Here is a 57,671-nt window from a genome sequence, read left to right as displayed (position 1 = left end):
ACCGGTTGCTTCGCAGGCCCGGACACGAAAAAAAGCCGGCGCGTGCCGGCTTGCCTGTGCAGGGGGCACGGTGCCCATGCCCGGGGCGTGCGCCGCGTACGCCAGGGCGTCAGGACTTGCCCTTGCGCTGCAGGCCCTCCAGGCCATTGAGGTCCACCTGGCCCAGGATGCCCCGCAAGTCCTTGACGCCCATGTGGTCGCCCTCGACGCTGACCACCAGCCCGTTCTTCAGGATGGCCTTGAACTCGGCATGGCTGCCGTCCTTCTCGTAGCGCTGGTGCAGCGTGCGGCCGCCCTCCTGCCACGTCTTCTCGGCGCTGGTCTGGTCTTCCTTCTCGCCCTGGGCCATGCCCATGGCCATCACCGCCATCTGGCCCAGGCCGCCGATGTCGGTGATCTCCAGGCGCACCTGCTTGCTGTCGCTGCCGTATTGCGCGCTAGCCTGGCTGGTGGGCAGGCCCAGCGCCGCGCCGTCCTGCACGTCGAAGCCGGTGCGCGGCAGGCCCGCCAGGCTTTCGGGCAGCGCGGCCTTGAGCGATTGCGCGGCAATGGCCTGGCCGCCCCCCAGCGCGCCCGCCGCGGCCGCTGCGGCCTTGCCGGTGGCGGCCGCGATGGCGGCGGGGTCCTGGCCCTTCTGGGCCTGCTCCAGCTGGCGCGCGGCTTCTTCCATCTTCTTGCCGGCAGCTTCCAGGCCGGCGGTGTCGATGGACACCGACCCCTTGGGCGTGTTCAGCGTGACGGCAGGCGCCGCGGCGCCGCCGAAAAGGCTTCCGCCACCGGGCATGAAGACCGAGCTGACGGCACCGATGACCACGCCCATGACGATGGCCGCGATGATGACGACCACGGTGTATGCCACCGACTTCTCCGGTGCGCTCTTCATCAGCACGGGCAGGCCGGTGTAGAGCAGGTAGATGGAATACAGCGCCGCCAGCAAACCCAGCATGGCCAGCGCCGGCAGCAGGCTGAACACCCCGCCCAGCATGGCGGCCGTGCTGGCATAGACCGCCACCTTGAGGGCCTGGATCTGGTTCTTCTGCCCCCCGAACGCAGGGGCGAGCGCATCAATGATGAGCGCGAGCACGAACACGCCCACCAGGCTGAGCACGTACGACACCACCATGTTCACCAGGCCGGAAACCAGGGGCACGCGAACGGTCACGCCAAAGCCGCCGAAGCCGATCAGCGACAGGCCGATGAAGCCGCAGACCACCGGGATCGCGGCCAGGATCATGTAGTAGCGGGTGAACAGGGTCGCCGCATCGGTGGATTCGGATTCGATGGCGACCCAGGTCTCCTTAGGTTGCAGAAGAATGCTCTTGGCGCGCTCAATCAGGTTCATGGTGCCCTCCCGGCAGTGTGAGTGGTGCCTGCTGCCGCCGTGCCGCAGGCTGAAAGACGCGGACGATACGGGAAATTGCCCGCAATTGGGCGCTGTTGCCACACCGTCGCCGCCGCAAACGTGGAATATGCACGTTTTTGGGCCGCAGAACCACCCCGCTTGCGCGCCGCGCACGTGGGAGGAGCGGCGCGCCTGGCCCGCCCGCCGCTGCCGCCGCCTCAGGTTTTCCGCAACTGGTCGACGGTGTCGTGCAGGTGCTGCGCCCATGCGCGCCGGTCGCGGCCTTCGGCCGGCTGCGGGTCGCCGTAGTGCACCACGGCGTCGATGGACGGCGCGCACAGCGTGCGCCAGATCGAGCCCACCAGGGTTTCGTCGCCGATGTAGCTGGGCGCGAAACTGGTGGCGCCGGTGGCCCTGTCGGCAAAGCGCAGGCCCACGGGCTGCACCGGCGCGCTGGCGGTGACGGCGGCCTGCAGCAGGTTGGCATGAAACGGCAGCATCTCGCGGCCATCGCCCGTGGTGCCCTCGGGAAACACCGCGAGCACCTCGCCGCGCTCCAGCGCCTCGTGCATGGACCGCACCATGCGCAGCGCATCGCGGCGCGAACTGCGCTCGATGTAGAGGGTGCCGGCGGCGGTGGCCAGCGTGCCGATCAGCGGCCAGCCCTGCACATCGGACTTGGACACGAAGCGGCAATGCCGGGCCGCGTGCATCACGGGAATGTCAAGCCACGAGATGTGGTTCGCGACCAGCATCACCGGCCCCGCCACTGGCGGCTGTCCCACGATGCGCAGGCTGATGCCGGCATGGGCCAGCAGTTGCAGCGACCACACCTGCACCCGCGCGTGCTGCTGATCGGGCGACAGCGCCGGAAAACGCAGCGCCACGATGGCCAGCCCCTTGGCGATGTGGCCCAGCAGGCGCAGCAGGCGCCAGCAGGCGCGCAGGTGCCTCATCTCAGCCGTCCGTGGCGATTCGCCATGCCCATGGCCCACGCAACGGGCCTGGCCGATGCGGGTGCCACCGTGGAACCGGCCCTGCCGGACCACCGGTGGCGTCCCCCTCGGGGGATGGCGCAAAGCGGCACAGGGGGGTCACCCGTACGCCACCTGCCCGCCCACCAGCGTCATGCGCACCCGGCCTGGCAGCTCGTAGCCGGAAAACGGCGTGTGCTTGCCCTGGCTGCGCAGCGCATCGTCCTGCACGGTCCACGCGGCCTGGGGGTCGAAGATGCACAGGTCGCCCACGCCGCCTTCGACGATCTGGCCCACGCTGGCCTGCAGCGTGCCCAGGGCACTGCCCAGCACGCGCGCGGGTTCGGACGTGACCGTGGCCAGCGCGCGCACGAGCGGCACGCCGCTGTCCTGCGACCACTTGAGCGCCAAGCTCAGCAGCAGCTCCAGGCCCGTGGCACCGGGTTCGGCCTCGGCGAACGGCAGGGTCTTGGCGTCTTCATCAACAGGGGTGTGGTCGGACACCAGCGCATCGACGGTGCCATCCAGTAGCGCCGCGCTCAGGGCATCGCGGTCGCGCTGCTGGCGCAGCGGGGGCGTCAAGCGCGCACGGCTGTCGAAGAAGCCAATGTCGTTTTCGGTCAGGTGCAGCGTGTTGATGCTGATGTCGCAGGTCACGTTGAGTCCCTCGGCCTTGGCCCGGCGCACCAGCTCGACACCGGCCGCGCTGCTGAGGCGGCACAGGTGCACGCGCGCACCGGTGGTCTTGAGCAGCTCGAAGATGGTGTGCAGCGCAATGGTCTCGGCTGCCACGGGCACGCCCGACAGGCCCAGGCGCGTGGCCAGCGCACCGCTGGCGGCCACGCCTTTGCCGAGGTGCATTTCCTGCGGGCGCAGCCACACGGTGTAGCCAAAGGTGGCGGCGTACTGCAGCGCGCGCTGCAGCACCTGGGTGCTGGCCAGGGGCACTTCGGCCTGGCCGAAGCCCACGCAGCCCGATTCGGTCAACTCGGCCATCTCGGTCAGCACCTCGCCGGCGAGGCCACGCGTGAGCGCACCCAGCGGGAACAGGCGCGACTGGTGCAGCTTCTCGGCACGGAACTTGAGCATCTCCACCAGGCCCGGCTCGTCGAGCACGGGGTCGGTATCGGGCGGGCACACCAGGCTGGTCACGCCCCCGGCCACGGCGGCCGCCATCTCGGATTCGAGCATGCCCTCGTGCTCATGGCCGGGCTCGCGCAGGCGCGCGGCCAGGTCCACCAGGCCGGGCAGCACGATGCAGCCCGTGGCGTCCACCACGCGCTTGGGCGCAAAGTCGGGCGGCACGCGGTTGACGCCGACGATGCGGCCCGCCGCGATGGCGATGTCACAGGTCTGGTCGAGGCCCGAAGCGGGGTCGATCACACGGCCGTTCTGGATCAGTATCTTCATGATTTGAAGCCAAATTGGCTGCTAGCACTTATTGGATAAGCGCTAGCAGCTATGAAAACAGGAGTATTCATTCCGGGCATCACGCCTCGTTCCCCGCCACTATGGACATGACGGCCATGCGCACAGCGATGCCGAAAGTCACCTGCGGCAGGATCACGCTCTGCTTGCCATCCACCACGGCGGAGTCAATCTCGACCCCCCGGTTGATGGGGCCGGGGTGCATCACGATGGCATCGGGCTTGGCCAGCTGCAGCTTGTCCTGCGTGAGGCCGAAGCTCTTGAAATACTCCTGGCTCGACGGCAGCAGCGCGCCGCTCATGCGCTCGTTCTGCAGGCGCAGCGTGATGATCACGTCCGCGTCCTTGATGCCTTCTTCGAGCGTGTGGCACACACGCACGCCCATCTGCGCCATGTCGGACGGCACCAGGGTGCGCGGCCCCACCACGCGCACTTCGGCGCAGCCCAGCGTGGTCAGGCCGTGGATGTCCGAGCGCGCCACGCGCGAGTGCAGCACGTCGCCCACGATGGCCACGGTGAGGTTGGAAAAATCCTTCTTGTAGTGGCGGATGGTGTACATGTCCAGCAGCCCCTGCGTGGGATGGGCATGCCGGCCGTCGCCCGCGTTGATCACGTGCACATGCGGTGCCACGTGCTGGGCAATGAGGTAGGGCGCGCCCGATTCGCTGTGCCGTACCACGAAGATGTCAGCCGCCATCGCGCTGAGGTTGGCGATGGTGTCGAGCAGGGATTCGCCTTTGCTGGCCGAGCTGCGCGCGATGTCGAGGTTGATCACGTCGGCCGACAGGCGCTTGGCCGCGATCTCGAACGTAGTGCGCGTGCGCGTGCTGTTCTCGAAGAACAGGTTGAACACGCTCTTGCCGCGCAAGAGCGGCACCTTCTTGACCTCGCGGTCGTTGACGGAGACGAAGTTGGCGGCCGTGTCGAGGATGTGCGTGACGATGTCGCGCGGCAGGCCCTCGATGGACAGCAGGTGGATGAGTTCGCCGTTGCCGTTGAGTTGGGGGTTGCGCTTCTTCAGCACGGTCAGGCCTCTTTGACTTGGAAGTGGAAGGTACCGCTGTCGCCACGCGCCAGGGCCAGCGACTGGGCGGCGGGCAGGGCCACGCGGGCCGCGGCGAAGTCGGCCTGCACGGGCAGCTCGCGCCCGCCCCGGTCCACCAGCACGGCCAGGCGCACGCTGGCAGGGCGGCCGTAGTCGAACAGCTCATTGACCACCGCGCGGATGGTGCGGCCCGTGTAGAGCACGTCGTCGAGCACCAGCACGTCGGCGCCGTTCACGTCGAACGGCAGCGAGGTCTGCGCACTGGCCGAGAGGCCGCGCTGGGCGAAATCGTCGCGGTGCATCACGGAAGACAGCACGCCGGGCGCGCCCTCCAGGCCCAGGTCCTTCTGCAGCCGCTCGGCCAGCCAGGCACCGCCCGAGGCGATGCCCGCCAGGCGCGTCGTGGGGGTCCACAGGCTGCGCACGCCGCGCAAAAGCTCGCGGTACAGGGCCTCGGCATCCAGCACGAGACTGCCGGACGCGCCGGGGGATGGGTTGCTGCTCATGGGAGGTTCCTCAAAAACTGTTCCAGGATGATGCAGGCCGAAGCGGCGTCCGCATCCTTGGCACCGCCGGCGATGGCCTCGGTGGTGCTGTAGCGCTCGTCCACCTCGAACACCGGCAGGCCGAAGCGGCCGCGCAGCTGGCGCCCGAACTTGAGCGCACGTTCGGTGTTCTCGTGGCTCGCGCCATCGGGGTGGTAGGGCACGCCGATCACCAGCGCGTCGGGCTGCCATTCCTTGATGCGCTGCGCGACCTGAACGAAACGCGCGTCGCCTTCGGCCTTGATCGTGGCTTGCGGCGTGGCGCTGCGCAGCATGCGGTTGCCCGTGGCCACGCCCGTGCGCTTGAGGCCAAAGTCGAAAGCAAGAAAGGTCTGGAAGTGCGCGGGAACGGCGGGCTGAGCGGGCAAGCCGGTCATGCGTGCCCCGCCTCGGGCGACAGCATCCAGGCCTTGAGGCCCAGCAGCGACAAGGCGCGGTCGTAGCGCTCGGGCACCGGGGTGTCGAAGATCACCGACAGGTCGGCCGCCACGGTGAGCCAGGCGTTTTCGGCCAGCTCGGACTCGAGCTGGCCCTCGCCCCACGACGAGTAGCCCAGCGTGATGAGCACCCTGCGGGGCCCCGCGCCCGTGGACAGGGCCTCGAGCACGTCCTTGGAGGTCGTCATCTCCAGCCCGCCCGGAATGGTCATGGTGGAAGCGTAGGCGGATTCGTCCGTTTCGGCCGTGTCCATGAGCATGGGCTCGTGCAGCACGAAGCCGCGCTCGGTCTGCACGGGGCCGCCCTGGAACACGGGTTCCCGGCTCAGGTCCTCGCGCCGCAGGGACAGGTCGACCTTGTCGAAAAGCCCCTTGAGCGTGATGTCGGTCGGCTTGTTGATGATGAGCCCGAGCGCGCCGCGCTCGCTGTGCTCGCACAGGTAGACGACGCTGCGCGCAAAAGACTCATCCTCCAGACCGGGCATCGCGATCAGGAAGTGATGCGTCAGGTTGATGGGCGCAGAATCGGAAGACATCTGCCAATTTTAACGGTGAACATGGCGCACTCTCCAGAGCCTTCCTACCCCAGCGGCCTTGTCTGGTTCCGGCGCGACCTGCGGGCCCATGACCAGGCGGCCCTGCACCACGCGCTGACGCAGTGCCGGCAGGTGCATTGCCTCTTCGTTTTCGACCGCGAGATTCTCGATGCCCTGCCCCGGGCCGACCGGCGCGTGGAGTTCATCCGGGAGGCGCTGGTGGAGCTGGACGAGGCCCTGCGCGCGCTGTCGGGCCACGCGCAGGGAGGGCTCATCGTGGCCCACGCGGCGGCCAGCGAGTCCGTTCCCGCATTCGCGCGCGCGCTGAACGTTCAGGCGGTGTTCGCCAACCACGACGACGAGCCGCAGGCGCTCGCGCGCGACAGCCTCGTGCGCACCCGGCTGGCGGCCATGGGCAAGGCCTTCCACACGTCCAAGGACCACACGATCCTTGAGCGCAGCGAGGTGCTGACACAGAGCGGCACGCCCTACAGCGTGTTCACGCCCTACAAGAACGCGTGGCTGAAGAAGATCGACGCGTTCCACCTGACGGGCTACCCGGTGGAGCGCCACGCGCACCGGCTGGCGCCCCGGCCCGCGGAACACTGCAAGCCCATTCCCGGCCTGGCGGCACTGGGCTTCGTGCCCGCCGCAGGCACAACAGCGCAGCCAGGGCTGCCCACCGGCGCCAGCGGGGCCCGGCAGCTGTTCGACGACTTTCTGGGCCGCATCGCGCAGTATGGGGTCACCCGCGATTTCCCGGCGGTCAAGGGCCCGAGCTACCTGAGCGTGCACCTGCGGTTTGGCACCATCTCGCCGCGCCTGCTGGCGCACGCGGCCCACCAGCTCGCGGCCCAGGGCAATCCGGGCGCCGCCACCTGGCTCAACGAGCTGATCTGGCGGGACTTCTACTTCCAGATCCTGCACCACCACCCGCACGTGGTGGGGCATGCCTTCAAGCCGGCCTACGACGCCATCGACTGGGAAACCGGCCCCCACGCGGACGCCCTGTTCGCGGCCTGGTGCGCGGGCCGCACCGGCTACCCGCTGGTCGACGCCGCCATGGCGCAGATCAACCAGACGGGCTACATGCACAACCGCCTGCGCATGGTGGTGGCCAGTTTTCTGGTGAAGGACCTGGGGATCGACTGGCGCCGGGGCGAGGCCTATTTTGCAACCCACCTCAACGACTTCGACCTGGCCGCCAACAATGGGGGATGGCAATGGGCCAGCTCCAGCGGCTGCGATGCGCAGCCGTACTTCCGGATCTTCAACCCTGTCAGCCAGAGCGAAAAGTTCGACCCGCAGGGCAAGTTCATCCGCCGCTACCTGCCGCAGCTCGCCGGATTGCCCGACAAGGCCCTGCATGCGCCCTGGACGGCGCGGCCCCTGGAGCTGCAGGAGGCGGCCGTGCAACTTGGCCAGAACTACCCCCTGCCGATCGTGGACCACGCGGCGGCACGCCAAAGAACGCTGGAGCGCTACGCAGTGGTCACCTCGGCGGCGGCCTGAGAGGCCGCCCCACGCCAGCGCGGCCCAGCCCCCGCGCGGCGTGGCGTGGCATAGCGCACACGGTCGGCTCTGCCATGTTCAGGGGGTGCAACGCTCTGCCGGGCGCCGCGGCTGCACCAGGAAGGGCAGGAAGTGCGCCACGGGCCCGCCCCGGGAAGGGCAGGCCTGCCCGCGGCCACAGGCCGCGAGGCGCGCGATGGGTCAGGCCTCCACCGCGGCTGCGATGCGTGCGTAGTGCTGAATGAGGCTCAGCAGTTCTTCGTCGGAGTAGGGCTTGCCCAGGTAGTGGTTGACCCCCAGCTCCATGGCATGCTCGCGGTGCTTCTCGGCGATCCGCGACGTGATCATGATGATGGGGAGGTCGCGCAACGCACCGTCCGCGCGGATGTTGCGCGCCAGATCGAAGCCGTCCATGCGGGGCATTTCGATGTCCGACAGCACCACCGTGGGACGCTCTTCCTGCAGCCGCTCGAGCGCCTGCAGGCCGTCGGCGGCCAGCGCCACACGGTAGCCTTCGCGCTGCAGCAGGCGCTGCGTGACGCGGCGCACCGTGATCGAATCGTCCACCACCAGCACCAGGGGCACCTGGCTGGGGCCCGCCAGCTGGAGCGACACCACGGATTTGCCGCCAGCGCCCGAACCATCGGCCTCCAGCACGGGAGGCAGATCCACATGGGCTGCCCGCACCTGATCCCCGTACACCGTGGCCAGCGCCACGGGGTTGTAGATCAGCACCACGGCACCCGAGGCCAGCACCGACATGCCTGCCAGGCCTGGCAGGCGGGACAACTGGGGTCCGAGGTTCTTCACCACGACTTCCTGGTTGCCCAGCACTTCGTCCACGTGCATGGCGATGCGCTGCGATGCGCTGCGGAAAATCACCACAGGTCGCGTCTTGCCAGCCGGCTCGTTGCTGCGCGCAGAAGCCTGCAGCAGCGCCCCGGCCCAGAAGAACGGCAGCTGCTCCGTGCCATCGTCGAAATGGCCGGTACGGTATGCAACTTCAAGGTCTGCCGCCGAGGTGCGCCGCACGATCTCGACCACGTTGGCGGGCACGCCGATCGCCAGATCGCCGGCACGCAGCATCACCACCTGCGTCACCGCCGTGGTCAGTGGCAGCACCATGCGGAAGGCAGCGCCCTTGCCGGCCTCGGTCGAGGTCTCGATGCGCCCGCCCAGTGCATTGATCTCCGAGCGCACCACGTCCATGCCGATGCCCCGGCCCGCCAGGCCGGTCACTTCGCTGGCGGTACTGAAACCGGGCGTGAAGATCAGGTTGGCCGCTTCGGCATCGCTCAACTGCGCATCGGGTTCGATCAGGCCCTGGGACAGTGCCTTTTCCCGGATGCGCGGCAGGTTCAGGCCAGCGCCATCGTCACGGAACTCCACCGACACGTCGTTGCCTTCGTGGTGCAGATCCACCGTGATGGTGCCGGACGCCGGTTTGCCCGCGGCGACCCGGTCCTCGGGGTTCTCGATCCCGTGGGCCACGCAGTTGCGCAGCAGATGTTCGAACGCCGGGGTCATGCGGTCCAGCACGCCACGGTCCATCTCGATGGAGCCGCCGGTGATATCGAGCTTGATCTGCTTGCCGGTTTCCTTGGAGGCCTGGCGCACCACGGCGTAAAGGCGCTCGGCAATGCCTTCGAACTCCACCATGCGGGTGCGCAGCAGGTCGCGCTGCAGTTCGCGCGCCTGGCGGCCCTGGGCGATCAGGTCGTCTTCGGCGCCTTCCATGGTGCGCTGCAGGTTGCGCTGCACGGTGGCCACGTCGTTCACCGACTCGGCCATCATGCGCGTGAGTTCCTGCACGCGGGTGAAGCGGTCGAACTCCAGCGGATCGAAACCAGCGGCCGAATCCTTGGACAGGGCCAGGCGCGACTGCATCTGCGATTCGGCCTGCACCTCGATGTCCCGCAGCTGCTGGCGCAGGCGGTCCAGATTGCCCGACAGGTCGGCCAGCGAACTGCGGAACTGGCCCAGCCGCACGTCCAGGCGCGATCGGCTGATCATCACTTCGCCCGCCTGGTTCACCAGGCGGTCCAGCAGCTGCGCACGCACACGCACCGACTGGTTGGACGCCACGCGCAGCGGCGCAAGCTGGGAGGGTGCCGGCAGGCGCACGGCAGGCGCCGATGGCGGCGTTGCCAGCGCCTGTGCAGGCGCATCCACCGGCACTGCCGACAGGTCCACCGGGGAACTGGCGCGCACGGCCTCGACCGGCAGCGACACCACCGTGTCGGCGGGGCTCTGCCCAATGGTCCGCAGGGCCTCGAAGTTGGCCTGCAGGCCGTCAAAGCTGGCCTGCAGGGGCTCGATCTGGTCGGAGGTGACCGTCTCGGCGTCCAGCTGCTCGATGGCGGATTCGAGGCGGTGGGCCATTTCGCCCAAACGCATGGCACCCGCCAGGCGCGAGCTGCCCTTGAGGGTGTGCAATGCCCGCAGCACCTCGCTGCGTGCACCCAGGTTGTCCGGGCGCGAAGCCCACTGGCGCAGGGCTCCACCGAGCTGCGGCAGCAGTTCCGCGGCCTCTTCCTCGAAGATCGGGAACAGGTCCGGATCGATGACGTCGATCGCATCGATGTCGTCATCCACGTCCGAACCCAGCGCCACGGCATGGGCAATCGCGTCGTCGACCATCTGGTCGTGGTCGTGCACCACGGCGGACAGCGCGGGCGCCACATGCCCCTTGGGAACCGGCACGGGCGTCAGCTCGGCGGGGACATCGGGTACGGGTTCGGCTGGGGGCAGCGGCTGCGCGGCTTCCGCGCCGATCGGTGCCACCGACTCCACCGCCAGCCCGTCTGCGGCTTCCGCATCTTCTTCGGGCGGCGACAGGGTGTTGTCCACCTCGGTCTGCAAGATCTGGCGCAGTTGCTCCAGCACTTCCTGGCTGGGCTCCTTGAGGAAACCGGCCGCGAACTGGTGCAGCAACCGGCGGATATCTTCCGCCGCCGCCATGAAGGCCTGGGCCTGTTCCTGGGTGCCGCCGGACTGCAATGTCACGTGCTGGAGCGCATGCTCCAGTACGCGCGCCATTTCGGACAGGGCATTGAAGCCCACGGTGGCGGAGCTGCCCGCGAGCGAGTGCGACAACGCCACCGCGATGTCCGGCAGGGGCTCGTGCAGTTCCAGCGACCATTCCTGCAGGCAGGTCACCAGGCGGCGGGACCATTCATCGGCTTCGTTCAGATAGACGTTGTAAAGCGGAATGCCAATGCGCAGCGTGTCAATCACCTTGACCGCTTCGTCGCTGCTGCTGTCCTCCAGCGGCAGGGCCTCGGCCAGTTCCGGCGTTGCAGCAACGGGCTCGGCGTCCACGGTTTCCACCGCTTCGGCAGGCACGAGGGCTTCGGGCTCGGGCGCACCGGCCTCCGGCAATGGCTCCAGCGCCTCCAGTTCCCCCGGCTCCGGAGCTTCCAGCGGCTCGGCGGCATCCAGGGATTGCGCCGACAGCAGCCCGGCCACTTCGTCCTCAGTCAGTTCGTCGGACAACGCGGGCGCTGGCGCCGGAAGTTCGGCCTCAGGCGCCGCCACGGCGGGTTCCAGGTCGGGCAGTTCGAGATCCAGCACGAAGTCGGCACTGGAAGGATCGATCACCGCGGCGTCTGCGGGCGCTTCGTCCAGCGCGGCTGCAAACACGGAGAAATCGATCTCCTCGGCCACCTCGGGGGAGGCCACGGCCTGATCCGCCGGCACTTCGGGTGCGTGGTCGAAGATTTCGGTGGCTTCGAAGTCGGGGATGGCCAGCGCCTCTTCCACCGCCTGTGGTGCGTCTGCAGCTTCTGGCTCCAGCGATTCGATGGGCACGCCGTCCAGGGCCGCAGCTTCCTGCATCTGCTCCTGCACGGGTGCAGCCTGCGGGGGGCTGTCCTCGCTGGCGGACGGGGTGGCCAGCGGCAGCAGGGTGCCGTCGAGCCGCATGGCATCCGCGGACTTGCGGAATGCGTCTGGCTGCCAGCCCGAAGCCTGGCCCGCGGCGATATCGTCCGCCCAGCGGCTGAATGCCCGCAGCGCGTCCGCGGACAGCTGCAGCAGGCTAGGCTGCATCGGCTTTTGCTCTGCCAACCAGGCGTTGAGCACCTGTTCCATGGACCAGGCCGCTTCACCGAAATCGTTCAGCCCGACCATCCGCGAACTGCCCTTGAGCGTGTGGAAGGCACGGCGCAGCGTGGTCTGTTCGCTGAGGTTGCCCGGCTCATCCTGAAGCACGTCAATGGCGGCCAGGCCATTGACCACCACTTCGCGGGCCTCCTCCAGGAAGACCTCCAGCAGTTCATCCTCGATCTCCGGTGCCTGCGCCGCTGCGGGCGCGGGCGCTGCCGCCTGGGGCACCGGCGCGCCGCCACCCTCTGTGGCGACGGGCAGATCAAAGGAAATATCGGGTGCGAGCGACCCCGGATCCACCGGCGCCAGCTGCGCAGGGGCCACCTCGGACGGCATGTCCGGCAGGGAAGGCAGGGATCCGAAATCCGTGGGCTCGCCGAAGGGTTCCGGCACGGGAAAACGTGGCACCACGTCGGGCAATGGGATGGCGGCCCGCTCTTCCAGCTTGGCTGGCGCCTCTTCCACGGCATCCGACGCACGCGGACGGGTCTTGCCCATGAGGATGCGCAGTTCACCGAGCTCTTCGTCGTACACGAACAGCTTGCGGGCCATGGTGCGCTGGTAGCTGAGCATGTCGATCAGGAACCCCAGCGCGCCGAGGCTGTTGCCCAGCTTCTCGAAGACACCCTGGCGATCGGCCTCGGGCACCTCGTTGATGAGCAGGCGCTCCACCATGTCGCGCATGCGAACCACCGCGAGCGACGCCTGGTCCAGGCCCAGCACGGACAGCACACCGCGCATCTGCGCCAGATGGCCGGGGACGGTCGCCAGGACCGCCGTGTCCTGCGGATTGCGGAAAAACTGATCCAGCGCCTTCTCGGCTTCGCCCAGCGTGGAGCGCAGTTCGTCGACAACGCTGCCCATGGTCTGGTTGTCGCTGACCCGGCGGTACAGCTCCTCCATCCACTGTTCCAGGGGCTCGGGCTCCGCGCCCGCGCCGACGGCATCCAGGCGCTGCGCGAGCCTGCCCGCGCGGATTTCCATCTGGTCGTCGCCCGCATCCAGCTCTTCAAAGGCCGCCTGCAGGTACAGGACCGAGGTTGCCACTTCCATGGCCAAGGCGGCCGAGGGCGGTTCGCCGGAACGGGTGGTGGATTCCAGTGCGCGCGTCAGGGCCTGCGCAAGGCTTTCGCTTCCGGGATGCAGCTTGCGCAGCGAGTCGCACACCAGGCTGAATTGATCCGCCGCGGGCTTGAGCTTGTTGCGGTCCCCGCCGGCCAGCGCGGACCAGGTCTCGGTGGCCGCGGCGATCCGCTTGCGTGCCTGCGCCAGCATGGCGGGGTCAAAACGGCCGAACCGCGCAGCTTCATAGTCGACCGGCTTGAACCGGTCCAGCGCGAAGGCCTGCCGCACGGCCTGCAGCGAGGGCACGTCGCTGGCGGCCGCATCGGCCGGCCTGGCCTGGGAACAGAAGAACAGCAGGTCCTGCACCAGGCGGTCTGCAATGGTCGTGTCGCCCTTGGCCAGGGTGGCGTACTGCATCAGCACACGGGACGCCACGCGCTTGACGTAGACATCCGCGGGCAGCAGGCCGGAGCCAAAGGCCTCGAAGAAGCCCGCGCAGATCTTCCAGAAAGCGCGGGACTGGCGGTCCGGCTGGGCCGCCACGAAGCCCAGGCAGGTGTCCCTCAGGCTCAACGAGGCCCGCAGATCACCGGATTTGACGATTCGCAGCACCGCGGCGTCCAGGCGCGCGCGCGCTTCAGGACCGTACGGCAGCGGCGTGACCGACACTGCGCCCTCGGGCTCGCGAAACCTGCGCTCCACAGGCCACAGGTCGGCAGGATGGACGCGGTCCGCGCCGGCCAGCGCCTGCGCGTCGCGGTACTGGGGGAACAGCGCAACGGGCGAAGCCGCCTTGCCCGCCAGAACGGTTTCCAGGTATTCGATCAGCGCAAAGCTCGCACGCTCGATGACGGCCGCGGCGTCGTCGCTGCAGGTCTCGGGCCGCTGCACGAACTTCTGGACGGCAGACTCCATGGCCCGCAGGACCAGCGCCGGCGGGCCCATGCCCACCATTTCCAGCGCGCCGCACGCCTGGTGCAGCTGCTGCCGGGCAATGCGCAGCGGGCCGGCATCGAGCGCCGCGAGATCCGATTCGCGGGCGGCTTCCGCATCGCGCACAAAGCGGCGCATGGCCTTGACAGCACCGTCAAGGGATTTGCGCAGTTCGTCAAGCACCCACGCCAAAGGACCCAGGTCCTGATCTCCCTGGGTCCCATCCGCGGCCGGTGCATTGTTGACATCAATAGATGACATGGATTCGTCCCCGGCTGCTATGAGCCAGCTGGTTGATGACTACAGCGTCAGGCGATCTTGAACCGTGCCACCGATTGGCGCAGTTCTTCAGCCATGTGCGAGAGCTCGCGCACCTGCTGCGCTGTGGTTCGGGTACCTTCACCCGTTTGCTCGGTCACCGCAAAAATGTGCTGGATGTTGTCGGCCACTTCGTTGGCCAGAACGGCTTCCCGGGATGTTGAGGACGAAATCTGCTCAATCAGTTCGGCAAGGCGGCGCGACACGCGGTCGATCTCGGTCAGTGCGGTACCGGCGCTGTCGGACAGGCGCGCCCCTTCCACCACACCCTGCGTGGAGCGTTCCATAGCGGCCACGGCATCCTGCGTGTCGGTCTGAATCGCCTTCACGAGCGCCGAGATCTGGCGCGTGGCGTCTGCGGAACGTTCAGCCAGCCGCTGCACTTCTTCGGCCACCACCGAGAAGCCTCGGCCGGCTTCACCGGCGGACGCTGCCTGGATGGCAGCGTTCAGGGCCAGAACGTTCGTCTGCTCGGTAATGTCGGAAATCAGCTCGGTGATTTCACCGATCTCCTGCGACGATTCGCCCAGGCGCTTGATCCGCTTGGAGGTGTCCTGGATCTGGTCGCGGATGGAGTTCATACCGCCGATGGCGTTCTGCACGGCCTGCAGGCCCGAGTCGGCAGCTTGCAGCGATTGACGGGCCACCGTGGCGGACTCTTGCGCTTGTGTGGACACCTCGTTGATTCGGGTGGCCATGTCGAGCACCGAGCGGCCGGTTTCGCGAATTTCGCGCAGCTGCTCGGTGGATGCCGCCAGCAGCTCCGTGGACGTGTTGTCCACCTGGGCCGTCGTCTGCGCCACCCGCGTGGCCGTGTTCTGCACGCTGCCCACCAGCTGGCGCAGTTCTTCCACCGTGTAGTTCACCGAGTCGGCGATGGCGCCCGTGATGTCTTCCGTCACGGTGGCTTCCTGGGTCAGGTCACCTTCAGCGACCGACTGCAGTTCGTTCATCAGCCGCAAAATGGCGGCCTGGTTGGCGTCATTGACGCGCTTGGCTTCCTGCTCCTGGCGCTTGGCGTCCTTCTGCTGCATTTCGGCAGCAGCCTGGCGGCCACGGCTGTCCAGCAGCTGCACGCGCGAGATCCCCACGCCGCAAAAGATCACGAACAGGCCGGCGAGGGCCAGGGCAGCGAGCTGTCCACCGCCCACACCCGTCTGGGCGGACAGCTTGCTCTGCAGGCCTTCGAGCTGGCGGCGCAGGGGTTCGCTGTCGGCAATGATCGCCGACTGGGCTTCACGGGCAGACACCAGACCTTGCAGGTTGCCCAGAATGGCGCTGGCTTGCGTGCGGGTCTGCTCATAGAGCTTGACCAGGGCTTCGAGCTGTTCGCGGGTCTGGGCATCCTTGGTGGCGGCCAGGCGCAGTTCAGGGCTGCCATCGAGCAGGCCCTGGGCGATTTCCTTGAACGAATTCAAGTCCTTGCCCAGCAGGAACACGGCCTCGGGGCTCACGCCTTCCATGGTCTGGAATTCGTTGGCCGACTTGCCGATACGCTGGGTCAGCATCACGAGCTGGCCGGCGGCGGAAATCTCGGCGGCAGGCGCGTTCTGCTGCAGCTTGAGGGACGACACCGTCTCGGCGATTTCCAGCAGGTCGGACGATTGGCGGTTGATGGTGCGCAGAGCGTCCCCCACCTGCGTCAGGATCTTCTGCTGGCCCATCACCACGCTGGCATTGCGCTCGGCACGTTCCATGAGCGGGTTCACGGCGTCCAGATCGGGCTTGTAGGGCTCACCCAGCGATTCCACGCCGAGTTCGCCATCACCCGCATTCAGGGCGCGCACATTGCGCGCCAGCACGCCGGAGCTTTCCACCACGTCCGGGAAGGCCTGCGGACTTCCCACCAGCGCCTGCGACACCGACTTCGCCAGGCGCTGCGACTGCATGAGGGACTGGCCCGTTGCAGCAAGCTGCTGCGCGGAGCGGTCGGCCTGCCGCAGCACCCAGGCAGCGATCAAGGCCAGGACGATCACGCCCACAGCCAGCAGGCCGAGCAGGCGGCGCTGGTGGGCTGCAGCGGTCGAGCGGCCCAGCAGTGGCAGGGAGATGAGGTCTTCCTCCGCGTCCTGGGCAGACTGCTCGGGGGCATAGCCGTCCGGGTCACCCTGAACACTGTTCATGGCTTCGGCCTGGTACGCGTCGCGCAATTGCGCGCCGTCCAGCGAACCCGTGGCAAGAATATCCTGCCCGTCGTCGGCCGTGCCGGCAATCGCGCCTGCATCCGGTGTGGCAGGTTTCCGGTTGAACAGTTTTCCAAATTGATTGACGACGGACATGGTGCAGCCTTACAGAAAAACTCAAGCACTGATGCTCAGGAAAGCGGGATGTTGGGACAGGATCTGCAAGTTCAGTTCCTGCCAGCGCGCGCCGCTGGAATCGATATACGTGGTGCCGAAGAATGCAGGGGAATCCTCGGCCGGAGGCTCGGAGGACACGAACGCATCGGTCCCGCGCAGGCCGGCCAGGCGGTCCACCAGCAAAGCGGCATTGACTTCGAGGGCCGCGTTGAAAGCCAGGAGGCTGGCCTCCGACAGGGCCTGTTCGGTACGGGGCGCCGCGGAGCCCAGGAGCCCCGCGAGATCCACCACGCCGACCAGCCCGCCGCGCAGGTTGGCAACGCCCAGGAACCAGCTTTGGGTATAGGGCACCGCCTGGATCGAGACCCAGGGGAAAATCTCCCCCGACTGTCCAAGGGGCAGCAAATAGAAACTCCCGGCGGACTCGACAGCCAGCCAGGATGACACAGAGGTCCCTTCGGTTCTTGCGGCCTGAAGGCGGCTGGCAAGTCGGGTCTGGAGCTCTCGCAGGGCTTCGCGGTTGGCCATGAACGCGCCGCAGCCTCAGTTCAGGGCGTCGATTTTGGCCTGCAGTTCGGCGGGATCGACGGGCTTGGTGATGTAGCCCCGCGCACCCTGCCGCATCCCCCAGACGCGATCCGTTTCCTGGTTCTTGCTGGTGCACATGATGATGGGCACGTCGGCATACAGCGGGTCGCGGGTGATGGCGCGCGTGAGTTGAAAGCCATTCTGGCCGGGCATCACGACATCCATGAGGATCAGATCGGGCTTTTCTTCCGCCAGGCGGCGAAAGGCTTCATCGGCATTTTCAGCGGTGCGTACCTGCATGCCTTTTTTCTGAAGCAGGTCCGTCAAAAACATCAACTCGGTCTTCGAGTCGTCGACGACCAGTACTTTCTGGATGGGCATTTACATCGCTCCTTGTTGGGAATTGCCAAACTGCTGCACTGCCTGCAGCAACTGGTCTTTGGTAAACGGTTTGGTGAGATATTCCTGGCAGCCGACCATGCGCCCGCGCGCCTTGTCGAATACGCCGTCCTTGGAAGACAGCATTACCACCGGAGTATCTGCAAAACGGGCGTTGCGCTTGATGATGGCGCAGGTCTGGTACCCGTCGAGCTTGGGCATGAGGATGTCGCAGAAAATCAGCTGAGGCTGGTAATCGTTGACTTTGGCCAAAGCATCAAAGCCGTCGTCGGCCAACAAGACTTCGTGCCCCCCCTGCTTGAGAAAAATCTCGGCGCTTCGACGGATGGTGTTGCTGTCATCCACCACTAGCACTTTGAAAGATGCGCCTGTTGTAGTCAATTGTTACTGCTCCCGATGGAAAAATAAACAACGCGGCAGCACATGATGCTGGTGCGCCTCAAATCTGAACCATCTCGAAGTCTTCCTTGCGGGCGCCACATTCAGGGCAGGTCCAATTCATGGGAACCTGATCCCATGGAGTGTTGGGTGCAATGCCGTGCTCAGGTGAACCCTCTGCTTCGTCATAAATCCAACCGCAAATCAAACACATCCAAGTTTTAGAGTCGGTCACAGCTTAAAGGGCCTTCACATAGAATGCAACGATTGTATCTAGTCATCTCCGCGGGCCACGGCGCCGGTGCCGCCCCTCAAGCAGGATCTGGTCCATGACCGCCAAAGCATCCCCTCCCCCCCCAGAAATCATAGATCTCGAAGATGACGGTTCGGAGGACGCAAGCCCTGCGTGCGTGCTCGTCTTCAATGCCAGCGACCCCAGCGGCGCCGGCGGACTGACGGCCGACATCACCACCATCGCCTCCGTGGGCGGGCACCCGATCGCCGTGGTCTGCGGCGCGTACGCCCGCGATACCGCGGAGATTTTCGACCACTTCAGTTTTGACGACGAGGCCGTGGCCGAGCAGGCCCGCGCCGTCCTGGAGGACCTGCCGGTACAGGCCATCAAGGTCGGTTTCGTGGGCAGCCCGGAGAACATCAGCACCATCGCCGAGATCACGACCGACTACGACGAAGTGCCCGTGATCGCCTACATGCCCAACCTGTCCTGGTGGCGCGACGAGCTGATCGATGAGTACCTGGACGCCTTCCGGGAATTGTTGTTACCGCAGACCTCGGTGTTGGTTGGAAACCACAGCACCCTGTGGCGCTGGCTGCTGCCGGACTGGACCAGCGACCGCAGCCCGACCGCGCGCGACATCGCCCGGGCCGCCTCCGAGATGGGTGTGCCCTACACCCTGGTCACCGGTATTCCACTGCCCGAGCAGTTTGTCGAGAACGTGCTGGCCTCGCCCCAGACCGTGCTGGGCAGCGGCAAGTTCGAACTGTTCGACGCCACCTTCTCCGGCGCTGGCGACACCTTGTCCGCCGCGCTCACCGCCCTGGTGGCCAGCGGCAACGACCTGGGAGAGGCCACCAGCGAGGCCCTGGGCTACCTCGACCGCTGCCTGGACGCCGGCTTTCGCCCCGGCATGGGGCACATCGTGCCCGACCGCATGTTCTGGGCCCAGCCCGACGACGACGAGGCCGACGGCGATGAAGAAGAACCCCCGATTGACGAAGCACAGGCCCTCGAAGGCTTTGTGATGCCACCCCATGACACCAAGCACTGACCTCAACATCCCCCTGTTCGAACGCGCCAAGGCGCTGATCCCCGGTGGCGTGAACTCGCCCGTGCGGGCCTTCAAGGCCGTGGGCGGCACGCCGCGTTTCGTGAAGCGCGCCCAGGGCGCCTACTTCTGGGACGCCAACGACCAGCGCTTCATCGACTACATCGGCTCCTGGGGTCCGATGATCCTGGGCCACGGCCACCCCGCCGTGCTCGAAGCCGTGCAGAGCGCCGCGCTCGAAGGCTTCAGTTTTGGCGCGCCGACCGAGCGCGAAGTGGAGCTGGCCGAGGAAATCCTGAGCCTTGTGCCTTCGATGGAGATGATCCGCCTGGTCAGCTCGGGCACCGAAGCCGGCATGAGCGCCATCCGACTGGCGCGCGGTGCCACGGGCCGCAGCAAATTCATCAAGTTCGAGGGCTGCTACCACGGCCATGCCGATTCGCTGCTGGTCAAGGCCGGTTCGGGCCTGGCCACGTTCGGCAACGCCACCAGCGCAGGCGTGCCGCCCGAGGTGGTGCAGCACACCCTGGTGCTCGAATACAACAACGTCGCCCAGCTGGAAGAAGCCTTTGCCCTGCATGGCAAGGAACTGGCCTGCGTGATGATCGAGCCCATCGCGGGCAACATGAACCTGGTGCGCGCCAGCGTTCCGTTCATGAAGCGCTGCCGCGAGCTGTGCACCGAATACGGCGCGCTGCTGGTGCTCGACGAGGTGATGACGGGCTTTCGCGTGGCCCTGGGCAGCGCCCAGAGCGTGTACGCCCGGAGCATCCCGGGCTTCAAGCCCGACATCACGGTGCTGGGCAAGGTGATCGGTGGCGGCATGCCGCTGGCCGCCTTTGGGGGCCCGCGCGCCATCATGGAACACCTGGCACCGCTGGGGGCCGTGTACCAGGCGGGCACGTTGTCGGGCAACCCGGTGGCCACGGCCTGCGGGCTGGCCACGCTGCGCGAGATCAGGAAGCCGGGTTTCTTCGACGCCCTGTCGGCCACCACGCGCTCGCTGGTCGATGGGCTGGCTGCCGCGGCGGCGGCCGAAGGCGTGCCCTTCAGCATCGACAGCGAAGGCGGCATGTTCGGCTTCTTCCTGATGCCCGAGCTGCCCCAGAACTACGCCCAGGTGCTCAAGACCGACAGCGCGCGTTTCAACCAGCTGTTCCACGGCTTGCTTGATCGCGGTATCTACATCGCGCCGGCGCTGTACGAGGCGGGCTTCGTGAGCGCGGCACACACCGCCGACGACATCGCCGCCACCGTGGCAGCCGCCCGCGAAGTCTTCAAGGAACTATCAAAATAATAGCTACCAGCGCTTACCCATCAAGCGCTATCGGCCATTTTTATGAATATTCCTGCTTGCTAACTCGACGTTAGCATTCGTTCACAGCAGCCCCCGCAGCTCGCGGGCGGCCTCCTGCAACAGTGGCAGCATGTCGCGCTGCAGGCTGCGCTCGTCCACCTGCTTGGGCGACGCCACCACATTGAGCGCGGCCACCGTGTCGCCCTGCAGATTGCGCAGGGGCACGGCCAGCGCGTGCACGCCCAGCTCGTGCTCCTCCACCGCTAGGCAATGGTCGTCGCGGCGCGCCTTGGCAATCACCTGCCGCAGCGGGCCGACCTGGGTGATGGTGTGGGGCGTGAGCCGGTGCAGCGGGCAGGCCTTGAGCCACGCCGTCAGCGCCGCCGGTGGCAACGCGGCCAGCAGCACGCGCCCCGTGGACGTGGGGTGCGCCGGCAGCCGCGCCCCCAGGTGCAGGCCATAGGCCAGCACGCGCGAAGGCGCGCCGTACACCCCGCTGCGCGCCACGATCACCACCTCGCCGCCATCCAGCACCACGGCCGAGAATGACTGCTGCGTCTGTGCCGCCAGCCGGTTGAGCGTGGGCTGCAGCACCCGCGGCAGCCGGGCCGATGCCAGGTAGCTGCCCGAAAACCGCAGCACCTTGGGCGCCAGCCAGAAGTAGCTGCCATCCGTCTCCAGATAACCCAGGTGCGCCAGCGTGAGCAGGTGGCGGCGCGCCGCCGCGCGCGTGAGGCCGGTGCGCTGCGCGGCCAGCGTGGCATTGAGCCGCTGGCGCTCGGTGTCGAAACTCTCCAGCACCGCCAGGCCCTTGGCCATGCCTTCGATGAAATCTGCCTTGGCGATGGGAACGGTGGTCATGCGGGGGTCCATGGTCGGCCGGTCGATGCCCTGGGGTGCGGGCGCCCGATGCGCCGGGGGCTGTGGAAGATTGCGCGATGATCGCACATCACGTCCACCCACCGCGCGCCAGGGCGCCGGGCGGGCGCCGCGTTGACATGGATCAACCTACGCTTGGCGCTGTTGTCTTAGCGCTTTCCAGCGCCCTTGTTTGCTTTGTGAGGTTGTCCACCATGCGTACCCAGGTTGCCATCATCGGCGCAGGCCCCGCCGGCCTGCTGCTCGGCCAGTTGCTTTACAAGTCCGGCATCGACGCCGTCATCATCGAACAGCGCAGCCCCGACTACGTGCTGGGCCGCATCCGCGCCGGCGTGCTGGAGCAGGTCAGCATGGACCTGCTGGACCAGGCGGGTGTCGGCGCCCGCGCCCATGCCGAAGGACTGCCACACGACGGCATCGAGCTGCTGTTCAAGGGCGCGCGGCACCGCCTCGACCTGCACGCGCTGACCGGCGGCAGCCGCGTGACCGTGTACGGCCAGACCGAAGTCACCCGCGACCTGATGGACGCCCGCGCCGCCGAAGGCCTGACCACGGTGTACGACGCGCAGAACGTGGCCGTGCACGGCTTCGACGGCCAGCAGCCGCGCGTCACCTACGAGAAGGACGGCCAGACGCACGAGGTGCTGTGCGACTTCATCGCGGGCTGCGACGGCTACCACGGCGTGTGCCGCGCCAGCGTGCCCGAAGGCGCACTGCGCACCTACGAGCGTGTCTACCCCTTTGGATGGCTGGGCGTGCTGGCCGACGTGAAGCCTGTCTCGCACGAGCTGATCTACGCCAACACCGAGCGCGGCTTTGCGCTGTGCAGCATGCGCAGCAACACGCGCAGCCGCTACTACCTGCAAGTGCCATCGACCGACAAGGTGGAGCAGTGGAGCATCGAGCAGTTCTGGGCCGAACTGGGCAACCGCCTGGACCCCGAGGCGCGCGAGAACCTGGTCACCGGCCCGGCGCTGGAGATGAGCATCGCCCCGCTGCGCAGCTTCGTGGCCGAGCCCATGCGTTTTGGCCGCCTGTTCCTGGCGGGCGACGCGGCCCACATCGTGCCGCCCACCGGCGCCAAGGGCCTGAACCTGGCGGCGAGTGACGTGGGCTACCTGTGGAATGCGTTCGCCGACTACTACGGCGAGAAGTCGAGCGCCGGCATCGACACCTATTCCGACCGCTGCCTGCGCCGCGTGTGGCGCGCCGAGCGCTTCTCGTGGTGGTTCACCTCGTTGATGCACCGTTTTCCAGAGACTGGCGAATTCGGCCAGAAGATTCAGGAGGCCGAGCTGGAATACCTGGTGCACTCGCGCGCAGCCTCGGTCTCACTGGCCGAGAACTACGTAGGGCTGCCGATGAACTTCGGAACCTGACTCTCTCCCCGTTCCGAGAGTACCTCCCAAAAAAAAGCGGCTTCCCAGGAAGCCGCTTCTTGCATGGCGCCCCGCCGCCCGAATCAGTGGCGGAAGTGGCGCACCCCGCTGAACACCATGGCCACGCCGCGCTCGTTGGCGGCATCGATCACTTCGTTGTCGCGCATGGAGCCACCGGGCTGTATCACGCAGGTCGCACCTGCATCGACCACCACATCGAGGCCGTCGCGGAAGGGGAAGAATGCGTCGCTGGCCACCACGGTGCCCTGCAGCGTGAGGCCCGCGTGGCCCGCCTTGATGCTGGCGATGCGGGCCGAGTCCAGGCGGCTCATCTGGCCGGCGCCCACGCCCATGGTCATGCCGCCCTTGCAGAAGACGATGGCATTGCTCTTGACGTACTTGGCCACCTTCCAGGCGAACAGCAGGTCTTCCATCTCTTCCAGCGTGGGCTGCTTGTGCGTGACCACCTTCAGGTCGATGAGCGACAGCTCGTGGTTGTCCGCGGTCTGCAGCAGCAGGCCGGAGCCGATGCGCTTGGCGTCCATGGCGTTGCGGCCCCGCTGCCAGTCGGTGAGCTGCTGCGCCTTGCCGGCATGCGGCGGCAGGGCGATCTTGAGCAGGCGCACATTGGCCTTGGCCTTGAACACCTCCAGCGCCTCGGGCGTGAACTCCGGCGCCATCAGCACTTCGACGAACTGCTTGGCGATCTGCTGGGCGGCGCCGCCATCCACCGTGCGGTTGAAGGCGATGATACCGCCGAAGGCGCTGGTGGGGTCCGTCTGGAAGGCCTTGCCGTAGGCATCGAGCGCGTCCAGGCCCACGGCCACGCCGCAGGGGTTGGCGTGCTTGACGATGACGCAGGCAGGCGCCTCGAAGCTCTTGACGCATTCCCACGCCGCATCGGCGTCGGCGATGTTGTTGTACGACAGCTCCTTGCCCTGCACCTGCTCGGCCGTGACCAGCGAGCCGGGCGCGGGGTACAGGTCGCGGTACAGCGCGGCCTGCTGGTGCGCATTCTCGCCGTAGCGCAGGTCCTGCACCTTGGTGAAGATGCCGTTGCTCTGGCCGGCGAACTGGGCACGCGCGGGCACGTAGGTTTCGGACAGCTTTTCCTCTTCGAAGGTGACGGACGAGAGGTAGTCGCTGATGGCGCCGTCGTACTGCGCGATGCGGTTGAACGCGGCCACCGACAGCGCGAACCGCAGCTTGTCGGAAAGCTTGCCGTTTTCCTTCAGTTCGGCCAGCACGGCGGGGTACTGCGAGGCGTCGGTCAGCACGCCCACGTCCTTCCAGTTCTTGGCGGCACTGCGCACCATGGCCGGGCCGCCGATGTCGATGTTCTCGATGGCGTCGGCCAGCGTGCAGCCCGCCTTGGCCACGGTGGACTCGAAGGGGTACAGGTTGACCACCAGCAGGTCGATGGTGTCGATGCCATGCTCCTGGAGCGCGGCCATGTGCTCGGGCAGCTCGCGGCGCGCCAGCAGGCCGCCATGCACCTTGGGGTGCAGCGTCTTCACGCGGCCGTCCAGCATCTCTGGGAACTGGGTGACCTCGGCCACCTCGGTCACGGGCAGGCCCTGGTCGGCCAGCAGCTTGGCGGTGCCGCCGGTGGACAGCAGCTTGATGCCCAGCGCATGCAGGGCCTGTGCAAATTCGACGATGCCGGTCTTGTCGGAGACGGAAAGAAGTGCGTTCATGGCAGTGGTGGTGGGGAGAGTTTGAATAAAAACAGGGCCTGGCGCTTTATGGATAAGCGCCAGAAGCTATACATTTAATAGCAATCGTGCGCCGGTCAGAGCAGCTTGTGCAGGGCCAGCTTCTTGCGCAGCGTGTTGCGGTTCAGGCCCAGCCATTCGGCGGCGCGGGACTGGTTGTTGTCGGCATGGGTCATCACCACTTCCAGCAGCGGTTTCTCGACCACGCGCACCAGCATGTCGTACATGCCGTCGGGCGTCTCTCCGCCCAGGTCGCGAAAGTAGCCTTGCAGGCTCTCGCGCACGCATTCTTCTATGTGTTTCTTGCTCATGCAGCCATTCCCTCTTGTTCTTCTGGTTCTGCGTCCGTGCCGGTGGCGGCGGGCAGCCGGTCCATCTGTTGCGCAAGGGCATCCAGGTGGTCGGCCACGGCCTGCCACTGCGCGGCGCAGTCCTCGATCGTATTGATGTGTTGCCTGAAGGCCTCGCCGCCGGGCAGCGCACGCAGGTACCACGCGATGTGCTTGCGCGCACTGCGCACCCCGGTCAGCTCGCCATACAGGCTGTAGTGGTCTTGCAGGTGGTCCAGCAACAGGCGCCGCACCTCGGCCACCAGCGGTGGCGCCAGGTGCTCGCCCGTGGCCAGGAAGTGACCGATCTCGCGGAAGATCCACGGCCGGCCCTGTGCGGCACGGCCGATCATGATCGCGTCGGCCCCGGTGGCGGCCAGCACGTCGCGCGCCTTCTCGGGCGAAGTGATGTCGCCATTGGCCACCACGGGCACCCTCACCGCCGCCTTCACCGCCGCGATGGTGTCGTACTCCGCATGGCCCTTGTAGCCTTGCTCGCGCGTGCGGCCGTGCACGGTGAGCATCTGGATGCCCACGCCCTCGAACGCGCGGGCCAGCGCCACGGCGTTCTTGTGCTCCTGGCACCAGCCGGTGCGCATCTTCAGCGTGACGGGCACGTTGAAGGGCGCGCACGCCTGCACCACGGCCTCGGCGATCTCCACGGCCAGCGCCTCGTTCTGCATCAGGGCGGAGCCCGCCCACTTGTTGCAGACCTTCTTGGCCGGGCAACCCATGTTGATGTCGATGATCTGCGCGCCGCGCTCCACGTTGTAGACCGCGGCCTCGGCCATCATCGGCGCATCGGTGCCTGCGATCTGCACGGCGATGGGCCCGGGCTCCCCTTCATGGTTGGCCCGGCGCGAGGTCTTGAGGCTGTTCCACAAGTCCTTGCGCGAGGTCACCATCTCGCTCACCGCGTAGCCCGCGCCCAGCGCCTTGCACAGCTGGCGAAACGGCCGGTCCGTGACGCCCGCCATCGGGGCGACGAACAAGCGGTTCGCCAGAGGAATGTGGCCGATGTGCATGAAGGGGCGCGGTAGGTGCAGCAGCGAATGCTGAAAAAGGAGGCAGGATTGTACCTGCTCAAAATTTCAGCAAATGAAATGTTCCGCCCACTGAAATGACGCCCCTGTCCACCCCGATGCTCTCCGGCGCGGCGACGCACGGCCGCCACGGTCAGCGCGCGGCGAGGTCGGTTTCCGCCGTCGGTGCAGGAACCCGGGCACGTTGCGCAAAGCGCCACCAGGCATCGGCGGCATTGTCGAATTCATGGCGCGCCATCAGCGTGCGCAGCCACTGGCGGTTGTGCAGCACATCCGGCGAGAAGCCCCGCGCGGCCAGCTCCGCGCCCCCCTGCCTCACGCCGGCGGGCGTGCCCATGTCCACATCGTGCCCATCGGCCAGGGGGCCGCGCACAACCTTGCTGGCCTTCATGCCGTCCACCACCCGCACCCGCACCACCCATTCGCCGGCGGCGACGGGGCAGGTGGCTTCAAGTGCCATGCCTTGCGCCTGCAGCTCCCGGGCCACGCCATCCAGCGCGGCGCGCCCACCGGGCATCTCGCTGCAGCCGCTACCGCTGCCGGCATGTGCGTGCGAAGCCGGCGGCGGCGAAGAAGACACAGGGGGCACCGCCGCCTGCGGGCTGTGCACGCAGGCGGCCAGCAGCAGCGCCAGGGCCGCTGATGACCAGCGGGTGCCCACCGGCACGGCGGCAGGTGCCGGGCGGGCGATGGCAGGGATTGCGAAACAATGCATGAAGCCTCCCGGGGTAAGTTCATTCAGGGACGGTGTTGCTTCACGATACAAATAGGCGCCGCCCACGGCCATGCGCGGATGGCGCACCCCTGCGTAGGACAGCGCCCCCTGGCATGAAAGCGATGCCGCCGCCGCCCTACACTTCCTCCCATGGAAATCTGGATGCACCAGCTGCTGGAATGGCTTGCGCTGCCGCAGTTCGGCCTGAGCACGGTCTTTGTCGTTTCGTTCATCTCGGCCACGCTGCTGCCGCTGGGCTCGGAGCCGGCGGTGTTCGGGCTGATCAAGATCAACCCCGAACTGTTCTGGCCCGCGATCCTGGTCGCCACGGTCGGCAACACGCTGGGCGGTGGGGTGAGCTGGTGGATGGGCCTGGGGGCTCACAAGGTCGTGGACAAGGCCCGTGGCAATGCCACCGACGTGCGCGCGCTGCACTGGCTCCAGCGCTTTGGCGCACGCGCCTGCCTGATGAGCTGGCTGCCCGTGGTGGGCGACCCGTTGTGCGCCGTGGCCGGATGGCTGAAACTGCCGTTCTGGCCCTGCCTGGCCTATATGGCCGTGGGCAAGTTCTTCCGCTATCTGCTGATGACGAGCGTGCTGCTGCACTTCATGCCGGGGCACCTGGCGCTGTGACTTCTCACCCGGTGTTTCGTTGAGGCCGCTTGGCGCCAGCAATGACAAGGGTGTGCAACTGCCGTCCCCAGGCGCCCCTCTCCCGCATGCCCACGTCTCACGACAGCGGTGCGTGTGCGCCGATGTCGGACAACAGCGAATCGCCACGGGCCACCGGCTCCTCGACCACCACCTGGTTGCGCCCGCCTTCCTTGGCCATGTACATCGCGGTATCGGCCCGCGAGAAAAACTCCAGCACCGACTCTCCCAGCACGTACTGGGTCACGCCGATCGACACCGTCACCCGCCCCTTGAGAAGCCCGGCCCATGCATGGATCTCGACCTGGGCGCGGATGCGCTCGCAGGTATTGAGCGCAGGCAGCAGGGATGTGGCGGGAAAGATGAGCAGGAACTCCTCGCCCCCATAGCGCCCGAACACATCGCCTGCGCGCACCCCCTGCTGTGCCACGCGGGCGAACGTGCGCAGCACCTCGTCACCCCCCAGATGCCCCAGTTCATCGTTGATGCGCTTGAAATGGTCAATATCCACCACGGCGAGGCACAGGGGAATGCCGCTTTCATCCGCCAGCTGCTTTTGTTCCTCCAGCGCGGCCAGCACGTAGCGGCGGTTGAAACATCCGACCAGGGGGTCGCGCTGGGCGTCTTCCTGGATGTTCTTGATCTTCCGGCTGGCGTGGTACAGGCTGCGGTAGAGGCGCTGGACCCTGCCCATCAGGAGGATGTAGGTGGGCAACGATAGCGCCAGGGCCAGCCAGTGCAGCGCTTCCAGGCGCAGCAGCGCGTCATTTTTCTGCTCCACGTAATGGAGCCCCACCACCACGGCGTACAGGCACAGCATGCAGGCCGCCAGCGCCAGCAGCGCGGGTCGCGGCACGGTGAAGATCCCGTAGGCCACCGCCACGAAGGTGAACGGAACCAGCAGGATCTGCGTGACCGGCGCCAGATAGAACACCCCGACCATGCAGGCCAATGCCGTGGCCACAATGGCCAGCTTCAGGTGCCTGTGCCGCACCTTCTTGTGCAGGCCCGAACTGAAAATCCCCCAGAAGGCCCCGCATCCCAGCACCGCCAGCACCACCAGGACGGCGAGCACCTGCACATCCACCATGCCCAGCGCATAGAACCCGGCCATCGCCAATACATACAGGCCGATCAGCCCTCCGGCCAGCCGCCATTTCTGCCCCGCGCTGCGCCCGCTTCGCGGCCCCAGGCCATCCATGGCCCTGCGCGCGGGACGCGCCATGGCCGACGATGAGTCATCGAATTCCATGACGGCGTCGGACAGCGGAAAGGCGTCCGTCGCCGAAAACGGATTCTTGCGGCCAAAGAACATGCGGAGGCAGGCGTGGGCCCGGGTTCGTTCGGGTGACAGGTTCACCGAAATACACAGTCCGCCAGCGCTGACGCCCGGCAGACGGGCCCGCGCATCTTACGCAAAACTGACACGGAAGCGCTCCGTGTTTTCCAGTAGCTCGCGCGCTGCAGCGCACCCTGCGGGCGGCGTTTGGCGCCGCGCACCCCGCCTTGCGGCCACTGTTTGCGCCCGGAAAAAGATGCCTCTTCAGGCCGCCGCAACCTGCCGGCGTGTCCACCAGCCTTCCAGGCTGTAGACCAGCAGCGCAGTCCAGATCAACACAAACCCCACGAGGCGCGCAGGCTGGAAGGGTTCATGGAACAGCCACACGCCCAGCGCAAACTGCAGGCTCGGGGAGATGTACTGCAGGATGCCCAAGGTGGACATCGGGATCAGGCGGGCACCCGCGGCAAACAGCAGCAGCGGAACGGCCGTCATGGGGCCCGCGAGCAACAGCCATCCCACGGCAGCGGGCGGCCCCTGGACCAGTGCGCCCTCGCCCTGCCAGGCCCACCAGCCCAGCATGATGGCGGCCACCGGCGCGAGCACCAGGGTTTCCAGCGCCAGCCCCTCCAGCGCGCCCAGCACGGCAAGCTTGCGCAGCAACCCGTAGAAGCCAAAGCTCAGGGCCAGCACCAGCGCAATCCAGGGCAGGCGGCCCGCCTGCACCGCAAGCCACAGCACTCCCGCGGCAGCCACGGCCACCGCAAGCCACTGGCCCGGGCGAGGCCGCTCTTTCAGGAACACGAAGCCCAGCGCCACGTTCACCAGCGGCAAAATGAAATAGCCCAGGCTGGCATCCACCACATGCTGGTTCTGCACCGCCCACACATAGGTGAGCCAGTTGCCCGACAGCAGCATCGCCGACAGCGCGAACGCGCCCAGCACACGGGGCTGGCGCAGCACGGCGCCCAGCCAGGACCATTGCCTGCGCACCATCAGCACGCCAAAGACAAACACCAGCGACCACACCGTGCGGTGCATCACCACCTCCAGCGAGGGCACATCCGCCACCTGCTTGAAATACAGCGGGAACAGGCCCCAGGCGGCATAGGCCAGCGCGGCGTAGAGGATTCCAGTGTTCATAGAAATCGGTGGCGCCAGGGGCGCGAAGGCCCCTTCGAACGGTCGAAAAAAATCCCTGCATGCCAGGGGCCGTGCAGGGATGCGATGCCATCGGGCCCATGGCCCGGCGGAGCTTTCAGCCCCCCAACCCCTAGACGTTGAACAGGAAGTTCAGCACGTCGCCATCCTTGACCACGTACTCCTTGCCTTCGGCTCGCATCTTGCCTGCGTCCTTGGCGCCCTGCTCGCCCTTGAGCGCGATGAAGTCCTCAAACGCAATGGTCTGCGCACGGATGAACCCGCGCTCGAAGTCGCCGTGGATCACGCCGGCCGCCTGCGGCGCCGTGTCGCCGATGTGGATGGTCCAGGCGCGCACTTCCTTCACGCCCGCGGTGAAGTAGGTCTGCAGGCCCAGCAGCTTGAAGGCGCCGCGGATCAGCCGGGCCAGGCCGGGCTCCGTCTGGCCCATCTCGGCCAGGAACATGTCGCGGTCCTCGTCGCTCATCTCGGCCATCTCGGCTTCCATCTTGGCGCAGATGGCCACCACGGGCGCGTTCTGGCTGGCGGCGTATTCCTTCAACCGGTCCAGGAAAGGGTTGTTCTCGAAGCCGTCCTCGCTCACGTTGCCCACGAACATCGCGGGCTTGGCGGTGATCAGGCACAGGGACTTGAGCAGGGGCTGCTCTTCCTTGGTGATCTCCACCGAGCGGGCAGGCTTGCCCTCGTTGAGCGCGGCCTGGATGCGCGTGAGCAGCGCCACCAGCTTGGCGGCATCCTTGTCGTTGCCCGACTTGGCGGCCTTGGTGTAGCGGTTGAGCGCCTTCTCGACGGTGCCCATGTCGGCCAGGCACAGCTCGGTCTGGATGACTTCGATGTCGGAGATCGGGTCCACGCGGCCGGCCACGTGGATCACGTTGTCATCCTCGAAGCAGCGCACCACGTTGACGATGGCGTCCGTCTCGCGGATGTGGGCCAGGAACTGGTTGCCCAGGCCTTCGCCCTGGCTGGCGCCCGCCACCAGGCCGGCGATGTCCACGAACTCGACGATCGCAGGCACGATGCGCTCGGGCGAGATGATGCTGGCCAGCTGCTGCAGGCGGGGGTCCGGCACCTCCACCACGCCCACATTGGGCTCAATGGTGCAGAAGGGATAGTTTTCGGCGGCGATGCCGGCCTTGGTCAGCGCGTTGAAAAGGGTGGACTTGCCGACGTTGGGCAGGCCCACGATGCCGCATTGGAGGCTCATGGCAGGGCTTTCTGGAATTCGGAGACAAACCGCCGATTTTACGGGCCTGCCGGCAACCGCCGTTCGGGGGCCGGTTCACGCCTCAATCGAAGCGCAGATCCGCCCCCACCCGCTGCCCCACGCGCAGCATCTGGCCCGCGCCCCGGGCCACGATGGCATTCATGCCGAAGGTGATCGCACCATCGAGGCGCTTGTCCTGGCGGTAGGTCCGCAGCATGTCGCCCACTGCGGGGGTGCTTTCGGCCGTGGCGGGGTCGATGTCGGGGATGGGGCATCGTGAACACGGCTTCACGGGCTGCAGGTGGATCCCGCCTTCCGGGGCCTCCACCCGAATCATGTCCACACGGTCTTCGTCATGGGCATCCACGCCGGCCAGCACCACATTGGGCCGGAACCGCTCCATCCCCACGGGGGCATGGCCTGCCGCCTGCAGCCGCGCATTCAGCTCCTGCATGGAAGCCTCGCTGGCCACCAGCACGGGAAACCCGTCGGCGAACTGATTGGGTGCCTCGATCCCACCCGTCCACTCCATGCTGGACAGGCGGCGGTGCTCAGGGTCGAAACGAACAAGCCGGCACGGCTGACCCAGGAAATCCGTGAACCACTGGGCGGCCACCGCGCCCATGTCCCAGGCGGGCACCGTATCCCGCCACACGGTCACGGTGGCAGGCGCCTCGACCGCATCGATGGACACGTGCAGGGCCAGCATGCCGGGCGCGCGCAAAACCATTTCGTCGCTCTTGAGCTGCGGCCGGATGAGCGCCATGCGGGGCAGGACGCGCTGGGTCAGGAACATGCCCTTGGCATCCACCACCATCCAGGCGCGGTCCAGGTCCAGCCCGGTCTCCGTGAGCAGCGCCTCCTGCACTTCAATGCCGGCGCACGACTTGACGGGATAGACGAACAGCCGTGCGATGGTGCCCGACAGATCGGAATCAGGGTTGAAGCTCACGCCGGGGTACTCCTTGAAAACGGGCGGGGATGCGGGCCCCGATTCTGCACTGCGCGCGCGGGCACAAGCCCCCTCCTACAATGCCGCCATGGCCCAAACCTTTGATATCTGTATTCGCGGCACCGGCATCGTGGGCAAGACCCTGGCGCTGCTGCTGGCCCGCGAACGGCTGAAAGTGGCCCTGCTGCCGGCCCCCGGCCCCAGAGGCGCCGCAGCCGCCGATGTGCGGGCCTACGCGCTGAATGCGGCCTCGCGCCATCTGCTCGAATCGCTGCGCAGCTGGCCGGACGAGGAACACGCCACGCCGGTGCGGACCATGCAGGTGCAGGGTGACCACGACGGCGCCGTCCATTTCGACGCGGCCACCCAGGGGGTGGATGCACTGGCCTGGATCGTTGACGTGCCCGCCCTGGAAGCACGCCTCACGGAAGCCGTGCGCTACCAGCCGCAGGTGGAATGGGTGGAGTCGCCCGTGCCCGCGGCGCTGACGGTGGTGTGCGAGGGCCGCGCCAGCAGCACGCGGCAAGAATTTGGCGTGGATTTTCAGGTGACGCCCTATCCCCAGCACGCCATCGCCACCCGCTTGGAGTGCGAACGTGCGCATGGACAGGTGGCGCGCCAGTGGTTCTTGCCCGACGGCATCCTGGCTTTTTTGCCCTTGGGCGGCCCCCAGGGGAACTCCGTGGCGGTTGTATGGTCCGTCTTGCAGGACCAGGTGGCGCCGCTGATGGCCTTGCCGCCTGAAGAATTCGCGAAAAAGCTCCAGGCGGCCAGCCAGGAGGTGCTGGGAAAGTTGGTGCTGAGTGCGGAGCGCGCAGCCTGGCCCCTTCAGCTTGCCAAGGCGGACCGCTGGTGCGGGGCCCTGCCCGCCAGCGGCAAGAACCCGCGCAGCTGGGTGCTGGCCGGCGATGCGGCGCACAACGTGCACCCGCTGGCGGGCCAGGGGCTGAACCTGGGCCTGGCCGATGCGCAGGCCCTGGCAGGCATGCTGCAGGGACGCGACTACTGGCGCAGCGTGGCGGATGTGCGGCTGCTTCGGCGCTATGAAAGGGAGCGCAAGGCCGCGCTCCTGCCGATGGGTTTGGCGACGGACGGGCTGCAGCAGCTTTTCTCCCGCCACGAGGGCCCCCTGCAGGCATTGCGCAACTGGGGAATGAAGGGCTTTGAGCTGAGCGGCCCCTTGAAGAACTTCGTGGCCCGCCAGGCCATGGGAATACATTGACCACATTGCGGCCTCCACCGGGAGGCCGACAGATCTCCGGAACAAGAACACCATGAAACTGATTCCCACCCTGCTCGCCGCAGCCGCCCTGGCTTCAGGCATTGCCGCCTCCGCGCAGGAGGCAGATATCCGCAAGGCCCTCGCCGAGCGCATTCCGCAAATGGACAAGATCGACGAAGTGCGCCCCACGCCCATGAAGGGCCTGTACGAAGTGCGCATCGGGACGGATCTGTTCTACACCGATGCCAAGGGCAACTATGTGATCCAGGGCGAGCTGATCGATGCGAAGGCGCGCCGCAACCTGACGGAAGACCGCATCGCCAAACTCACCGCGGTCGAGTTCTCCGCCCTGCCCCTCAAGGATGCCTTCACCATCGTGCGGGGCGACGGGAAACGCAAGGTGGCCGTTTTTGAAGACCCCAATTGCGGGTACTGCAAGCGCTTCGAACGCGACCTGCAGAACGTGGACAACGTGACGGTTTACCTGTTCCTGTACCCCATCCTCAGCCCAGACTCCGCCGAAAAATCGCGCAACATCTGGTGCGCCAAGGACCCTGTGACCGCCTGGCAGGACCTGATGGTGCGGGACAAGCCCGCGGCTGCGGCAAGCTGCGACACCAGTGCCTTGCAGCGCAATCTGGCCTTTGGGCGCAAGCACAAGATCACGGGCACCCCCACGTTGATCTTTGCCAACGGGGCCCGCGTGCCGGGCGCGATCGGTGCGAAGGAAGTGGAAAAGCGCCTGGCCGAGGCCAGCAGCGAACCCTCCGCAGCGAATTGACCCGCGTTGCGCCGCCGTTGACGCCCTCTCCCACGGGCTGTGCCATCTGCCCGCAAGCCTGAACCTGCAGCTGCCCATGCCCTCTTCCCGCACGCCAGAACCCGCCGCCATCCACTACCGCGTGGAGCCCTCCGACCTGTACGCCCATCTCTTTCGCGTGGCACTGACGATCACCCGTCCCCAGGCCCTGCAGGAGGTCTCGCTGCCGGTCTGGATTCCGGGGAGCTATCTGGTGCGCGAATTCTCCAAGAACCTGCAGGAGCTCAAGGCCCACCAGGGCAAGCGCGAGGTGGCGCTGATCCAGTTGGACAAGCACCGGTGGCAGGCGGACTGCAGCGTGGACAAACCCCTGGTGCTGACCTATTGCGTCTGCGCCTACGACACCTCCGTGCGCACGGCCTGGCTCGACACATCCCGGGGCTTTTTCAATGGCACCAGCCTGTGCCTGCGCGTGCATGGACAGGAAAAGCAACGCCACACCCTCGACATCGCCAGCACGCCCGCCACGGCCGGATGGTCGGTCGCCACCGGGCTTGCCGCGCTCAAGGCCGACAAAAAGGGCTTTGGCCTGTATGCCGCCCAAGACTACGACGAGCTGGTCGATTGCCCGGTGGAGATGGGCATGTTCTGGATCGGCCGGTTCACGGCCGGCGGCATTGCGCACCGCTTTGTGGTGGCCGGGGCGGCGCCATCGTTTGATGGCAAGCGCCTGCTGGCGGACACCCAGAAGATCTGCGAAACCGCGATCCGCTTCTGGCATGGCGATGGCAAGGCTCCCTTCAGGAGCTACCTGTTCATGCTCAATGCCGTGGGGGACGGCTACGGGGGACTGGAGCACCGCAACTCGACCGCGCTCATCTGCGGGCGCCGCGACCTGCCGCGGCTCGGGGAAACACGCGCCGCGGAAGGCTACACCACCCTGCTGGGCCTCATCAGCCATGAGTACTTCCACACCTGGAACGTCAAGCGGCTGCGCCCTTCCGAGTTCACCGAGCATGACTACTCGCGGGAGAACTACACGCAGCTGCTCTGGTTCTTCGAGGGCTTCACCAGCTACTACGATGACCTGCTGCTGCGCCGCGCGGGGCTGATCGATGAGTCCACATACCTGAAACTGGTCACCAAGACCATCAACCAGGTACTGCAGACCCCCGGCAGGGCCGTACAGACGGTGGCACAGGCCAGCTTCGATGCCTGGGTCAAGTACTACCGCCAGGACGAGAATACGCCCAACGCGACCGTCAGCTACTACACGAAGGGCTCGCTGGTGGCCCTTTGCCTGGACCTCGCCCTGCGCCGCGAAAGCAAGACCAGCCTGGACGAGGTCATGCGCGCCCTCTGGACACGCTGCCATGGCGGCCCCATGGCCGAGGACGATCTGCGCGCGGTATTGGAAGAGCTGGCCGGCCGATCCTTTGATGCCGAACTGGCGCAGTGGGTGCACGGCACCACGGAGCTTCCGCTGACGGAACTGCTGGCGGCCCACGGCGTGCACCTCAAGGCCGAAACACCCCAATGGGCCCAGCGGCTCGGGCTGCGGGTGGGAGAAAGCCACAGCGTGCACATCAAGACCGTATTGCGCGGCGGTGCCGCGGAAAAGGCGGGCATGACGCCAGGCGACGAATGGCTGGGCATCGAGGTGAACCTGCAGGGATGGCGCATCAGCAAGCTGGAGGACGTGGCGTTCTATGCAGGCACCGAGACGGCATTGACGGCCCTGGTGGCGCGCGATGGCCGCCTGCTGCGCCTGGCGCTGGAACTCCCGGCCCGGGGCCCGTCCTCCGCGCCCAGAAAAACCGCCCGCGGCCCCATGCCAGCCCCTGCCGTTCCTGACACGATCAGCCTGTCGGTTGCCAACGCGGCCGCGGTGGGGCGCTGGCTGAACTGATTCCCGCTGCGCGGTACGGTGTTCTACCTACCTCCGCGCGCTGCAGCCTCGCTTGGGTATATTCGTTCACGCCGTCATAACCACCTATAAATCCAGGAGATTTCCATGTCCTACGAAACCATCGAGGTCCGCACCGAGGCGGACAAGGTTGGCATCATCACGCTCAACCGCCCCAAGCAGCTCAACGCGCTGAATGACCAGCTCATGAACGAACTGGGCACCGCGCTGAAGGCCTTCGACGCGGACGAGAAGATCGGCTGCATCATCGTCACGGGAAGCGAAAAGGCGTTCGCGGCGGGCGCGGACATTGGAGCGATGGCGAAGTACAGCTTTGCGGACACCTACAAGGGCGACTACATCACCCGCAACTGGGAGGCCATCCGGTCCATCCGCAAGCCCGTGATCGCCGCCGTCAGCGGCTTTGCATTGGGGGGCGGCTGCGAGCTGGCCATGATGTGCGACTTCATCATCGCCGCCGACAACGCCCGGTTCGGCCAGCCTGAAATCAAGCTGGGTGTGATCCCTGGCGCGGGCGGCACGCAGCGGCTGCCGCGCGCCGTCGGCAAGGCCAAGGCCATGGACATGGCCCTGACGGGCCGCATGATGGACGCCGCGGAAGCCGAGCGCGCCGGGCTGGTCAGCCGCGTGGTGCCCTACGACAAGCTCATGGACGAGGCGCTGGGCGCCGCGATCATCATTGCAGGCTTCTCGCAAATCGCCGTGATGGCGGCCAAGGAGTCCGTCAACCGCGCCTTCGAAGGCAGCCTGTCGGACGGCGTCATGTTCGAGCGCCGCCTCTTCCACGCCCTGTTCTCGACCCAGGACCAGAAGGAAGGCATGGACGCTTTCATGAACAAACGCACCGCGAACTTCACACACCAATAATTTTTGTTCTATAATCTGGGGCTACGGTCGTATAGCTCAGTTGGTTAGAGCGCAGCATTCATAATGCTGATGTCGGTGGTTCAAGTCCACCTACGACCACCACATCCAACCCACAGTGCGGCAACCCACTGTGGGTTTTTCTTTGGTGCCGGGCTTTCGTGTTGCCTGGGCTGGCCCTGACAATGCGCAGGCCCCTCCACAGCCGATGGGGTCATTTCCCGCCTCGGACGGTTTGCTGGCTCACGCCCCCCCAATGGCAGGTCCGCCCTAGAATTCTCCCTTCAGCCCCTGGATGTAAACCATGAATCGCTGCACTGTTCCCCACCGCGTTCCCGCACGGAACCTACGCCACCACATCGTCGCCGGGCTCGCTTGCGCCCTCGTGTACGCCGCTCTGCCCGCCACCGCCCAGGTACAGCCTGGCCTCGGAGGCATGCGCACGTTCCCTGATGCGGCCCTGCGCGGCACCTTGACCCTCAATACGGTGTCGGAAGCCACGCTCAACGGCCGCACCATCCGCATGGCACCCGGCATGCGCCTGCTGAGCCCGCAGAACACGCTGGTGATGGCGCACACGGTGCTGGGCCAGAGCTACAAGGTGAACTACGTCATCGAAAACAGCACCGGCATGCTGATCACCGCCTGGATCCTGACCCAGGGTGAAGCCGAACAACCCCGCAAGGGCAGTGACACGGTCGAGCGCAACTACCGCGCGGAATCCGACCCCATCAAGAAGTAACACGGCGGCTGCGCCCTGCGCAACGGCGCAGCCGAATGCATGCTTGCGGAGCGCCGGGCGCCCCGCCTTATCCCTTTCCCGATCGCGAGCCCGCCATGGCCAAAAAAGTCTTTATCAAAACCTTCGGCTGCCAGATGAACGAGTACGACTCGGACAAGATGGCCGACGTGCTCAATGCCGCCCAGGGCTACGAGCCCACGCAGAACGTGGACGAAGCCGACCTCATTCTGTTCAACACCTGCTCGGTGCGCGAGAAGGCGCAGGAGAAGGTGTTCAGCGACCTGGGCCGCATCAAGCACCTGAAGGCGCGCGGCGTGAAGATCGGCGTGGGCGGCTGCGTGGCCAGCCAGGAAGGCGCCGAGATCATCAAGCGCGCGCCCTATGTGGACGTGGTGTTCGGCCCGCAGACCCTGCACCGCCTGCCCGAGATGCTGAACCAGCGCGAACGCCTGGACAAGCCCCAGGTGGACATCAGCTTCCCCGAGATCGAGAAGTTCGACCACCTGCCCCCGGCGCGGGTCGAGGGCGCGAGTGCCTTTGTCTCCATCATGGAAGGCTGCAGCAAATACTGCAGCTACTGCGTGGTGCCCTACACGCGCGGCGAAGAGGTCAGCCGCCCGTTCGACGATGTGCTGGTGGAAGTGGCGGGCCTGGCCGACCAGGGCGTGAAGGAAATCACCCTGCTGGGCCAGAACGTGAACGCCTACCTGGGCAAGATGGGGGGCACGGCAGAGATCGCCGACTTCGCGCTGCTGCTCGAATACGTGTCCGACATCCCGGGCATCGAGCGCATCCGCTACACCACGAGCCACCCCAACGAATTCACGCCCCGCCTGATCGAGGCCTACGCCAGGCTGCCCAAGCTGGCCAGCCACCTGCACCTGCCCGTGCAGCATGGCAGCGACCGCATCCTGATGGCCATGAAGCGCGGGTACACCGCCATGGAATACAAGAGCACGGTGCGCAAGCTGCGCGCCATCCGCCCCGACCTGGCCATGAGCAGCGACTTCATCGTGGGCTTTCCCGGCGAGACGGAGGACGATTTCAACAAGATGATGAAGCTCATCGACGACATCCACTTCGACAACAGCTTCAGTTTCATCTTCAGCCCGCGCCCCGGCACGCCCGCCGCCGGCCTGCACGACGACACGCCGCACGACGTGAAACTGCGCCGCCTGCAACACCTGCAAGGCGTCATCAACGCCAACATCAAATCCATCAGCGAAAGCCGCGTGGGCTCGGTGCAGCGCATCTTGGTGGAAGGCGCCTCCAAACGCGACGCCACCGAGCTCATGGGCCGCACCGAATGCAACCGCGTGGTCAACTTTGTGGGCCAGCCCCGCCTGGTGGGGCAGATGGTGGATGTAACGATCACCGAGGCCAAGGCCTATACGCTGCGCGGCGAAGTGCGCACCCACGAGGCGGCATACGCCGCCTGAGACGCAGCAGACACCCGTGGCAATGCCTGAACACCTGCCACACGCGGATTCGCAGAAGGTCGACGGCCCTCTGCATGGCCTCTCGTTTCAGCAACTGCTGCTCCTGGCGTTCCTGCTCATAGCGGGCCTGCTGGGCGTGAGCTCCCTGCGGGCGCTCTATACGCTGGAACAGCTCATGGTGCAAAGCCGCCACGGCGGCGCGGAGGCAACAGCCCTGAGCACGGCCGCCCAGGCGCTGAACCAGCGTGGGCAGGCGCTGGAGCGCGCGGCCCGCCAGTCCCTGGTGCTGCGGGATGCGCCGCTGCGCCGCAGCTTCAACGAGATGTCCGTGGAGGCGCTGGCCGTTCTCGACCAACTGCACAAGGGCGGACTCCCCGAAGAGCAGTCCGCCCAATGGCGCAGGCATCTGGACGCCGTCAAGGATCTGCTCGATGCCCCGCCAGAGCGGGCGCTGGAGAACGAGCGGCTGGTGGCGGAAGAATTCATCACGCTGGAGGCGCTGCACACCACCATTGCGCAATCGGTGCAGGACATCAATGCCCAGCGCAACCGTGAACTGCAGGACCGGGTCGAGGCGAGCCGCCGCAGCGTGACCCACCAGGTGGTGGGGGTGATCGTCCTGGCCCTGGTGCTGGCCCTGGCGCTGGGCATCTGGCTCGCCCGCCCCTTCAAGCGGCTCGAAGGCACGATCCGGCGGCTGGGAGAGAACCAGCTCGAGGCGCCCGTGGTGATCTCGGGCCCCGACGACGTGCGCCGGGTCGGGCAGCAACTGGAATGGCTGCGGCTGCGGCTGCTGGAGCTGGACGCCGACAAGGCCCGCTTTCTTCGCCATGTCTCGCACGAGCTCAAGACCCCCCTGGCCGCGCTGCGGGAAGGCGTGGCGCTGCTGCAGGACGGCGTGACCGGCGAGCTCAACGCCGGCCAGCGCGAAGTGACGCAGATCCTGCACCACAACACGCTGGTGCTGCAGGGGGAGATCGAAGCCTTGCTGCGCTTCAATGCCGCGGCGTTCGAGGCACGCCAGCTGCAGCGGCGCGACACCGATCTGCTTGCGCTGCTGGAGGCCCAGGTGGAGGCCCAGCGCCTGCAATGGCAGGCCCGTGGCCTGCGCGTGCTGGTGGAGGGACCGGCTGTGTCCCTGCAGATCGATGCCGACAAAATCGCCTCGGCCGTCAGCAACCTGCTGTCCAACGCCATCCGTTTCTCCCCCAAGGGCGGAACGGTGCGGCTGTCCCTCTCGCGCCACGCCGACCACGTGCGCGTGGATGTCTCCGACCAGGGGCCCGGGGTGGCCAGCGCCGACCGCGACCGCGTGTTTGAACCCTTTTACCGGGGCATACGCCAGCCCGACGATGCAGTGCGAGGCACCGGCATCGGGCTTTCGATCGTCCACGAGTACGTTGTTGCCCACGGTGGCCGCGTGCGGCTGGTGGAAGACGGCGTCCACTCCTTTTTTCGCATGGAACTACCACATGCCGCCTAGTTGTTTCCCTTGCCGCCCTGCCGGCCAGCAAGCGCTGAATTCCCCTGCATGGATCTTGCCGCTGGCCGCAGCGCTCGTGCTGACGGGCTGCAATGCCACCTCGCCCAAGGCGGCAGCAGCGGCGGCAGGAGCGCCCGCCCCCATCGTGGCGGTTGCCGCCCCGGCCCCGGACGCACCGGAGTCCTTCCCGGCGGGCGAGGCCGCGGCCGCCGGCACAACCCAGGCCGCCGAACCGGTGCTGCAGGTGCTGGCCCAGGCCGACCGGACGCTGCGCATGCCCGCTGCAGAACTGGCCAGGGAAATCGCCCGCCTCGGCGAGGCGGAAGACGCGACGGCGGAAACCCCGCTTCTCCTGGCTGTTGCGCTTGCGCAGACACGCCAGCCCGTCGATACGGCACGTGCCCTCGGGCTGGTGCAGCGCGTGATGGGCAACACCGCTGCCGCGGCGCAGCCCCTGCATCCCCTTGCGCGCCTCATGGAGGCACGGCTGCTGCAGCAACGCCGGCTTGAAGACCAGCTGGAGCGGCAGGCACAACAACTGCGCGATGCACAGCGCCGCAACGACCAGCTCAACGAACGGCTGGAGGCCGTGCGCGCCATCGAACGCAGCCTGACCACGCGCCCCGCCCCGCTTCCTGCCACACCGGCATCAACCCCAGGCAGCAGCCCGCAGCGCCCGGCACCCTGAGCTTGCGAGACAACGACCATGGCAGCCGCTCCCCGCCCCTCCCGCGCAACGCCCGCCGCCCGCATTCTTGTGGTGGACGATGACGCCGACATGCTGCGGCTGTTGTCCCTGCGGCTCCATGCCGCCGGATACGACGTGGTGGCCGTGGGCTCGGCCGAGGCCGCGCTGGCCCAGCTCGACATGGCGCGCCCCCAGCTCGTGCTGAGCGATGTGCGCCTGCCAGGGCGCGACGGACTCGCGCTGTTCGACGAAGTGCGTGCACGCCACCCCTCGCTGCCGGTCATCCTGCTCACCGCCCACGGCACCATTCCCGATGCGGTGGAAGCCACGTCGCGCGGGGTGTTCACCTACCTCACCAAGCCTTACGACGGCAAGGAGCTGCTCGAGAAAATCGCCCAGGCCCTGGCGCTCAGCGCCCCTGCGGTGGCACATGCCCATGCCAACGAGGCATGGCGCGCCGAGATCGTGAGCCGCTCCAATCGCATGACCGACCTGCTGGCCGAAGCCTACATGGTGGCCCAGTCGGATGCGAGCGTGCTGTTGCTGGGCGACAGCGGCTCGGGCAAGGAGCTGCTGGCCCAGGCCATCCACCGCGCCAGCCCCCGTGCGAGCCACCCCTTTGTGGCGGTCAACTGCGGCGCCATCCCCGAGGCCCTGCTGGAGTCCGAACTGTTTGGCCACGTCAAGGGCGCCTTCACCGACGCGGTGACCAACCACAAGGGGCTGTTCCAGGCCGCCGAAGGCGGCACCTTGCTGCTGGACGAGATCGGCGACATGCCCCCCGCACTGCAGGTCAAGCTGCTGCGGGTGCTGCAGGAGCGCGCGGTGCGCCCCGTGGGGGCCAGCCAGGCGATCCCGATCAACGTGCGCATCATCTCGGCCACGCACCGCGACCTGGAGGCGGCGATGGCCACGGCCCAGTTCCGCGAAGACCTGTACTACCGCCTGAACGTGGTCACGCTGATGCTGCCCACCCTCGCAGACCGGCGCGAGGACATCGCGCTGCTGGCCAACCACTTTCTGGACAAGCTGGCGCGCAAGTACGACAAGCGCCTGTCGGGTTTTGCGCCCGAGGCGCTCAAGGCCCTGACCCTGGCCGCCTGGCCCGGCAATGTGCGCCAGCTCTACAACGTTGTCGAGCAGGTGTGCGCGCTGTCCACCACCCCTCTGGTGCCCCTGACGCTGGTGCAGCGCGCACTGCGCACGCCGTCCACCCAGGTGCTGAGCTTTGCCGAAGCCCGGCAACGCTTCGAGCGCGAGTACCTGGTGGGCCTGCTCAAGATGACGGACGGCAACGTGGCCGATGCGGCGCGCCTGGCGCAGCGCAACCGCACGGAGTTCTACCGGCTGCTGCAAAAACACGCGCTGACCCCCGGAAACTTCAAGAATGACGCCCCGGACAACGACGACGTCGCCGATGGGCGACACGACTAAGCATTTGATTTATCTGGGTTTTTTAGCCACGACCCCATTCGCTGTCGCCAGATGGCGACAAAAAACCGGCATTTCGGCTCCCATGGCGGGGTTGCACATCTGCTTACATGCAGTTGATGGCCTAAGCATTTGATTTAGAACAGTTTTTTCAAGCTGGCACAGGGTTTGCCCTAGTTCCGGCATGCAAGCTGTTTTTTCTCTCCGTTCACGCGCCATCGGCCGCCTCCCGCGGGCCGTGATGGCGCTGGCCGCCGTCCTGCTCGCAGGCACTGCGCAGGCGCAAGGCTTCGATTTCGACAGCGTCACCCGCCTCGCCCGGGAGCGGGCACAGAAGCCGTATCGCGCATCCAGCGACAAGCTGCCCGCCGACCTCGCAAAACTCAACTACGACCAGGTGCGCGACATCCGCTGGCGCCCCGACCGCGCCCTGTGGCGCACCGAGAAGCTGCCGTTCGAGGCCATGTTCTTCCACCTGGGCCTGTACCAGAAAGAGCCGGTGCTGATCAACGAAGTCACACCGCAGGGCGCGCGCCACATCGGCTACAGCCGTGCGGACTTCGACTATGGCAAGAACCAGGTGCGGCCTGAGGCCTGGGGAGACCTGGGCTTTGCAGGCTTTCGCCTGCACAACCACCTCAACTCCAGCGCCTACAAGGATGAGCTGGTGGTCTTCCAGGGCGCGAGCTACTTCCGCGCGCTGGGCAAGGGCCAGCAGTACGGCCTGTCGGCCCGGGGGCTGGCCATCGACACCGTGGGCGGCAGTGGCGAGGAGTTCCCGCGCTTCACCGAGTTCTGGCTGGTACGGCCCGACCCCTTGTCCACACAGGTCACGGTGTACGCGCTGCTGGATTCGCCCCGCGCCACCGGCGCCTACCGCTTCGACATCCAGCCCGGCGCGCAGACCACCACCACCGTGCGCAGCCGCATTTTTGTGCGGCCCGGCTCCGGCAAGCCCATCGCCACGCTCGGGGTCGCGCCGCTGACCAGCATGTTCTTCTTTGGCGAGAACCAGCCCCGCAAGGACGACTTCCGGCCCGAAGTGCATGACTCCGACGGCCTGATGATCGCCACGGGCGAGGGCGAATGGCTGTGGCGGCCGCTGCAGAACCCCAGGCAGACACTGGTCACATCGTTTGCCACCCAAAACCCCAAGGGCTTTGGCCTGATGCAGCGCGACCGCCAGTGGTCGAACTATGAGGACGTGGAAGCCCGGTATGAGCGCCGCCCCAGCGCCTGGGTGCGCCCCCTGCACGACTGGGGCGCTGGCCGCGTGGAACTGGTGCAGCTCCACACCCCCGACGAAACGCACGACAACATCGTGGCGTATTGGGTTCCGGCCCAGATGCCGGCCCCCGGCCAGCCCCTGGAATTTGCCTATGAGCTGAGCTGGCAGGGCGACGAGCAGCAGCGCCCCCCCGGGGCCTGGGCCACGCAATCGCGCCGGGGCATGGGCTACACCAAACAAACCGCCGAGGCCCTGCGCCAGCAGGCCCAGTACGTGGTCGATTTCGACGGCCCCGCCCTCAAGGCCCTGCCCGCCGACGCCACCGTGAAGGCCGTGGTGACCAGCGATGCCAACGGCAAGGTGCTTGAAAACATCGTCTACCGCAATCCCGCCACCGAGCAGTGGCGCATGACCGTTCGCGTACAGCGCCAAAAGGCCGATCGCCCGATCGAGCTGCGCGCTTTTCTTCAACACGACAACCACGCTGTGAGTGAAACATGGACGCACATCATTCTTCCCGAGTAAGCCCCCTACAGCAGCACCGGACTGTCGGCATCCCGCGCAGCACGCTGCGCGAGGAACGGCACCCCAATGCCGTGACCGCGCCCCCGGTCAACCGGGGCTCCATGGCACCGCTTCCCTGGCGCGGCTTCTGGAACAGCATGGGCACCGCCCTTTTGCTGCGCCTGACAGGCCGCAGCGCAGCGCCCCACCCGGCCCTGCCCGCGGCCCCCGCCGTGGCCCAGGCCTGGGAGGGCGCCGCGCAGCGCCGCCGCTGGACCTTTGCCGTGCTGACCGCGTTGACCACGGCCCTGGCCAGCTTTCTGTTTGCGGGCGTGCAGCCCGACTATGAAAACGCCTGGCTGGGGTACGGCCAGATCGCGCTGTTTGCGCTGCTCTCCGCCTGGGTGGTCACCGGTTTCCTGACCGGCCTGATGGGTTTCTGGGTGATGCTGCGCGGTGACCGGCACGCGCTGTCCGTGCGCAGCGTGCTGGAGCACGAACTGGCGCCCGACGCGCGCACGGCCATCATCATGCCGATCTGCAACGAAGATGTGGCCACGGTGTTTGCCGGGCTGCGGGCCACGTGCGAGTCGGTCGCATCCACCGGCCACGGTGCCACCTTCGACGTGTTCGTGCTGTCCGACAGCTACGACCCCGCCATCGCCCAGGCCGAGCGTGCCGCATGGGAGGCGCTGCGCGATGCCCTCGCCCAGCACGGCCAGCAGCCGCAAGTGCAGGTGTACTACCGCCTGCGCACCCGCCGCACGCACCGCAAGGCCGGCAATGTGGCCGACTTCTGCCGCCGCTGGGGCAAGGACTACCGCTACATGGTGGTGCTGGACGCCGACAGCGTGATGAGCGGCGACTGCATCGTCTCAATGGCCAAGCTGATGGAAGCCAACCCCAGCGCCGGCATCATCCAGACAGCCACGCAGGCCATCGGCCACGTCACGCTGCACGCCCGCGCGCAGCAGTTCGCCTCGCGCGTCACAGGCCGCCTGTTCACCCTGGGCATGCAGTACTGGCAACTGGGCGAATCCCACTACTGGGGCCACAACGCCATCATCCGCGTAGCTCCTTTCATGGAGCATTGCGCACTCGCGCCCATCAAGGGCAAGGGCGGTCTGGCGGGCGGCATCATGTCGCACGATTTCGTGGAAGCAGCCCTGATGCGCCGCGCGGGCTACCACGTGTGGCTGGTGGCCGACCTGGTCGGCAGCTACGAGCAACAGCCTCCCGACCTGCTGGCCGAACTGCAACGCGACCGCCGCTGGTGCCAGGGCAACCTGCAGAACGCTCGTCTCATGGCCGAGCCCGGCCTCCACGCCGTGCACCGCTCGATGTTCATCACGGGCGCCATGGCCTACCTCTCGGCCCCATTGTGGCTGGCCTTCCTCACCCTGGGCACGGCGCTGTGGCTCTCGGGCGCCAAGCTCGTGGCCGACTGGCACATCCTGCCGGCCGAACTGCTCTCGCTGTGGGCATGGACGCTGTGCATGCTGTTCCTGCCTCGCATCCTGGGCGTGGCCGCGGTGTTCATGCGCCGCGAGCAAAAGGAGTACGGCGGCGCCTTCAGCCTGCTCAAGAGCGCCGCGCTCGAAAGCGTGCTGGCCATCCTGCAGGCCCCCATCCGCATGCTGGCGCATTCGCTGTTCGTACTGATAGCGCTCACGGGCCTGAAGCTGGAATGGAAATCGCCTCCGCGCGAGGCCCACGCCGTGCCCTGGCTCCATGCCGTGCGCCAGCTGGCCCCCATGAGCGTGGTGATCGGCCTGCTGGCGCTGGGTGTTGCGCTGATCGACAGCAGCGCCCTCCTGTGGCTGATGCCCGTGGGCCTGCCGCTGGCGCTGGCGATTCCGCTGGCCGTGCTCACCAGCCAGATCGCGCTGGGCAAGGCGATGCGCGCACAGCGCCTGCTGCTGATTCCCGAGGAGTCCTGGTCGCCCCCCGTGCTGCGCCGCGCATGGCTGCATGCCAGCCGCCTGGCACAGCCGATGCTGAAGGCAGCCTAGTCCGTCGCCTCCTCGCGATCACATCGCCCACAAAAAAAGCCGGCATGCATGCCGGCTTTTTATTTTGCTATATTTTTTATGGCTTTTCGCGCTTTATCCATCAGCGCCAGAGGCCGAAATGTCTCTATCTCAGAAGGGCATCTTGGGCATGCCGCCCCCGCCCAGGCCCTTCATGCCGCCCATCTTCTTCATCATCTTCATCAGGCCGCCGCCCTTCATCTTCTTCATCATGCCCTGCATCTGCTCGAACTCCTTGAGCAGGCGGTTGACTTCCTGCACATGCACGCCCGCGCCGTTGGCGATGCGTTTCTTGCGCGTGGCCTTGATGAGGTCGGGCTTGCGCCGCTCCAGCGGCGTCATGCTCTGGATGATGCCCTCCTTGCGCTTGATGTCCTTCTCGGCCTTGTCCATGTCCATGGCGCCGGCCTTGGCGGTGAGCTGGGACGGGAGCTTGTCCATGAGGCTGGAAAGCCCGCCCATCTGCTTCATCTGCTGGATCTGGGAAAGAAAGTCGTTCAGGTCGAAGCCGTCACCGCTCTTGACCTTGGCCGCCAGCTTTTGCGCCGCCTCCATGTCCACGCCCGCCGTGACCTGCTCCACCAGCGCCACGATGTCGCCCATGCCCAGGATGCGGCCCGCGTGGCGCTCGGCATCGAACACCTCCAGGCCGTCGAGCTTCTCGGACACGCCCGCGAACTTGATCGGCGCGCCCGTGATCTGCCGCACCGACAGCGCCGCACCGCCGCGCGAATCGCCATCGAGCTTGGTGAGCACGATGCCGGTGAGCGGCAGCGCCTCCTTGAAGGCCTTGGCCGTGTTGATCGCATCCTGGCCCTGCATGGCATCGACCACGAACAGGGTCTCGACCGGGTTCAGCGCCGCGTGCAGGTCCTTGATTTCCTTCATCAGGGCTTCATCGATGGCCAGGCGACCAGCGGTATCGACCAGCAGCACATCGAAGTAGTGCTTCTTGGCGTAGTCGAGCGCGGCGTGCGCGATATCGAGCGGCTTCTGGTCCGGCGTGCTCGGGAACCACTCGGCACCGGCCTGCTTCGTCACCGTCTTGAGCTGTTCGATGGCCGCCGGGCGGTACACGTCGCCCGAGACGGTGAGCACCTTCTTCTTGCGTTTTTCGATCAGGTGCTTGGCCAGCTTGGCCGTGGTGGTGGTCTTGCCCGCCCCCTGCAGGCCGGCCATCAGGATCACGGCCGGCGGCTGCGCAGCCAGGTTGATGTCGGCCACGCCTTCGCCCATGGTGGCGGCGAGTTCGCGGTTGACGATGCCCACCAGCGTCTGGCCCGGCTTGAGCGAGCCCAGCACCTCCTGGCCCAGTGCCTTTTCCTTGACGCGCGCGATGAAGTCGCGCACCACGGGCAGGGCCACGTCGGCCTCGAGCAGGGCCATGCGCACCTCGCGCAGCATGTCCGTGACGTTGGACTCGGTGATGCGGGCCTGGCCACGCATCTCCTTGACGAGGCGCGTGAGTTTGTCGGTAAGGGCGGAGGCCATAGGAGAAGTTCCGGTATTGCCTGCGCGCCATCAACGCTGTCGTTGTGCACGCGGGCCCGCCAGGGCGCTGGCGGTGGGGCGAAAGGCTAAACTGTACCCATGATTTTACCCAGTGCTTCCCCCGTCAGCTGGCTGCTGGCCCTGGCCGCGGCCGTGGCATACGCCGTGCCCGCCGCAGCCGCCTCGCGGCTGGGGGCCGCGGCAGCACGCAATGCGCTGCTGGTCGCCTGGATACTGCATGGCGCGGTGCTGGTGTGGGGGCTTTGGGGCGAGGCGCCCCGCTTTGGCTTTGCCCCGGCCCTGTCGATGACAGCCTGGCTCGTGCTCACGGTGTATGCGGTGGAACGGCAGCTGTTTCCGCAGATGCAGGCCCGGTGGATCCTGGCCGCGCTCGGCGCCATCGCCGTGGTGCTGGCCTTGGTTTTCCCGGGCCAGCCCCTGCATGTCGCGGCCTCCGCCTGGCTGCCCCTGCACCTGGCGCTGGGCATCGCCTGCTACGGCCTCTTTGGCGCCGCCGCGGTGCATGCATGGCTCATGACCCGCGCCGAGCGCCATATCCGGCAGGCCGAAGACCCGCACAGCGGCATTCCGTTGCTGACCCTCGAACGCCTGACCTTTCGCTTCGTGACCGCGGGCTTCATCCTGCTGACCGCGACCCTGCTGGCGGGCTGGCTGTTTGGCGACACGCTGTATGGAAGGGCCTGGCGGTGGGACCACAAGGCTGTGTTCTCCCTGCTGTCCTGGCTCACGTTCGCCACCCTTCTGGTGGGGCGTGCGCGCTTCGGGTGGCGGGGCCGCAATGCGGTGCGCGTGCTGTACGCAGGCTCGGCGTTGCTGCTGCTGGCCTACGTGGGATCCCGCTTTGTCATGGAAGTCGTTCTGGGCCGCAACGCATGAAATACCTGGTCTTGCTGGTGGTGCTGGTCATTGCCATCGGTATCTGGCGCGGACGCCGCGCGACCGGCGCGGAGTCTTCCAGACCCCCGCCCCTGGCGCTTCCGCAAGACATGCTTGCCTGTGCCCACTGCGGCGTTCACGTTCCCCAGGCCGAAGCGCTGATGGTCGGCCCCCAGGCCTACTGCTGCGCCGAGCACCGGCGCTTGGGCCCGGCCTGAGACCGGCCATGCCAGCGCTGTCCGCCAGCACCTTCACATCCGTGGTCGAGGCGCCGTTCGTGCGGCTGTGGCGGGGATTCCTGACCGGCCGCGTCATGGTGGCACTGGCTCTCCTCGTGCTGCAAGGTGCGGGTCAGGCCATCAACCAGGCCACGGAGCCGGCCGTGCTGGTGGTGTGTGCGCTGTATCTCGCGGCCACCACCTTGCTGCGCATCCTGGCAAGGCACCGCCCGCCGTCGCCGGGGGCCGGCCCGCAATGGCTGCCCTCCATCGGGGTGGACCTTGCCGCCATCGCCGCGCTGCAATTGCTGCATGCGGGCACCATGAACTACACCCCCCTGTTTGGCCTGCCCATCCTGATGGCGGCCGTGCTGGGGACCCTGACCCTGGCACTGGGCACCACGGCGGGCGTGACGCTGCTGCTGCTGGGCTGGGCCTGGTGGATGGGCTCCGGCACCGCGGGCGACGATGCGCCGCGCTACCTGCAAAGCGCGCTGACTGGCACGGGCTACTTCATCGTGAGCTACCTCGTGCACCAGCTCGCGACCCGCCTGGCCCGCGAGCAGGAAGTGGCGCAGCAAAGCCAGGTCGCCGCCCGGGTGCAGACCCAGGTCAGCGCGCTGGTCATCCAGAACCTCACCGACGGGGTCCTGGTGGTGGACGAAAGCGATGTGGTGCGCATTGCCAATCCCGCCGGGCTCCAGCTTCTCGGCGGCGCGGCCCTGCCCGAACTGCCCTTCATCCTGTCGTCCGAGACGCCCTGGAACCCGCTGGTCACCCTGGCACGGAGGACTTTCCGCCAGGAACACTCCCAGACCGCGGACGTGGACCTGCTCCATCCGGGACAGAGCCCCACCGGACTGCATGTGCGCACCTGGCTGACCTCGACGCGCGAAGCCGCGCGCCAGGCGCAGACCGAGCGCCTGTGCGTGATGTTCCTGCACGATCTGCGGGAGATGGAAGCCCGGCTGCGCACGGAAAAGCTCGCCGCCATGGGCCGCATGTCCGCCGCCGTGGCGCATGAGATCCGCAACCCGCTGGCCGCCATCGTGCAGGCCAACGCCCTGCTCGAGGAAGACCTGCACGACCCCGCCCAGAAACGGCTGGCGCGCATGGTGCAGCAGAATGCGGACCGCCTGGCCCGCATCGCCGAAGAGGTGCTGGACATCGCCCGTGTGCAGCACCAGATCAGCCACGCGCCGGCATCCACCTTGCCGCTGGATGAAACCGTGGCGCTGGTCTGGAATGACTGGCAGGCGCAGGACCCCCTGCAGCGCCGCGCGGTGGTGATGCTCGAAGCGGGCAATACCCAGGTGGAATTCGACACGGAGCATCTGCGCCGCGTGCTCGTGAATCTGCTGGACAATGCGCTGCGCTACATGGGCCAGGAGCCCGATTCGCTCACGGTGACCACCCGGGCCCTGCCGTCGGGACAGATCAGCCTGCAAGTCTGGAGCGACGGCGCCCCCATGGACAAATCGGTGGAGCGCCACCTGTTCGAGCCCTTCTTTTCATCCGAAAGCCGCTCCAGCGGCCTGGGCCTGTATATTTGCCGCGAGCTGTGCCAGCGCCATGGGGCGTCCATCAGCTACCAGCGGCTTACCCGCACCACCCTGCGGGGCGAGGTGGGAGGCAACGCCTTCACCGTGGGCTTTCGCCGCACCACACGCCCCACCGAAGCCGCCACGCTGTTTGACACCATCGTGGTCTGAAACGCATTGCCATGAACGCCCCTGCCGCCTCCATCCTCGTCGTGGACGACGAACCCGACCTGCGCACCTTGTACGAGCTGACGCTGCTGCGCGAAGGCTATCGTGTGGAGACTGCGTCCAGCGTGCAGGAGGCACGCGAGCAGCTCAAGGCCCACCGGTTCGATGCCGTCATCACCGACATGCGCCTGCCCGACGGGTTCGGCATGGAACTGCTGCAGGACCTGCGTGACCAGCAGCGCCGCGAACGCTGCGTGGTCATGACGGCCTACGGGTCGGCCGAGAACGCCGTGGAGGCCCTGCGCTCCGGCGCGTTCGACTACATGACCAAGCCGGTGGACCTCAAGCAGTTCCGGTCGGTTGTCGCCTCCGCGGTGCAGGGCACGGGTGGTGTCCCCGCGCCCCGGGCCGCGCGCAGCGGTGGAGTGCAAGGCCGGCCTGCGCCGGCCGGCGCGGATCCCCTGGCAGCGGGCACCGCCCTGGACCGGCTGGTGGGCACCTCCGAGGCGATCCGCAACGTCAAGCAGCGGGTGGCCAAGGTCGCGCGCGGCATGGCGCCCGTGCTGATTCACGGTGAATCAGGCACGGGCAAGGAACTGGTGGCGCAGGCCCTGCATGCCAGCAGCCAGCGCGCGGATGGCCCGCTGGTGGCCGTGAACTGTGGTGCCATTCCCGAGAACCTGCTCGAGGCGGAGTTCTTCGGCGCCCGCAAGGGCTCCTACACCGGCGCCGCCCAGGATCGCGACGGCTATTTTCAGGCGGCCCGTGGCGGCACGCTGTTTCTCGACGAGATCGGCGACCTGCCCCTGGCCATGCAGTCCAAATTGCTGCGTGCGATACAGGAGCGCAGCGTGCGGCCCCTGGGCTCGACGCAGGAGGAGACGGTGGATGTGCGCATCGTCAGCGCCACGCACCGCGACCTGGCCGCCGATGTGCAATCGGGCCGCTTCCGGCAGGATCTGTACTACCGGCTCAACGTGATCGAGATCCTGATCCCCCCTCTGCGCGAGCGGCGCGAGGACCTGCCGGTGCTGTGCGCCGCGCTGCTCTCGCGCATCGCGCAGGAATCGGGCATGCCGGTCCCCCCGCTGACCGACAGCGCGCTCCACGCCATCGCCGCGCACCCGCTGACCGGCAATGTCCGGGAGCTTGAAAACCTGCTGCACCGGGCCGTGGCGCTCAGCGATGGGGAAGCGCTGCATGTGGACGGGCCCTCGGGGGGGGCCGCCGAGTCCCCGAGGACACGGGCGGCGCCAGCGCCCGCGATGCCGTCCCCCGCCGACCCGCAGAGCGCCTACCCGGCCGCGCCGCCGCCCGGCGCGGGCAGCCTGGTGACGCTGCCCAGCGATCTTCAGGCATGGCTTGACCAGCAGGAGCGCGACATCCTGATCCGCGCCCTGCGCGAGGCGGGCTTCAACCGGACCGCCACCGCCGCCCGGCTGGGCATCAGCCTGCGCCAGATACGCTACAGGATCGCCCGGCTGAACATCGCCGTGCCCAACGACCAGGACCCGCATGACGACGTGGGCTGAGGAGGCAGCGCCGGCGGACCCACCGCCGTGGGACGGCGGCTGGCACCGCGCGGCCACGAGGCTCCCATCCCCCAACCATGGCACGCGCCCGGCAGCGGCCAGGTCCGCCATCGACCTGATCGTGGTGCATTCCATCAGCCTGCCGCCGGGCGAGTACGGAGGGGGCGCAGTGCAACAGCTGTTCACCAACACCCTGGACTGGGATGCCCATCCCTACTACCAGAGTATCCGCGGACTGGCGGTGTCGTCGCATTTCTTCATCGAGCGCACCGGTGCGCTCTGGCAGTTCGTGGATTGCGATCTGCGGGCCTGGCACGCAGGCCAGTCGGCCTACCGCGGGCGCAGCCAATGCAATGACGACTCGATCGGCATCGAGCTGGAGGGCCTGGAGGGCCTGGCGTTCGAACCCGCCCAGTACCGGACGCTGGCCACGCTCTGCCAGGACATCGCGCGGCGCTATCCCATCGCGCACATTGCGGGACATGAGCACATAGCGCCCGGGCGCAAGCAGGATCCCGGCCCCGGCTTCGACTGGGTGAAGGTACAAAAGGCATTGCGCTGGCCGCCGCACCGTTTTCCCGCGGCGACCCGGCCCGCCATCCTGGCCGCCAGCTGAACGCGCTGTCGCAGCGCCGCGTCACAGCAACTTTTTCTTTGTGCAACCGCACAAAGCCGCATCGCCAAGCTCCACGCGGCCTCGCGAAGAAAAACCGCCCGTATCGCCCGCCGCGGCGCGGATTCGCTGCTGCTTTTTCGGTGGGACAAGGGATTCCAGCGGGGTCATCGCAAGAACTCGCAGCATTGAAAACATGCTGTTTCCCTTTTCCCAGGGGTTTGGGGCGGTACACTACCGGTAGTGTCTTGAATGCACCTGACACACCATATATAGTGTGCGGCAGACAGAAGTCCGGCCCATCACTCACACCTTGCGACGGCTTCACGCCCCGCGCCACACATCCCAGACAGCCCACAGAAGAGGACACCCATGCAAGCTGCTTTGACTACGCCTTCCACCACCCACGCCAACCCAGCGCAAGCTCCGGCTTCGCAGCCCGCGCCAACGTCGGCGGCCAACTCGCTGGCGCATTACCAGATCATCCGCCGCAACGGGGCGGTGGTGCCGTTTGAGCCGCAAAAGATCGCGGTGGCGATGATGAAGGCCTTCCTGGCGGTGCATGGCACACAAGGCGCCGCGTCCGCCAGCGTGCGCGAAGTCGTGGACACCCTGACCCAGAATGTCACCCGCGCCCTGGTGCGGTCGCGCCCCGGAGGCGGCACCTTTCATATTGAAGATGTGCAGGACCAGGTGGAACTCGGACTGATGCGTGGCGGCCACCATGAGATTGCCCGCGCCTACGTGCTGTACCGCGAGCGCCGCACCCAGGAGCGTGCACGCCAGGTCGAGCAGCAGGCTCCGTCCGCCCCCGCTCCGCTGCTCCACGTGCTGGACGGCGGAGAACGCGTTGCGCTCGACCTCCACCGGCTGCAGGCATTGATCGAGTCGGCCTGCGTGAATCTTGGCGCGGACGTCAGCGCAGACCCCATCGTTGCCGAAACCATGCGCAACCTTTACGACGGCGTTCCCATGGACGAGGTCTACAAGGCCTCCATCCTGGCGGCACGCACGCTCATCGAAAAAGACCCCGACTACACCTACGCCACCGCCCGCCTGCTGCTGCACACGATCGTGCGCGAAGTCCTGGGCCGCGAGGTGACCCAGAGCGCGATGGGACAAGCCTATATCGACTACTTCCCCGAATTCATCAAGAAGGGCGTGGAAAACGAGCTGCTGGACGAGCGCCTGCTGCAATATGACCTGCAGCGCCTGGGCGCCGCCCTGCAGGCGGACCGCGACCTGAAGTTCGACTACCTCGGACTGCAGACCCTGTACGACCGTTACTTCCTGCACGTCAAAAAGACGCGCATCGAGTTGCCCCAGGCTTTCTTCATGCGCGTGGCCATGGGCCTGGCCCTCAACGAAGTCGACCGCGAAGCCCGCGCCATCGAGTTCTATGAAGTACTCTCGTCGTTCGACTTCATGTCCAGCACGCCCACGCTGTTCAACAGCGGCACGCTGCGCTCGCAGCTGTCTTCGTGCTACCTGACCACGGTGCCCGACGACCTGGACGGCATCTACGAGTCGATCAAGGAAAACGCCCTGCTGTCCAAGTTCGCGGGCGGCCTGGGCAACGACTGGACCCGGGTGCGCGCGCTGGGCAGCCACATCAAGGGCACCAACGGCGAATCGCAGGGCGTGGTGCCTTTCCTCAAGGTCGTCAACGACACGGCCGTGGCCGTGAACCAGGGCGGCAAGCGCAAGGGCGCTGTCTGCACCTACCTGGAATCCTGGCACCTCGACATCGAAGAATTCCTGGAACTGCGCAAGAACACGGGCGACGACCGCCGCCGCACGCACGACATGAACACGGCGAACTGGATTCCCGATCTGTTCATGCGCCGCGTGATGGAAAAGGGCACCTGGACCCTGTTCTCCCCTTCCAACGTGCCCGACCTGCACGACCTCTTCGGCGCCGACTTCGAGAAAGCCTACGTGGCCTACGAGGAAAAGGCCGCGCGCGGCGAGATCAAGCCTTCCAAGACGGTGCAGGCCACCGACATGTGGCGCAAGATGCTGACCATGCTGTTCGAGACCGGCCACCCCTGGATCACGTTCAAGGACGCCTGCAACGTGCGCTCGCCCCAGCAGCACGCCGGCGTGGTGCACTCGTCCAACCTGTGCACCGAGATCACGCTGAACACCAGCGACACCGAGACCGCCGTGTGCAACCTCGGCTCGGTCAACCTGCTGCAGCATCTGAAGGACGGCCAGATCGACCATGACAAGCTCAAGAGGACCATCAAGGTCGCCATGCGCATGCTCGACAACGTGATCGACATCAACTACTACGCCGTCAAGAAGGCGCGCGACTCCAACCTGCGCCATCGCCCGGTGGGCCTGGGGGTGATGGCGTTCCAGGACAGCCTGTATGAGCTGCGCATTCCCTACGCGTCGCAAGAGGCCGTGGAGTTCGCCGACAAGTCGATGGAAGCCATCTGCTACTACGCCTACTGGGCCTCCACCGAACTGGCACGGGAACGCGGCCAGTACTCCAGCTACAAGGGCTCGCTGTGGGACCGCGGCATCCTCCCGTTCGACACGCTGGACATGCTGTCGGATGCCCGGGGCGGGTATGTGGAAGTGGACCGCTCTTCCACCCTGGACTGGGACGCCCTGCGCAAGAAGATCGCACAGGACGGCATGCGCAACTCGAATTGCGTGGCCATCGCGCCCACTGCGACCATCTCCAACATCATCGGCGTGGATGCATCGATCGAGCCCTCGTTCGGCAACCTGTCCGTGAAGTCCAACCTGTCGGGCGAATTCACCGTCATCAACGGCGGGCTGGTGCGCGACCTCAAGCGCCTGGGACTGTGGGATGACGTGATGATCATGGATCTCAAGCATTTCAAGGGCTCCCTGCACCCCATCGATCGCGTGCCGCCAGACATCAAGGCGCTGTATTCGACCGCCTTCGAGGTGGAGCCCCACTGGCTGGTGGAGGCCGCATCGCGCCGCCAGAAATGGATCGACCAGGCGCAGAGCCTGAACATCTACATGGCTGGCGCATCGGGCAAGAAGCTTGACGACACCTACAAGCTGGCCTGGGTGCGCGGTCTGAAGACCACCTACTACCTGCGCACGCAGAGCGCCACGCACGTCGAGATGAGCACCGTGAACACGCGCCAGCTCAACGCGGTTTCGTCCGGCAACGACGGCGGTGCGCCACAGGCCTCCGCGTCCCCGCAGGCCAAGCCCAGCGCGCTGGAAGCCGCCGCGGCAGCGGCCGCCGAGCAGGCCGCCGCGCTGCCCGCCACGGACATCAAGTTCTGCGCAATCGACGATCCAACCTGCGAAGCCTGCCAATAAGGACTTCGCGCGCAACGCCTCGACACATCCGAGGCGTTGCGCATGTGCTGTGAAGCAACAAATCGTTGCCACACAACGCTTCAGTGCTTTTCTTTTCGCAGCACTGCTTTCATAATCCGAACACTGGAAAATCTATGTTGACCTGGGACGAAGAAGTCAAGCCCTCATCGCAAAATCAACTGGACGGCGGTCTGCAAAACAACCGCCCGGCGGGGCAACCGCCTCTGTCTTTTCAGTCCCCCTCGCTGCACCCCGTTGCTGCGACCGCAACGGCCGCGGCCGGCCCGCAAGTGGCGGAGTCCACTGCAGTGCATCGGCGCGTCAATGCCGCCGACAAGCGCATCATCAACGGCCAGACCGACGTCAACCAGCTGGTCCCGTTCAAGTACAAGTGGGCGTGGGAAAAGTACCTCGCCACCTGCGCCAACCACTGGATGCCGCAGGAAGTGAACATGACGCGCGACATCGCGTTGTGGAAGGACCCGAACGGCCTGACCGATGACGAGCGCCGCATCATCAAGCGCAATCTCGGCTTCTTCGTGACCGCCGACTCGCTGGCCGCCAACAACATCGTGCTGGGCACCTACCGCCACATCACGGCGCCCGAGTGCCGCCAGTTCCTGCTGCGCCAGGCCTTTGAAGAAGCCATCCACACGCACGCCTACCAGTACATTGTGGAGTCGCTCGGACTGGACGAGTCCGAGATCTTCAACGCCTACAACGAAGTCCAGTCGATCCGTGACAAGGACCAGTTCCTGATCCCTTTCATCGAAGCGATCATGGACCCCAACTTCCACACCGGCACCGCCGAAAACGACCAGACGCTGCTCAAGTCGCTGATCGTTTTCGCCTGCCTGATGGAAGGCCTGTTCTTCTATGTCGGCTTCACGCAGATCCTGGCGCTGGGCCGGCAAAACAAGATGACCGGTGCTGCCGAGCAATACCAGTACATCCTGCGCGACGAGTCGATGCACTGCAACTTCGGCATCGACCTGATCAACCAGCTCAAGCTCGAGAACCCGCACCTCTGGACCGCCGAATTCAAGGCCGAGATCAAGGCGCTGTTCCTCAAGGCGGTCGAGCTGGAATACCGCTACGCCGAAGACACCATGCCCCGCGGCGTGCTGGGCATGAACGCGTCCATGTTCAAGGGCTACCTGCGCTACATCGCCAATCGCCGTGCCACGCAGATCGGACTGGAAACGCTGTTCCCCAACGAAGAGAACCCGTTCCCGTGGATGAGCGAGATGATTGACCTCAAGAAGGAACGCAACTTCTTCGAGACCCGGGTTATTGAATACCAGTCCGGTGGTGCGCTGTCCTGGGACTAGCGCCTTTCGCATCACACCACCATGGATTTTTACACCACGCCCCACACAGACAGCGCCGCAGAGCGTTGCCGTGCGGGGCGTTCCCGTGTTCATGGCGATGGGGGTTTTCTCCATCGCCATGGATCGCTTCGTGTCCACTGCAGACACGAAGTGCTCTTTGCAAATTGACCCAAGGAGAACATGATGGCAACTGCGAAAAAAACGGCCGCCAAGAAGGCAGCCCCAGCGAAAAAGGCCGCATCGGCAAAGCCCGTAGCGGCAAAGAAGGCTGCACCGGCCAAGAAAGCCGCTCCCGCCAAGAAGGCAGTAGCAGCGAAGAAGGCTGCACCTGCCAAGAAGGCAGCAGCACCAGCCAAGAAGGCCGCTCCCGCCAAGAAGGCAGTAGCAGCGAAGAAGGCTGCGCCTGCCAAGAAGGCAGCAGCACCAGCCAAGAAGGCCGCTCCCGCCAAGAAGGCAGTAGCAGCGAAGAAGGCTGCGCCTGCCAAGAAGGCAGCAGCACCAGCCAAG

General features: G+C 66.7%; 48 protein-coding genes and 1 tRNA gene (1 of these 49 cut by a window edge). 25 read left to right on the top strand and 24 right to left on the bottom strand.

The genetic code is table 11. From position 1 onward, the window contains the following. Positions 1–109: 109 nt before the first annotated feature. From AC1RCS_RS12000 to AC1RCS_RS11970, 7 genes are all read right to left on the bottom strand, one after another. Entirely contained in the window at positions 110–1,342 is a 1,233-nt protein-coding gene (locus tag AC1RCS_RS12000; protein WP_492244543.1) for a Yip1 family protein, read from the bottom strand. Positions 1,343–1,560: 218 nt separating this feature from the next. Then, positions 1,561–2,298 (bottom strand): lysophospholipid acyltransferase family protein, encoded by a 738-nt coding sequence (locus AC1RCS_RS11995; protein ID WP_218339665.1) that lies wholly within the window; start codon positions 2,296–2,298, stop codon positions 1,561–1,563. A 138-nt stretch (positions 2,299–2,436) separates the two neighbouring features. Beyond that, on the bottom strand, positions 2,437–3,726 hold the full coding sequence (locus tag AC1RCS_RS11990; RefSeq protein ID WP_218296019.1) for a dihydroorotase: 1,290 nt from the start codon (positions 3,724–3,726) through the stop codon (positions 2,437–2,439). A gap of 79 nt (positions 3,727–3,805) precedes the next feature. Beyond that, positions 3,806–4,768: an aspartate carbamoyltransferase catalytic subunit gene (locus tag AC1RCS_RS11985; RefSeq protein ID WP_218339666.1), complete on the bottom strand. Its 963-nt coding sequence runs from the start codon at positions 4,766–4,768 to the stop codon at positions 3,806–3,808. A gap of 2 nt (positions 4,769–4,770) precedes the next feature. Beyond that, entirely contained in the window at positions 4,771–5,295 is a 525-nt protein-coding gene (gene pyrR, locus AC1RCS_RS11980) for a bifunctional pyr operon transcriptional regulator/uracil phosphoribosyltransferase PyrR (protein ID WP_218296021.1), read from the bottom strand. Then, positions 5,292–5,711: a Holliday junction resolvase RuvX gene (gene ruvX, locus AC1RCS_RS11975; RefSeq protein ID WP_218296022.1), complete on the bottom strand. Its 420-nt coding sequence runs from the start codon at positions 5,709–5,711 to the stop codon at positions 5,292–5,294. Before ruvX ends, pyrR begins: the two co-directional genes overlap by 4 nt. After that, a complete protein-coding gene (locus AC1RCS_RS11970) occupies positions 5,708–6,307 on the bottom strand; it encodes a YqgE/AlgH family protein (protein ID WP_218296023.1) in 600 nt (199 codons plus the stop codon). Before AC1RCS_RS11970 ends, ruvX begins: the two co-directional genes overlap by 4 nt. A 21-nt stretch (positions 6,308–6,328) precedes the next feature. Here AC1RCS_RS11970 and AC1RCS_RS11965 point away from each other — a divergent pair, with 21 nt between their 5' ends. Continuing rightward, the gene (locus AC1RCS_RS11965) at positions 6,329–7,819 is read left to right on the top strand and encodes a cryptochrome/photolyase family protein (protein WP_492244544.1); all 1,491 of its coding nucleotides are present in this window, start codon (positions 6,329–6,331) and stop codon (positions 7,817–7,819) included. A 201-nt stretch (positions 7,820–8,020) separates the two neighbouring features. Here the strand turns inward: AC1RCS_RS11965 and AC1RCS_RS11960 are convergent, their stop codons facing one another. The 6 genes from AC1RCS_RS11960 to AC1RCS_RS11935 are packed head-to-tail and all read right to left on the bottom strand — an operon-like array spanning position 8,021 to position 18,082. Then, positions 8,021–14,185 (bottom strand): hybrid sensor histidine kinase/response regulator, encoded by a 6,165-nt coding sequence (locus tag AC1RCS_RS11960; protein WP_492244545.1) that lies wholly within the window; start codon positions 14,183–14,185, stop codon positions 8,021–8,023. Positions 14,186–14,232: 47 nt separating this feature from the next. Next, positions 14,233–16,521 (bottom strand): methyl-accepting chemotaxis protein, encoded by a 2,289-nt coding sequence (locus AC1RCS_RS11955; protein ID WP_218296026.1) that lies wholly within the window; start codon positions 16,519–16,521, stop codon positions 14,233–14,235. Between the two features lie 21 nt (positions 16,522–16,542). Next, positions 16,543–17,070, bottom strand: a complete 528-nt coding sequence (locus tag AC1RCS_RS11950; protein WP_218296027.1) for a chemotaxis protein CheW — start codon at positions 17,068–17,070, stop codon at positions 16,543–16,545. A gap of 15 nt (positions 17,071–17,085) precedes the next feature. Further along, positions 17,086–17,451, bottom strand: a complete 366-nt coding sequence (locus AC1RCS_RS11945) for a response regulator (RefSeq protein WP_010459520.1) — start codon at positions 17,449–17,451, stop codon at positions 17,086–17,088. Next, a complete protein-coding gene (locus AC1RCS_RS11940; protein WP_005796099.1) occupies positions 17,452–17,850 on the bottom strand; it encodes a response regulator in 399 nt (132 codons plus the stop codon). A gap of 58 nt (positions 17,851–17,908) precedes the next feature. Next, positions 17,909–18,082: a rubredoxin gene (locus AC1RCS_RS11935; protein WP_082836248.1), complete on the bottom strand. Its 174-nt coding sequence runs from the start codon at positions 18,080–18,082 to the stop codon at positions 17,909–17,911. A 94-nt stretch (positions 18,083–18,176) separates the two neighbouring features. On the opposite strand from AC1RCS_RS11935, the gene thiD reads away from it, so the two are divergent. Both thiD and hemL read left to right on the top strand, forming a co-directional pair. Beyond that, on the top strand, positions 18,177–19,136 hold the full coding sequence (thiD, locus tag AC1RCS_RS11930; protein WP_218296028.1) for a bifunctional hydroxymethylpyrimidine kinase/phosphomethylpyrimidine kinase: 960 nt from the start codon (positions 18,177–18,179) through the stop codon (positions 19,134–19,136). Continuing rightward, positions 19,120–20,430, top strand: coding sequence for a glutamate-1-semialdehyde 2,1-aminomutase (gene hemL / locus AC1RCS_RS11925; protein WP_492244546.1), 1,311 nt, complete (start codon positions 19,120–19,122; stop codon positions 20,428–20,430). Before thiD ends, hemL begins: the two co-directional genes overlap by 17 nt. Before the next feature lie 81 nt (positions 20,431–20,511). Here the strand turns inward: hemL and AC1RCS_RS11920 are convergent, their stop codons facing one another. After that, positions 20,512–21,291: an IclR family transcriptional regulator domain-containing protein gene (locus AC1RCS_RS11920; RefSeq protein WP_218296030.1), complete on the bottom strand. Its 780-nt coding sequence runs from the start codon at positions 21,289–21,291 to the stop codon at positions 20,512–20,514. A 212-nt stretch (positions 21,292–21,503) separates the two neighbouring features. Here AC1RCS_RS11920 and pobA point away from each other — a divergent pair, with 212 nt between their 5' ends. Beyond that, positions 21,504–22,688 (top strand): 4-hydroxybenzoate 3-monooxygenase, encoded by a 1,185-nt coding sequence (gene pobA / locus AC1RCS_RS11915; protein WP_492244547.1) that lies wholly within the window; start codon positions 21,504–21,506, stop codon positions 22,686–22,688. Positions 22,689–22,771: 83 nt separating this feature from the next. Here the strand turns inward: pobA and purH are convergent, their stop codons facing one another. The 4 genes from purH to AC1RCS_RS11895 all read right to left on the bottom strand — a co-directional run bounded on the left by purH (position 22,772) and on the right by AC1RCS_RS11895 (position 26,490). Then, on the bottom strand, positions 22,772–24,385 hold the full coding sequence (purH, locus tag AC1RCS_RS11910) for a bifunctional phosphoribosylaminoimidazolecarboxamide formyltransferase/IMP cyclohydrolase (RefSeq protein WP_492244548.1): 1,614 nt from the start codon (positions 24,383–24,385) through the stop codon (positions 22,772–22,774). Positions 24,386–24,480: 95 nt separating this feature from the next. Beyond that, positions 24,481–24,714, bottom strand: coding sequence for a Fis family transcriptional regulator (locus tag AC1RCS_RS11905; protein WP_218296033.1), 234 nt, complete (start codon positions 24,712–24,714; stop codon positions 24,481–24,483). After that, positions 24,711–25,757: a tRNA dihydrouridine synthase DusB gene (dusB, locus tag AC1RCS_RS11900; protein ID WP_218339671.1), complete on the bottom strand. Its 1,047-nt coding sequence runs from the start codon at positions 25,755–25,757 to the stop codon at positions 24,711–24,713. The genes AC1RCS_RS11905 and dusB overlap by 4 nt, the downstream gene beginning before the upstream one ends. Positions 25,758–25,908: 151 nt before the next feature. Beyond that, positions 25,909–26,490: a D-Ala-D-Ala dipeptidase gene (locus AC1RCS_RS11895; RefSeq protein ID WP_492244549.1), complete on the bottom strand. Its 582-nt coding sequence runs from the start codon at positions 26,488–26,490 to the stop codon at positions 25,909–25,911. Positions 26,491–26,640: 150 nt separating this feature from the next. Here AC1RCS_RS11895 and AC1RCS_RS11890 point away from each other — a divergent pair, with 150 nt between their 5' ends. Then, the gene (locus AC1RCS_RS11890) at positions 26,641–27,123 is read left to right on the top strand and encodes a YqaA family protein (protein WP_255591034.1); all 483 of its coding nucleotides are present in this window, start codon (positions 26,641–26,643) and stop codon (positions 27,121–27,123) included. 97 nt (positions 27,124–27,220) lie between these two features. Here AC1RCS_RS11890 and AC1RCS_RS11885 read toward each other — a convergent pair whose 3' ends face one another. From AC1RCS_RS11885 to AC1RCS_RS11870, 4 genes are all read right to left on the bottom strand, one after another. Next, positions 27,221–28,456: a GGDEF domain-containing protein gene (locus tag AC1RCS_RS11885; protein ID WP_218296036.1), complete on the bottom strand. Its 1,236-nt coding sequence runs from the start codon at positions 28,454–28,456 to the stop codon at positions 27,221–27,223. Between the two features lie 228 nt (positions 28,457–28,684). Beyond that, the gene (gene rarD, locus AC1RCS_RS11880) at positions 28,685–29,563 is read right to left on the bottom strand and encodes an EamA family transporter RarD (RefSeq protein WP_492244550.1); all 879 of its coding nucleotides are present in this window, start codon (positions 29,561–29,563) and stop codon (positions 28,685–28,687) included. Positions 29,564–29,693: 130 nt separating this feature from the next. Then, positions 29,694–30,788 (bottom strand): redox-regulated ATPase YchF, encoded by a 1,095-nt coding sequence (gene ychF, locus AC1RCS_RS11875; protein ID WP_218296038.1) that lies wholly within the window; start codon positions 30,786–30,788, stop codon positions 29,694–29,696. Positions 30,789–30,870: 82 nt separating this feature from the next. After that, complete coding sequence (locus AC1RCS_RS11870) at positions 30,871–31,740, bottom strand: MOSC domain-containing protein (protein ID WP_218339675.1); 870 nt, start codon at positions 31,738–31,740, stop codon at positions 30,871–30,873. A gap of 88 nt (positions 31,741–31,828) precedes the next feature. Here AC1RCS_RS11870 and AC1RCS_RS11865 point away from each other — a divergent pair, with 88 nt between their 5' ends. The 12 genes from AC1RCS_RS11865 (at position 31,829) to mdoH (ending at position 46,040) form a co-directional block, all read left to right on the top strand. Continuing rightward, on the top strand, positions 31,829–32,962 hold the full coding sequence (locus AC1RCS_RS11865) for an FAD-dependent monooxygenase (RefSeq protein ID WP_492244551.1): 1,134 nt from the start codon (positions 31,829–31,831) through the stop codon (positions 32,960–32,962). A 52-nt stretch (positions 32,963–33,014) separates the two neighbouring features. Further along, a complete protein-coding gene (locus AC1RCS_RS11860) occupies positions 33,015–33,743 on the top strand; it encodes a DsbC family protein (protein ID WP_218296041.1) in 729 nt (242 codons plus the stop codon). Positions 33,744–33,819: 76 nt separating this feature from the next. Continuing rightward, the gene (locus AC1RCS_RS11855) at positions 33,820–35,631 is read left to right on the top strand and encodes a M61 family metallopeptidase (protein ID WP_492244552.1); all 1,812 of its coding nucleotides are present in this window, start codon (positions 33,820–33,822) and stop codon (positions 35,629–35,631) included. 105 nt (positions 35,632–35,736) lie between these two features. Beyond that, complete coding sequence (locus AC1RCS_RS11850; RefSeq protein ID WP_218339678.1) at positions 35,737–36,516, top strand: enoyl-CoA hydratase; 780 nt, start codon at positions 35,737–35,739, stop codon at positions 36,514–36,516. Positions 36,517–36,541: 25 nt separating this feature from the next. Beyond that, positions 36,542–36,618 (top strand) — tRNA-Met (locus AC1RCS_RS11845). Between the two features lie 199 nt (positions 36,619–36,817). Continuing rightward, positions 36,818–37,255 carry a hypothetical protein gene (locus AC1RCS_RS11840; RefSeq protein ID WP_218296044.1) on the top strand — a complete coding sequence of 146 codons (438 nt, stop codon included), beginning with the start codon at positions 36,818–36,820 and terminating at the stop codon, positions 37,253–37,255. A gap of 95 nt (positions 37,256–37,350) precedes the next feature. Further along, positions 37,351–38,694 (top strand): tRNA (N6-isopentenyl adenosine(37)-C2)-methylthiotransferase MiaB, encoded by a 1,344-nt coding sequence (gene miaB / locus AC1RCS_RS11835; protein ID WP_218296045.1) that lies wholly within the window; start codon positions 37,351–37,353, stop codon positions 38,692–38,694. Positions 38,695–38,716: 22 nt separating this feature from the next. After that, positions 38,717–40,177 carry a sensor histidine kinase gene (locus AC1RCS_RS11830; protein WP_492244692.1) on the top strand — a complete coding sequence of 487 codons (1,461 nt, stop codon included), beginning with the start codon at positions 38,717–38,719 and terminating at the stop codon, positions 40,175–40,177. A gap of 55 nt (positions 40,178–40,232) precedes the next feature. Beyond that, the gene (locus AC1RCS_RS11825) at positions 40,233–40,865 is read left to right on the top strand and encodes a hypothetical protein (protein ID WP_492244553.1); all 633 of its coding nucleotides are present in this window, start codon (positions 40,233–40,235) and stop codon (positions 40,863–40,865) included. Positions 40,866–40,883: 18 nt separating this feature from the next. Continuing rightward, positions 40,884–42,299, top strand: coding sequence for a sigma 54-interacting transcriptional regulator (locus tag AC1RCS_RS11820; protein ID WP_492244554.1), 1,416 nt, complete (start codon positions 40,884–40,886; stop codon positions 42,297–42,299). A gap of 238 nt (positions 42,300–42,537) precedes the next feature. Beyond that, positions 42,538–44,049, top strand: coding sequence for a glucan biosynthesis protein G (locus AC1RCS_RS11815; protein WP_492244693.1), 1,512 nt, complete (start codon positions 42,538–42,540; stop codon positions 44,047–44,049). Then, entirely contained in the window at positions 44,022–46,040 is a 2,019-nt protein-coding gene (mdoH, locus tag AC1RCS_RS11810) for a glucans biosynthesis glucosyltransferase MdoH (RefSeq protein ID WP_492244555.1), read from the top strand. The genes AC1RCS_RS11815 and mdoH overlap by 28 nt, the downstream gene beginning before the upstream one ends. Positions 46,041–46,169: 129 nt before the next feature. Here the strand turns inward: mdoH and ffh are convergent, their stop codons facing one another. Further along, the gene (gene ffh, locus AC1RCS_RS11805) at positions 46,170–47,549 is read right to left on the bottom strand and encodes a signal recognition particle protein (RefSeq protein ID WP_492244556.1); all 1,380 of its coding nucleotides are present in this window, start codon (positions 47,547–47,549) and stop codon (positions 46,170–46,172) included. Positions 47,550–47,648: 99 nt separating this feature from the next. Between ffh and AC1RCS_RS11800 the strand changes: the two genes are divergently transcribed. From AC1RCS_RS11800 to ampD, 5 genes are read left to right on the top strand one after another with little or no spacing between them, the layout of a single operon-like run. After that, complete coding sequence (locus AC1RCS_RS11800; protein ID WP_492244557.1) at positions 47,649–48,446, top strand: cytochrome C assembly family protein; 798 nt, start codon at positions 47,649–47,651, stop codon at positions 48,444–48,446. Then, the gene (locus AC1RCS_RS11795) at positions 48,443–48,664 is read left to right on the top strand and encodes a PP0621 family protein (protein WP_492244558.1); all 222 of its coding nucleotides are present in this window, start codon (positions 48,443–48,445) and stop codon (positions 48,662–48,664) included. Before AC1RCS_RS11800 ends, AC1RCS_RS11795 begins: the two co-directional genes overlap by 4 nt. An 8-nt stretch (positions 48,665–48,672) precedes the next feature. After that, a complete protein-coding gene (locus tag AC1RCS_RS11790; protein ID WP_492244559.1) occupies positions 48,673–50,376 on the top strand; it encodes a two-component system sensor histidine kinase NtrB in 1,704 nt (567 codons plus the stop codon). A gap of 11 nt (positions 50,377–50,387) precedes the next feature. Then, the gene (locus AC1RCS_RS11785; protein WP_492244560.1) at positions 50,388–51,905 is read left to right on the top strand and encodes a sigma-54-dependent transcriptional regulator; all 1,518 of its coding nucleotides are present in this window, start codon (positions 50,388–50,390) and stop codon (positions 51,903–51,905) included. Next, positions 51,889–52,521, top strand: a complete 633-nt coding sequence (ampD, locus tag AC1RCS_RS11780) for a 1,6-anhydro-N-acetylmuramyl-L-alanine amidase AmpD (RefSeq protein WP_492244561.1) — start codon at positions 51,889–51,891, stop codon at positions 52,519–52,521. The genes AC1RCS_RS11785 and ampD overlap by 17 nt, the downstream gene beginning before the upstream one ends. 21 nt (positions 52,522–52,542) lie before the next feature. Here the strand turns inward: ampD and AC1RCS_RS11775 are convergent, their stop codons facing one another. Beyond that, complete coding sequence (locus tag AC1RCS_RS11775; RefSeq protein ID WP_492244562.1) at positions 52,543–52,716, bottom strand: hypothetical protein; 174 nt, start codon at positions 52,714–52,716, stop codon at positions 52,543–52,545. Between the two features lie 174 nt (positions 52,717–52,890). On the opposite strand from AC1RCS_RS11775, the gene AC1RCS_RS11770 reads away from it, so the two are divergent. The 3 genes from AC1RCS_RS11770 to AC1RCS_RS11760 all read left to right on the top strand — a co-directional run. Continuing rightward, positions 52,891–55,833 (top strand): ribonucleoside-diphosphate reductase subunit alpha, encoded by a 2,943-nt coding sequence (locus tag AC1RCS_RS11770; RefSeq protein WP_369643327.1) that lies wholly within the window; start codon positions 52,891–52,893, stop codon positions 55,831–55,833. Between the two features lie 134 nt (positions 55,834–55,967). Continuing rightward, entirely contained in the window at positions 55,968–57,164 is a 1,197-nt protein-coding gene (locus tag AC1RCS_RS11765) for a ribonucleotide-diphosphate reductase subunit beta (RefSeq protein WP_492244563.1), read from the top strand. 183 nt (positions 57,165–57,347) lie between these two features. Then, positions 57,348–57,671 carry the 5' portion of a histone gene (locus AC1RCS_RS11760; protein ID WP_218296057.1) on the top strand. It continues 261 nt past the right edge of the window, so only the first 324 of its 585 coding nucleotides appear in the window; it begins with the start codon at positions 57,348–57,350; its stop codon lies off the right edge, out of view.

The organism is Acidovorax sp. GW823-FHT01C06, from assembly GCF_058798375.1.
This window is presented reverse-complemented; position numbering and strand designations above follow the sequence as displayed.

Excerpts from the sequence above, each read along its gene's own strand:
- AC1RCS_RS11905 (WP_218296033.1), bottom strand. The coding sequence starts at position 24,714 with ATGAGCAAGAAACACATAGAAGAATGCGTGCGCGAGAGCCTGCAAGGC.
- AC1RCS_RS11840 (WP_218296044.1), top strand. The coding sequence starts at position 36,818 with ATGAATCGCTGCACTGTTCCCCACCGCGTTCCCGCACGGAACCTACGC.
- AC1RCS_RS11815 (WP_492244693.1), top strand. The coding sequence starts at position 42,538 with ATGGCGCTGGCCGCCGTCCTGCTCGCAGGCACTGCGCAGGCGCAAGGC.
- ffh (WP_492244556.1), bottom strand. The coding sequence starts at position 47,549 with ATGGCCTCCGCCCTTACCGACAAACTCACGCGCCTCGTCAAGGAGATG.
- AC1RCS_RS11970 (WP_218296023.1), bottom strand. The coding sequence starts at position 6,307 with ATGTCTTCCGATTCTGCGCCCATCAACCTGACGCATCACTTCCTGATC.
- dusB (WP_218339671.1), bottom strand. The coding sequence starts at position 25,757 with ATGCACATCGGCCACATTCCTCTGGCGAACCGCTTGTTCGTCGCCCCG.
- AC1RCS_RS11800 (WP_492244557.1), top strand. The coding sequence starts at position 47,649 with ATGATTTTACCCAGTGCTTCCCCCGTCAGCTGGCTGCTGGCCCTGGCC.
- AC1RCS_RS11850 (WP_218339678.1), top strand. The coding sequence starts at position 35,737 with ATGTCCTACGAAACCATCGAGGTCCGCACCGAGGCGGACAAGGTTGGC.
- AC1RCS_RS11945 (WP_010459520.1), bottom strand. The coding sequence starts at position 17,451 with ATGCCCATCCAGAAAGTACTGGTCGTCGACGACTCGAAGACCGAGTTG.
- AC1RCS_RS11770 (WP_369643327.1), top strand. The coding sequence starts at position 52,891 with ATGCAAGCTGCTTTGACTACGCCTTCCACCACCCACGCCAACCCAGCG.
- pyrR (WP_218296021.1), bottom strand. The coding sequence starts at position 5,295 with ATGAGCAGCAACCCATCCCCCGGCGCGTCCGGCAGTCTCGTGCTGGAT.
- hemL (WP_492244546.1), top strand. The coding sequence starts at position 19,120 with ATGACACCAAGCACTGACCTCAACATCCCCCTGTTCGAACGCGCCAAG.
- AC1RCS_RS11920 (WP_218296030.1), bottom strand. The coding sequence starts at position 21,291 with ATGACCACCGTTCCCATCGCCAAGGCAGATTTCATCGAAGGCATGGCC.
- AC1RCS_RS11785 (WP_492244560.1), top strand. The coding sequence starts at position 50,388 with ATGAACGCCCCTGCCGCCTCCATCCTCGTCGTGGACGACGAACCCGAC.
- AC1RCS_RS11820 (WP_492244554.1), top strand. The coding sequence starts at position 40,884 with ATGGCAGCCGCTCCCCGCCCCTCCCGCGCAACGCCCGCCGCCCGCATT.
- AC1RCS_RS11860 (WP_218296041.1), top strand. The coding sequence starts at position 33,015 with ATGAAACTGATTCCCACCCTGCTCGCCGCAGCCGCCCTGGCTTCAGGC.
- mdoH (WP_492244555.1), top strand. The coding sequence starts at position 44,022 with ATGGACGCACATCATTCTTCCCGAGTAAGCCCCCTACAGCAGCACCGG.
- AC1RCS_RS11895 (WP_492244549.1), bottom strand. The coding sequence starts at position 26,490 with ATGCATTGTTTCGCAATCCCTGCCATCGCCCGCCCGGCACCTGCCGCC.
- AC1RCS_RS11955 (WP_218296026.1), bottom strand. The coding sequence starts at position 16,521 with ATGTCCGTCGTCAATCAATTTGGAAAACTGTTCAACCGGAAACCTGCC.
- AC1RCS_RS11765 (WP_492244563.1), top strand. The coding sequence starts at position 55,968 with ATGTTGACCTGGGACGAAGAAGTCAAGCCCTCATCGCAAAATCAACTG.
- AC1RCS_RS12000 (WP_492244543.1), bottom strand. The coding sequence starts at position 1,342 with ATGAACCTGATTGAGCGCGCCAAGAGCATTCTTCTGCAACCTAAGGAG.
- AC1RCS_RS11995 (WP_218339665.1), bottom strand. The coding sequence starts at position 2,298 with ATGAGGCACCTGCGCGCCTGCTGGCGCCTGCTGCGCCTGCTGGGCCAC.
- ychF (WP_218296038.1), bottom strand. The coding sequence starts at position 30,788 with ATGAGCCTCCAATGCGGCATCGTGGGCCTGCCCAACGTCGGCAAGTCC.
- thiD (WP_218296028.1), top strand. The coding sequence starts at position 18,177 with ATGACCGCCAAAGCATCCCCTCCCCCCCCAGAAATCATAGATCTCGAA.
- AC1RCS_RS11865 (WP_492244551.1), top strand. The coding sequence starts at position 31,829 with ATGGCCCAAACCTTTGATATCTGTATTCGCGGCACCGGCATCGTGGGC.
- AC1RCS_RS11890 (WP_255591034.1), top strand. The coding sequence starts at position 26,641 with ATGGAAATCTGGATGCACCAGCTGCTGGAATGGCTTGCGCTGCCGCAG.
- ampD (WP_492244561.1), top strand. The coding sequence starts at position 51,889 with ATGACGACGTGGGCTGAGGAGGCAGCGCCGGCGGACCCACCGCCGTGG.
- purH (WP_492244548.1), bottom strand. The coding sequence starts at position 24,385 with ATGAACGCACTTCTTTCCGTCTCCGACAAGACCGGCATCGTCGAATTT.
- pobA (WP_492244547.1), top strand. The coding sequence starts at position 21,504 with ATGCGTACCCAGGTTGCCATCATCGGCGCAGGCCCCGCCGGCCTGCTG.
- AC1RCS_RS11990 (WP_218296019.1), bottom strand. The coding sequence starts at position 3,726 with ATGAAGATACTGATCCAGAACGGCCGTGTGATCGACCCCGCTTCGGGC.
- AC1RCS_RS11795 (WP_492244558.1), top strand. The coding sequence starts at position 48,443 with ATGAAATACCTGGTCTTGCTGGTGGTGCTGGTCATTGCCATCGGTATC.
- AC1RCS_RS11965 (WP_492244544.1), top strand. The coding sequence starts at position 6,329 with ATGGCGCACTCTCCAGAGCCTTCCTACCCCAGCGGCCTTGTCTGGTTC.
- AC1RCS_RS11960 (WP_492244545.1), bottom strand. The coding sequence starts at position 14,185 with ATGTCATCTATTGATGTCAACAATGCACCGGCCGCGGATGGGACCCAG.
- AC1RCS_RS11855 (WP_492244552.1), top strand. The coding sequence starts at position 33,820 with ATGCCCTCTTCCCGCACGCCAGAACCCGCCGCCATCCACTACCGCGTG.
- miaB (WP_218296045.1), top strand. The coding sequence starts at position 37,351 with ATGGCCAAAAAAGTCTTTATCAAAACCTTCGGCTGCCAGATGAACGAG.
- AC1RCS_RS11790 (WP_492244559.1), top strand. The coding sequence starts at position 48,673 with ATGCCAGCGCTGTCCGCCAGCACCTTCACATCCGTGGTCGAGGCGCCG.
- AC1RCS_RS11950 (WP_218296027.1), bottom strand. The coding sequence starts at position 17,070 with ATGGCCAACCGCGAAGCCCTGCGAGAGCTCCAGACCCGACTTGCCAGC.
- AC1RCS_RS11830 (WP_492244692.1), top strand. The coding sequence starts at position 38,717 with ATGCCTGAACACCTGCCACACGCGGATTCGCAGAAGGTCGACGGCCCT.
- AC1RCS_RS11885 (WP_218296036.1), bottom strand. The coding sequence starts at position 28,456 with ATGTTCTTTGGCCGCAAGAATCCGTTTTCGGCGACGGACGCCTTTCCG.
- ruvX (WP_218296022.1), bottom strand. The coding sequence starts at position 5,711 with ATGACCGGCTTGCCCGCTCAGCCCGCCGTTCCCGCGCACTTCCAGACC.
- rarD (WP_492244550.1), bottom strand. The coding sequence starts at position 29,563 with ATGAACACTGGAATCCTCTACGCCGCGCTGGCCTATGCCGCCTGGGGC.
- AC1RCS_RS11775 (WP_492244562.1), bottom strand. The coding sequence starts at position 52,716 with ATGTTTTCAATGCTGCGAGTTCTTGCGATGACCCCGCTGGAATCCCTT.